Genomic DNA, 42,733 nt, shown 5'->3' with positions numbered 1-42,733 from the left:
CGGCTCGGGTCGCGCAGCGAGAAGGAGCTGCCGGAGCCGGTGGTGTTGATGGTCGGCGAGGGGCCGTTCCACTTGCTGTTGAGCGTGCCCGCCCGGACGTCGTCGTAGCTGTCGATGACCTCGCCGCTGCGGGCGTCGACGTAGACGTGCAGGGTGCTCGGGGCGGTCGCGGTGCGGCCGGTGAGGACCGTCTCCCAGGCGAGCCGGCCGGCACCGTCCTGGACCCGGACGACCAGGCGGCGGGACTGCACGCCGTCCACCTGGGCCAGCTTGGTGCGGGCGGTCTTCTCCGCGTTGGCGGCGCTGACCAGGGCGGTGGTGGGCACGCCGACCGGGCCGGACGTCGCGGACTGCAGACCGCGCACCTTGCCCTGGCCGTCGGCGAGGACGACCGCGTCGCCGCCGACCACCGGCAGGCCCTTGTAGCTGCGCTCGTAGGCGACCGAGTAGAGACCGCCCAGCCACGGGGTGACCGACTGGCGCTCGTAGGTCTCGTCCGGGCCCTTGGCCAGGGCGTCCAGGCCTGCCGCGGCCGCCAGGTCGGCGGCGTTGACGGCGGCGGCCAGGGCGCTCGGGGGCGCCGCTGCGGCCGGGCCGGGATCGGCGGCGGCCTGGCCGACCGCGGTGGCGGTCAGCATGCCGGCCAGGACGGTCAGGGTGGTTCCCGCCGTCAGCAATCTGCGTTTCATTCCGAGGCTCCTCGAACGTGGGGGTGCTCGACCGCGGACGGTGTGCCGTCAGGGCGCTCACCGCGGGGCCGTTTGGGGGACGGCCGCTGCGGGCGTCCGCGCTCGGGTGCCGGAACCCTCACACGCCGTCATGGCCCGGTCAACGGTCCGAGCGCGTGGGGCGGGCGGTTGGCAAATTCCGTCAAGTCACGTCAGGAACCTTTACCCGATGGCGAGTTCACGCCCGACGGGGCATCAGGCCAGGTGGGAGGCGGTGGCCCGGCCGGGCGCCCGGCGCCGGGGGAGGGTGGGCCGGACGGATGGAGAGGTTGAGACCAAAGAGGGAAGAGGTAGAGACCAGTGACGGAAAGTGGTTGAGACCATCTCATGTACGGCGGAGGTCCTTGTCCAGTACCGTCCTCCTGAGCGGACCTCCTTTCCGGAAGGCCCGGAAGGCACTCGGGAGGGCAGCCCCGTGCACCGGAACCGGGCGGCGACCAAGCCCGTCGAGGACGAGGCCTGGCGGGCCTTCGGACTGCGCCTGCGCCAGTGGCGCCGTCGCGCCGGCCTCACCCAGGCCCAGCTCGGCGCCGAGATCGGCTACGACCACACGGCCGTCAGCAAGCTCGAACACGGCACCCGCCGCACCAGCCCCCGGATCGCCGACCGCCTCGACGACCTGCTCCTGGCCGACGGCGACCTGCGGGCCGCCTGCCGCCTCGCCGAGGAGGGCACCCTGCCCGCCCCGGCCGGCCCCCCGGCCGAGGCCCCCGTCGAGCCCGCGCCCGCCCCCGGCGACTGGACCCGCGCCCCGCTGCCCGGCCCGCCCGTCGCGGCCCTCGTCCCCGCGCTGCCGCCCGGCCTCGCCACCCAGCTGCCCTTCCGCCTCCCCGACTACGGGCTGCTCTGCCCGCTCCACGACGCCGCCGGCTGCGACGTCCCGCCGCCGGCCGAGCTCGTCGTGCTGCACGCCGCCTTCCGCGCCGCCGATCCGGCCGCCGCCCCGCCCCTGGACGCCGACACCGCGCACGCCCTGGCCGGCCTGCTCGCCGCCCATCTGCGGGCCAACGACGGCCCCGGCGCCCCCGGGACGGAGGCCGTCGAGGACACCCTGCGCGTGGTGCTGCGCCGGCTCGCCGCCCACCCGGCCGGCCCGGCCCGCCGCCCGCTCGCCCGGCTCGCCGGGGAGTACGCCCACGCCGCCGGGGCGCTGCGGATGCAGGACGGCCGCAACGCCACCGCGATGGCCTGCTTCGACCGCGCCCTCGGCTGGGCCGAACTGGCCGAGGACGCCGCCACCCAGGTCGCCGCGCTCAGTGACATGAGCTTCCTCGCCCGCCTGGACGGCGACCCCGGGGCGGCCATCGGCTACGCCCACGAGATCGTCCGGGTCGCCCCCGCCCGGCACTGGGCCGGCGCGATGGGCCAGATCGGCCTGGCCCGCGCCCACGCCATGACCGGCGACGTCCACGCCACCGTCCGCCACATCGCCCGCGCCCGCCACCACCTCGACCACATCGGGGTCCACGACGAGGCCGACGCCGCCTGGCTCTCCATCGCCTCGATGCGGCTGCGGGTCGAGGCGGGCGCCGCCGCCGCGCTGCGCGACGCGGCCGCCGCCGTCGACGACCCCCGGCTCGCCCGGCGCGCCGTGTACGCCGCCGAGACCGCGCTCGCTCTGCTCGCCCCCGACCAACTTCCCTCCCTGCGCCTGCTGTTCACCGTCCGGGTGGCCGACTGCCACCTGCTCGCCCACGATCCGCGGGCCGCCGCCGAACTGCTCGCCTCGGTGCTGGCGGCGGGCGGCGGCGAGGACGGGCTGCCGCCCCTGGTCCGGCGCGAACTGGCGGGCCTGCGCGGCCGCCTGGTCGGGCACGGCCTCGCGGGCTGAGCGTCCGGACGGACTGCGGCCGGCCGCGGCGGGCCGAGCGTGTCGAACGGGCGGCGGCAGGGCCCCGGAACAGGAGCGTCGGCCCGGTGGCGGCTCCCCGCGCGGGAGTCCGAGGCGGGCTACGACCGCCTCCTCGCACCGCTCGCCGGGGCGGGCGCGGCGCACTCGTCGGTACGGCGCCCATCTGGTCGCTTCCGAAGGCCTGTTCGCCGAACTCGCCGAACTCGCCGAACTCGCCGCGCTCGCCGGGGCGGAGCACCGGGCCGCGGACGGTGTCCACCCGGCGCCGACCGGCCACGCCGCCCTCGCGGCGGCCTGGCTGCGCCTGGTGGACCGACCGGCCGCGGCCGGCGGGCGGTTCGGGGGGCCGCTCGGGCGGGCGGGTGGCTCAGAGAGCGGAGAGGAAGTCGTCCAGCTCGCGTTCGAACAGGTCCGGGCGCTCCAGCGGGACCATGTGCCCGACGCCGGGCAGGACCAGCGCGCGGGCGTGCGGGGCGGCGTCGGCGACGGCCCGGGCGTTGGCCAGGATGTCGGTGCCGTCCAGCTCCCCGGCCAGCACCAGGGTCGGCACCGCCGGCTCGCCCAGCCGCCCGGCCGCGCCCGCCTCCCGTGCGCGCCCGGCGCCGAAGCCGGTGGCGTGGCGCAGCACGTTGGCGGTCACCGAGGCGCGCAGCCGCTCCCGCAGCGCGCCGTCCACCTGGGCGGGGGAGCGGTGCGGGCCGTCGGCCCACATCCGCAGGAAGTGCTCGGTGAACCCCGCCACGCCCTCCTCGCCGCCGGCGCCCAGCGCGGCGATCTGCCGCTCGGTGTGGTGCGCCACGAAGGGGTCGGTGAACGGCCGTCCGCTGACGCCCGGAGCGGTGAGGACCAGGCCCGCCACGCACCCGGGGTGGGTGAGCGCGGTGTCCAGGGCGATCCGGGCGCCGAGCGAGAGCCCGACCAGGACGGCGCGCGGCACCTCCAGGTGGGCGAGCAGGGCCCGCAGGTCGTCGGGGTGGGAGTGGTCGCCGCCGACGGTGGAGGAGTCGCCGTGGCCGCGGGCGTCGTAGCGCACGACCTGCCGGCCCGCGGCGGCGAGCCGGGTGAACTGCTCGTCCCAGCTGTGCCGGTCCAGCAGGCCGCCGTGCAGCAGGACGACAGCCGGCCCGGCGCCCTCCGCGGCCTCGTAGGACAGGTGGCCGCCGTCGACGGCCACGGTTCCGGTGCGCGCTTCGGTCATGGTCCTTCCGTTCCCCGGTCGTCCGGGTCGTTCCGGTCACGTCGGTTCCGCTCCCCGGCGGCGCGTTCCAGCTCCTGGAACACCTCGCCGAGCCGGTCGAGCACCCGCAGGGCGGTGGCGACCTCGCCCGGGTCCAGGTCGCCGAGGTGGCGCCGCAGCGCCTCGCGTTCGGCCCCCTGGACGCGGGCGAGCAGGCTCTCGCCCCGCACGGTGAGCCGCACCAGCGAGGAGCGCCGGTGCTCCGGGTTGGCCACGGTCTCGGCCAGCCCGAGCGCCTTGGCGTCGTTCACCAGCCGCTGCACGGGCTGCCGGTCCAGGTCCAGCGCCCGGGCCAACTGCGGCACGGTCCGCGGCCCGCCGCGCCGCAGCGCGTCCAGCACCGCGTGCTGCCCGGCGGTCATGCCGGTCCCCGCCAACCCGCGCTCGACCGCCCGCACGATCACCCGGTGCACCGGCCACAGCCGCCGGATCACCTCGTCCAGCAGCCCCTCGACGGCCGGCCCGCCGCCCTCGCCCGTTCCCTGACTGACACTCATGGTGTCATCATGACACCAATGATGTCATCCGATGTGGCGATGTGACCGGGATCACCCGCCGTCGAAAACCCGCAGGTCCGCCCCGGCGTCTAGCAGGTGTGAAACGCGCCAAGGCGGCACCGCCGCAGGAACTGGACGAGGAGGGGCTCCTCCAACGGGTGGCCCGGGGGGACCGGGCCGCCTTCGAGGAGCTGTACCGGCGCACGTCGCCGTGGCTGGCCGTGCGGCTGCGCCGCCGCTGCGCCGACGAGCAGCTCGTCGCCGAGGTCATGCAGGAGACGTACCTGGCGGTGTGGCGGGCGGCCGGATCCTTCGCCGGGAGCCGCGCCGGCGGCACGGCCGTCGGCTGGCTGTGGACGATCGCGGCCCGCCGCCTCGTCGACGCGTTCCGGCGCCGCGCCCACCACGCCGAGCCGCCCGCCGCGGCCGCCCCGCACCCCGTCGCGCCCGCCGCGGAGGAGGAGGCGCTGGTGGCGAGCGTCGGCGGCGACGTCGGGGACGCCCTGCGCCGCCTGGCACCGGAACTGCGGGACGTCCTCCAGGCGATGGTGCTCGACGGACTGTCCGTCCGGGAGACCGCCGTGGTCCTCGGACTGCCCGAGGGCACGGTCAAGACCCGCGCCCGCCGGGCCCGGCTCGCGATGCGGGAGGCACTGGCATGACCGGCACGGAACACGCGTCGGCCCGGCTCGTCGACGCCTACGCGCACGGCGCCGCCGACCTCGCCACCGACGAGGTGTGGGCCCTGGAGGCCCACCTGGAGGCCTGCCGCGGCTGCCGGGACCGGCTGGCGGCTGCCGTCGCCGCCGGCGCCCCCGCCGTCGCGGCGCTCACCGAGACCGTCTGGGCCGACCTCGCCCCCCGGCTGGCCGGGGCCACCCCCGCCCCGCCGCGCCGCCGCCTGGTCGCCCGCCTCGCGACCTGGACGACGCCCGCCATGACCCCGTGGCTGGCGATGGTCCTGGCCGTCACCCTGCTCGCCCTCCTGCTGGACCTGGCCGGCCCCGGCCCCGACCGGATCTCCCTGGTCCTGCTGCTCGCCCCCGTCCTGCCGGTGGCCGGAGTGGCGCTCTCCTGGTCGCCCGCCCTCGACCCGGCGTACGAGCTCACCGCCGCCACCCCGCGCGCCGGCCTGCCGCTGGTGCTGCGCCGCACCGTCGCCGTGCTCGCCGCCGTGATCCCCGCCCTGCTCGCGGCGGGCTGGGCCACCGGCCTGACGGCCGCGCAGTGGCTGCTGCCCAGCCTGGCCTGCACCTCCGCCACCCTGGCGCTCGGCGGACTCGTCGGCATCACCCGCGCCGCCGTCGCCCTGCTCGCCGTCTGGGCCGCGGCGGTGGCCGCACCGACCCTGGCCGCCGGCCGCACGCCCCCCGTCCTGCGCGCGGACGGCCTGCCGCCGTGGGGCTGGGGCCTGCTCCTCGCGCTCGGCGCCGTCGTCGTCCTCGCCCGCCGGGGCGCCTACACCGTGCAAGGAGAAGACCGTTGACCCTCCGGAAGAACAGGAACCGCACCATGCCCGCAGTGAGCGCGGCCGACCTCGCCCCCTCCCGCTACGCCTGGCAGATCCGGGCGAGCGGGCTGAAGGTCAGGGCCGGCCGTCGGCGGATGGCCGTCGACGGCCTCGACCTGACCCTCGGCACCGGCGTCCACGGCCTGCTCGGCCCCAACGGCGCGGGCAAGACCACCCTCATCCGCGCCCTGGCCACCGTGCTGCGCCCGGCCGGCGGCGAACTGGAACTCCTCGGACAGCCCCTCGGCGGCCCGGGCGGGTACCGCGCGCTGCGCCGCCGGATCGGCTACCTGCCGCAGCAGTTCGGCTACTACAAGCGCTTCACCGTACGGGAGTTCGTCGAGTACATGGCCTGGCTGAAGGAGGTGCCCGCCGCCGATGTCCCGGCCGCCGTGCAGCGCGCCGTCGAACGGGTCGGCCTCGCCGACCGCGCCGACGAGCGGATGCGGAACCTGTCGGGCGGCATGGTGCGGCGGGCCGGCATCGCCCAGGCCATCGTCAACGACCCGGCCGTCCTGCTGCTCGACGAGCCGACCGTCGGCCTCGACCCGGCGCAGCGGCTGCGGCTGCGCCAACTGCTCCAGGAGCTGGGGGCGGACGCCTGCGTCGTCGTCTCCACCCACCTGGTGGAGGACGTCGCCGCGGCCTGCACCGATGTGGTGCTCTTCGCCGAGGGGCGGCTGGTCTTCCAGGGCGCCCCGGAGCGGTTGGCCGCCGCGGGCGGGCCCGAGCACGAGGGCGACAGCCCGCTGGAGCGCGGCTACTCGGCCCTGCTCGCCGCCCCGGCGCGGACCGGGGGTGCCTGGTGACCCTTCCCGCGCGCGTGCTGCGCACCGAACTGCGGCGCTCCGTCGCCCCCTGGGCCGCCGCGGCCGTCCTGGCCATCGCGCTCGCCCTGCTGGAACTCGCCCCCGGTCCCTGGTCGCAGGGCCCCACCCGGTGGACGGCCCAGTGGACCTCGATGGCCCTGTGGACCCGGCACCTGCTGGTCCTCCTGTGGCCGCTCGCCCTCGGCCTCGGCGCGCTGCAGGGCCTGCGCGACCACCGGTCCGGGACGGCCGAACTCCTCGCCACCACCCCGCGGCCGGCCCGCCACCGGGCCGCCGCCCTCGCCGGCCCGACGGCCCTCGCCCTGGCCGGGGCCTTCGCGCTGCTCGTCCTCCTCGGCGCGGCGCGGCTGCTCGCCGGCGGCGCCGCGTCCACCGGTGCCGGCTGGCTGCCGATCTCCCTGGTGGGCGCCCTCGCCCTGGCCGCCGGCGCCGTCCTCGGCATGGGCGTCGCCCGGACCCTGCCCTCCGTCCTCACCCCGCCCGCCCTGGCCGTCGCGGGCTTCGTGCTCACCAACCTCCTGCGCCAGACCACCGACGCCGCCGTCCCGGCCTCCGCCGTGCCGAACCGGCTCTCGCTGCTGTCGCCCACCGTCGCCGACGTCCGCCAGACCGTCCTCACCCTCGCCGCCCCCGTCCACCTCGGCCAGACGCTCTGGCTGCTCGGCCTGGCGGCGACCGGGCTCGCCCTGCTGGCCGCCGCCACCCCGCGCGCCCGGCTGCTCGCCCTCACCCCCCTCCTCGCGGGCGCGGCGCTCGCCCTTCCCGTGCTGCCCGCCGACGCCCGCGACACCTACGTCCTCGACCGGGCCGCGACCGCCCCGGTGTGCGACGGCCCGGTGTGCGTGACGGCGGCCCACCGGGCGCGCCTGGACGAGCTGGCCGGCCCCGGCCGGGACGCGCTGGACCTGCTGCGCGGCGCCCTCGGCGAGCAGGCGCCGTCCGCCGTCCGGGAGAGCACCGTTCCGCGCGCCATCGGCGACACACCGGAGCGTCCGGGAGCGGCGCTGCTCGTCGACTTCGACGACGCGGTGATCGGCGCGGCCGGGGGAGAGGCGCTCACCCGGGCGCTGGTCGGCCAGGGCATCGCCCCGCTGTGCCGCCCCCGCAGCGCGCGCGAGAGCGGCACCCTGTCGGAGGCGGCCGCCCAGAGCATCGCGGCCGCCTGGGTCCTCGGCGGGCTGCGGCCGCTCGACGGGACCATGTTCGGCGCACAGGACCAGACCGAGCTGGCCGCCCCGGCCTGGCAGGCGTTCGGCGCGCTGGCGCCCGCCGAGCAGCGGCGGCGGATGGCGGCCCTGCACGCGGCCGCCGTCTCCTGCACGGCCGACCCGCTCGACGTGCTCGCGGGCGGGGCGACCCGGTGAGGTGGCTGACCCTGTATGCGCGCTCGCGCCGACTTCCCTCCTCGCTGGCCGTGTTGGCGGTGCTGGCGGCGCTCGCCCGGCTCGGTGACGGGGGCCTCGGCGGCCCGCGCGCGGCCGCCCTGCTGCTGGCCGCCGGAGCGATGGCGCTCTCCGCCGGCCTCGGCGGCCAGGACCTCGACCTGGACCGCGCCGCGGCCCTCCGCTGGCCACCCCGCCGGGCGGCCCACGTCCTGCTCTGCGCCGTCCTCGCCGCCGCCGTCCTGCCGCCGGGCCCGCTCGCCCTCACCGTCCGCGACAGCGCCGGCCTCACCGGCCTCGCCGCCCTCGGTGCCGTCTGCTGGGGCCACCGCTACGCCTGGCTGCCGCCGTTCGGCTGGCTCGGCCTCGCCTTCGTCCTCCCACCCGGGCCGGGCCCCGTCGCGCAGATCCTCGGCTGGCCCCTCCTCCCGCCCGGCGCGGCCCCCGCCGCCTGGACGGCACTCGCCCTCGCTGCCGCCGGTACCGCCGCGTACGCCCTCGCGGGCCCTCGGCGATGATGAGCGCGTGTTCTACGAAGACCTCACCGAGTACGAGTACCAGCCCAAGGACTCCTTCGGCGACCCGGAGTCAGGTGTCTTCGGGCTCTGGTACCGCCCCAGCTACACCCGGCTGAACGTCGGCTGGCTGGAAGCCGGCCGACCGTATGCGACCGGACCGGTCCCTCCCGCCTTCGTGGCGAAGCTGGACGCCATCCAGGAGGTCCAGTGGATGAACGTCTGCCTCGGCGTGCACGACTGCGATCTCTGCCCGGAGGAGGACGCCCCGGAGGGCAACGGGGAGGTGCGGATCCCGGGCGGGCCCGGCATCGCCTACGCCGCGCCGTTCCTGATCACGCACTACATCACCGCCCACGGCTACCGGCCGCCGCAGGCCTTCGTCGACGCCGTCCTCGCCGTCGACCTCGACGCCTGGGCCGCCGCCCGCTGGCCCGACGTCCCCTTCCCGTGGGTCCCGGAGGACGCCGAACGCCTGGTGGAGTGACGTGACTTCGAGTGAGCCCGGCCTCCCGGCCATGACGGAGGGCACGGCGTCGCCGCCGACTTCCCCCGGTGGCTCCGCGAGCGCGAGTGCCGACCCCGTCCCGGAGTGGGAAGTCGGACCGGCCGACTTCCCACTCCTCTCAAGTGGCGCGGTCTCACCCCGCCGGCGGGGTGTACGAGGACGTGACGGGCATGCACGCGGGGGCGGGAGGGACCAGCAGACCAGCCTGCATCGCCCGGAAGCTGTTCGCCGGGTCGGACTTGGCGAGCGGGAAGTACAGGAACAGCTGCGTGCCGGCGGCGAGGAGGCCGGGGCGGATGGTCAGGACGGTCCGATGGCCGTCGCCCGTCGGCCCGATCTCCCAGCCGTGGCTCCTCAGCCAGTCCTTGTTCGCGTCGCCGTCGGGACCGGGGGCGATCTTCGGCGGGGCGGCCTGGCAGCCGGGTTCACCCGCGTAGACGCGGCTGTTGACGCCGAGGCTGTCGAGGTCGCGTTGGAGCTGGGCGGTGTCGACGGGCTCGGTGGCGTCCAGCACGGTGAGCGTGATCAGGTCGTCGTCGGTGTGCTCCAGGTCGTAGGCCGCGTTGGTGATCCTGCCGACTGAGCGCGGCGACGTGGCGGGACTGCCGCCCTGGCCACCGGGCAGGGCGGCGAGGGCGATCAACGCCGCCGCCACGGCCAGCCCGACGGGGAGCGCCAGGCGCCGCGCGAGCCCGGGCCGACGGGGTGCCGTGGCCCGCCGTGCGTCCTCGGTGATGACGTTCAAGAGATGGTCCTTCCGCAGGAGGTGGCGGTGCGGGGAGAGCCCCCGGGCCGCCGCGGCCGGCAGCAGCCGGGCCAGCTCCTCCCGCTCGGCCTGCTGGGACAGGTCCTCGGGGGTGGCGTTCATCGGGGGGTCTCCTTGGTCGACCGGACCGCGAGTGCGCGATCACCTGTGAACTGTCCGCTTCCGCCCGGGCGTTGCAGCGGATCTGCGGAACGCGCGGAACGCGAGGCCGCCAACTCCTGCTCCGTCAGCCTGCGCAGCCGGGCCCGGGCACGCGAGAGCCGTGAGCGGATCGTCCCCACCGGCCGGCCCAGCGCCTCGGCGACCGCCGCGTGGTCCAGCCCCTCCCACACGCAGAGCGCGAACACCTCCCGGTCGCCCGGCCGCAGCCGCTCCAACGCGGCCTTGGCGGCGGCGAGCTGCTCCGCGTCCGCCATCCGGCCCGTGACCTCGGCGGCGAAGTCGGGGGTGGCGTCGAGCGGCGGCAGCTTGGCCAGGGCGGTGCGGTGCCGGCGCGCCGCGCGCCGGGTGTTGCGGATGACGTTGGTCGCGATGCCCAGCAGCCAGGGGCTCAGGCTCCCGCCCTCCGGTGCCACCCGCTCACGCAGCCGCCACGCCTCCAGGAAGGTCAGCGACACGACGTCCTCGGCCAGCGCCCAGTCGCCGGTCATCCGGAGCGCGTGCCGGTGCACGGCGCCGGAATGCTCCTCGAAGATCTGCCCGAACGCCGCCGTGTCCCCGGCGCGCACCCGGGCGCGAATCGAATTCTCCACAGCCATGCCCTGTCCCGCCGCGCACCGCCGTTGCCGTGATCCACGCCACATTCCCCCGTTCCGGTGCCCGGTGCGGGGCGAAACCCGCTTGCCCCCGGGGGCGCGGCCATCTTGGCTGGCCGGCATGACCGACCTGCACACCGCCCTGCACACCGACCGCCTCGTCCTGCGCCGCTGGCGCGCCGCCGACCTCGAACCGTGGGCGGCGATGAACGCCGACCCCGAGGTCCGCGAACACCTGGGCGCCGTCCTCACCCGCGAGCAGAGCGACGCCTCCGTCGCCCGCTTCGAGGCCGACTTCGACCGCCGCGGCTACGGCTGGTGGGCCGTCGAGGTCCGGGCCACCGGGGAGTTCGTCGGCTTCGCGGGCCTGGACGACGTCGACGACGGCCTGCCGTTCACCGGCGTCGAGATCGGCTGGCGGCTCGCCCGCCCGGCCTGGGGCCACGGCTACGCCACCGAGGCCGCCCGGGCCGTCCTCGCCCACGGCTTCGGGGCGCTCGCGCTGCCCGGGATCCTCGCCGTCACCACGGCCGGCAACCTGCGCTCCCAGGCCGTGATGCGCCGGCTCGGGATGACCACCGACGCGGCGGACGACTTCGACGACCCCGAGGCGCCCGAGGGGCCGCTGCGCCGCAACGTCCTGTTCCGCATCGCGCCGCCGCTGGGCTGACGGGTCACTCGGCCGCCCCGGCGGACGGTTCCGCCTCCGCCGTCAGGATCGCCAGCAGGCCGGGAAAGCGCTGCTCGACGTCCGCGCGGCGGAGTGTGGCCATCCGGCTGTTGCCCCGGTCGACCTGGCGGATCAGCCCGGCCTCGCGCAGCGTGCGGAAGTGGTGGGTGACGGTCGCCTTGCTGACCGGCAGCGCGAACGAACTGCACGTCCGCGCACCGTCCTCGGGCCCGGCGGCCAGCTCCCGGACGACGCGCCGCCGCAGCGGGTCGGCCAGTGCCGCGAGGACCCGGCCGAGTTCGATCTCCGCCGCGTCCGGGTGCCCCTCGTCGTCGGGCATCGCCGTCACCTCCCAGGTATGACTTGCATCGTACCTCCCCGGTCGCTTAGCGTCCCGAGGTACGAGATCGCTCATACCTTCCGAAGGGATCCGCCCCATGACCCAGCCCTACACCCTCGTCGGCTTCGCCCGCCCCAAGCCCGACCGCGTCGACGACCTCCGCCGGCTCCTCCTCTCCTTCGTCGAGCCGACCCGCCGCGAACCCGGCTGCCTGGAGTACCACTTCCACGAGGACCGCGACGCCCCGGGCGTCTTCGTCTTCTACGAGGCCTGGCGCAGCAAGGAGGACCTCGACGCCCACCTCGCCCTGCCGCACATGCGCGACTTCTGGGAGCACCGGATGGAGTACCTGGAACAGGACCTGGAGATCCGCTGGCTCACCATGCACAGCCCCTACGCCTGACGTCCGGCCCCGCCGGCACCGTGAGTAGGCTGGGCCGATGCTGCTCCCCGCCGCCCCGCGCGTCCGCCTGAGTCCGCCGTTCCGGCCGACCGTCGACACGCCGTTCGGCCCGCTCGCCTTCGAGACGGCCCTCGGGGACACCGCCCTCCCGCCGCAGCCCGACGAACTCTTCGTCCTGCCCGACGGCTCCGGCGGCCCCACCGGGCGGCTGATCGCCCGGTGGACCCGCCCCGCGGCCCGCGTCGAGCTGCTGCTCACCGCGTACGACCCCGACCTGGACCCGGGCGCCTGGGGACCGCTGACCGACTGCCGGGCCGCGGTCTGGCGGATCGAGGCCCGCGCCCCGCTCACGGGGGTCCGGTTCTCGGCCTCGCTGCCGCAGCCGCTCCCCGAGGGCGCCGACAGCGGCTGGGACGGCGGCCAGGCGCTGGCCGCCTTCACCGTCGAGGACGAGCGGACCCGCCTCACCGTCGGCGGCAACGACGAGGAGGCCATCTGCGGGGCCGCCGAGGCGCGCGAGGCCCCCCGGCGCTGGGCGGCCCTGCTCGACGAGGTCTACGAGCGGACGTTCAGCGGCTGGGGCGTCGACGCGACCGGTGGCCCCGCCATGACGTGGCGGCTGCCGCCGCTGGAGGCCGGCGACCACTGCGAACTCCCGGTGGTCGCCGCCTGGGCCCCGGTCGAGGACGAGACCGCGAACACCTGGTACGCGGTCATGCCCTCCCCCACGGTGGTGCTGCGCCAGGTCGCCGCCGCGGTGGCGGCCGCCCCCGCGCCCTGAGGAGCGCGGACGGGGCGCCCGGAGAACGGGCCGGCGGGGTCGGCCACCTCGCGGTCCGGATCGCCGAGGTGGTCGACCGCAGCGATGAGGGCGCCGCCCGGGCCGTCCGGGCCGTCCGGGCCGCCCGTGCCGTCCGCGAGGTCGACGTCGTCCTCGGCCCGATCGGCGGGCCGGACCTGCTCCGCTAGCTGTGCCGCAGTGGCACCGTGATCCCGCTCCCGCCGTCGGACGGCGACCTCCCGGCCGCCGGGGCCGGGCCGGTGTTCGGGCGGTTTTCCTGCTGGAGCGGTCCCGGCTGGTGGAGTCCGGTGCGCTGCGGGTCCTGGTGGACGCCGCCCTCCCGCTGGAGGCGGCCGCCGAGGCGAGCGCGGCCGCAGGACGGGAAAGCCCGTCCTCTCCACCGAGCGTTAGGGTGGGCGGTGGATCATCGGTTCGAACGAGAGGTCTTGCCCGGATGAGTGGGACGGTCACCGCGGTCAGCAGCAACGGGGAGTACTCCTTCACCAAGCCGAACCGGGAGAGCATCACGCTGCTCACCGGGCTCGGGGTGGAGGGGGACGTGCACGCGGGGGTGACCGTCAAGCACCGGTCGCGCGTCGCGCAGGACCCGACGCAGCCGAACCTGCGGCAGGTCCACCTCATCCACGAGGAGCTGTTCGCCGAGGTGGGGGAGCATGGCTTCGACGTGGCGCCCGGGCAGTTGGGCGAGAACGTCACCACGCGCGGGATCGACCTGCTCGGCCTGCCGGCCGGCACGCTGCTGCGGATCGGGGCCCGGGCGGTGGTCGAGGTCACCGGGCTGCGCAACCCGTGCCTGCAGATCGACCGCTTCCAGGACGGCCTGCTGAAGCAGGTCGTCGGACGGGACGAGGCCGGGAACGTGGTGCGCAAGGCCGGGATCATGGGCGTGGTCCGGGCGGGCGGTGTGATCCGCCCCGGCGACCCGATCGAGGCCGAGCTGCCGGAGGGACCGCACCGCCCCCTCGAACGCGTCTGAACCCGGTGCTGGTCCCGGGGGCCGGACCGGGCCTAGCGGACGACCTCCGGTACCGGCCGCGCGTAGCCGAGGTCGCCCGGGGCGAGCGCCTCGGCGGGCCCGGCGGCGCGCAGGACCACGTCGAGCACCTGGTCCGGGTCGCAGGCGTAACCGCCGCTCGCCCAGGCCGGGTTGGCCTCGACCACTGCCCAGGTGCCGTCGGCGATCAGGCCGACGTCGACCACGGCGGCGCTCGGCAGGCCGCCCGCCGCCAGGACGTCCGCCGCGAAGGCGAGCACCTCCGGTCCGACCTCCGGTGAGACGGCGAGCCCGCCCGCCACGGCGTAGCGGCTCGCGGCGCGCACCTCGCCGTCCAGTACGAAGAGGCGGTACTCGCTCGCGAACGCGACGACGTCGCTGACCAGCACCAGGGTGTCGTCGTCCAGGGCGTCCGGGCCGGGCAGGCCGCTGCCGTCGGGGTGGACCCGCGCGGGGAACAGCTTGTCGACCGGCGGCTTGAGGAACGCCGGGCGGCGCAGCCCGCGCGCCTCGGCCAGCGTGGTGCACTCCACCCGGCGGCCGAGCAGCTCGGCGGGCAGCGCGGTGAGCCAGTCGGCGGGCGGCTCCAGCGGGACGACGCCCAGCGGTCCGGCGGCGATGTCCGCGAACAGCGGTCCGCCGTAGAGGTGTGCGGGCCGCAGCCCGGCGAGCTCGGCGGGGACGTCCCAGCGCACGGCGGTGTGCGCCCGCAGCCCACGGAGGCGGGCGCGGGTGAGCAGCTGGAGGCCGGTCTCGTTGATCCGGGGCGCGAGCAGCAGGAGCGTCATGGGACGCCATGGTGGCCGACCGGTGCCGGCTCCGGCCAGCGGGTTTCCGCCCCGGTGCGCTCAGTACCGGGGCCGGTTGCGGCTCAGGTCGCGGGCGTGCAGCAGGGCTTCGCGGATCAGCGCGGTGAGGCGGGCGTCGCCCTCGGCGCTGGTGCAGTTCTGGGGGTAGCCGTTGACGGAACGCCACTCGCCGTCGGTGAGCGGCGGTCGCGGGCGTCCGGTTTCGACGCCCTCGGGGAGGGCCGGGAGGCGGACCAGGAGAAGGCCCATGCCTGCCGCGACGACGGCGGCCACGCCCTCGAAGGCCAGTACCGGCATTCCGTAGGCGGCCTCCACGGGGTGGCGCGGTGCCAGCGCGGAGAGCCGGTCGCAGAAGTCGGGGTGGGTGTGCAGCTGCCAGGGGCCGAGGGTGAGGTCGTTCGGGCCGTTGGGCGGGGTCGCCTGCTCCCGGAGGTGGGAGATCAGCGCGCGGTTCTCCGGGGCGTCGAGGAGTGCCGGGACGGGGGCGGAGGCTTGGTGGCGCTTCCGCTTCGGCATGCGGACGATTCTAACAACTCCTTCACCGGGCAAGGTAGTTGTTGAGGTGCGCGGCCGCGTTCAGCATCGCCAGCCCCCGGTCGGTGAGCCGCTGCTGCCAGCCGGCGAGGGCGGCGGCCAGGGCGCTGGTGCCGCCGGCCGTGCGGATCTGCTCGACGACCGTCGCGATGTCCTGGAGCCGGTAGCCGCCGCGGCGCAGTAGATGGGCGAGGTCGGCGTCGCGGACGTCGGTCGCGTCGAAGACGCGGTAGCCGGTGGCGGGGTCGCGGGCGGGGCACAGGATGCCGGCCGCCTCCCAGGTGCGCAGGGTGGCGGGGGTGAGCCGCAGACGGTGGGCGAGTTCGCCGATGGTGCGGGGGAGGGGCGCGTCGGGGTCGTGCTCCCCGGTGGCGGCACACGCCGTCAGATGGTCGACGGCCGTGCGCACGGCGCCGAGCGTCTCGCGGTCGCGGAGCAGCTGGGCGTGCCCGCCGTGGACGGCGGTCAGGGCGTCGTCGGTCCGGTCGTCATGGACGGCGTTCATGATCGCGCCGGCGGTCCGGTGCCCGTACGCCCGGACGAGCGCGAGGAAGGTGCGCAGCGCCACCGCGTGCAGCTCGGTGTAGATCCGGTAGCCGGCGGGGGTCCGCTCGGCGGGCGGGAGGAAACCGTCCTGCTCGTAGTTGCGGACGGCCTGCGCGGAGAGGCCGTGTTCGCGTGCGAGGTCGGCCGGACGCAGCGTCGGCTTCTGGGGCGGGTTGCTGGACACTTTGAGACTTTACTAGAGATTTACCGGGCTGAGACCGGGAAAGTCTCAACCGGTCTTTCAAAGATACGCTTGAGGCTCATGACACAGGAGATCCGAGAGTTCCTGCCCCCGTCGTGCGGCCTGATGGCGTTCGGCGAGCCGACGCACCAGGAGCCGGCCTTCGGGCGGGCCCGCAACGACCTGTTCGCGCAGTTGGTCGAGCACGGCTTCCGGTCGATCGCCCTGGAGACGGACCGGGTGGCGGCGCTGGCGGTGGACGCCTTCGTCCGCGAAGGGGTGGGGTCGCTGGAGGGTGTCCTGCGCGACGGCTTCACCCACGGCTTCGGGGCGCAGGAGCCGAACCGCCGACTGGTCGCGTGGATGCGCGAACACAATCGGAACCGGCCGCCCCGGGAGCGCCTGGCGTTCCACGGCTTCGACGCCCCGACCGAGAACACGACGGCCCCGAGCCCGCGCCCGTACCTCGAACACGCCCGCGACTACCTGGGGATCGACCTGGACGTGGCGGCCCTGGTCGGGGACGACGAGCGGTGGAGCCGGGAGGAGGCGGTGCTGGACGCCGCGATGTCCCCGGGTGCCTCGGCGGAGGCGGACCGGCTGCGGGCGGTCGCGGACGATCTGCTCGGCGTGCTGCACGCGAGGGCGGCGGAGCTGATCGCGGCCACGTCGAGGGAGGAGTGGGTGCGGGCGAGGACGCATCTGACGGCGGGCGCGGGGCTGTTGCGCTACCACCGGCAGGCGGCGCGGCCGATGGAGCCGAGCGAGCGGCTCGCGGGGCTGCTGGGGACCAGGGACGAGATCATGGCCCGGAACCTGCTCGACATCCGGGGTCTGGAGGCGGGGCGCGGCGGCACGTTCGTCTTCGCCCACAACGGACACCTGCAGCGGAACCCGAGCGTGTGGCGGATGGGGGAGAAGGACGTGACCTGGAACGGCGCCGGGCGGATCGTGGCAGCGCTGGTGGGCGGGGAGGAGTACTTCTTCGTCGCGGGAGGTCTTGGTAGGCGGCCGGGTGGATGGGCGCCGGCGGAGCCGGTGGAGGAGGAGCCTTCGCCGGTCGAGGCCGATCTGCTGCTGGAGGTCGACGCCGAGGGGTGAGCCCGTTGTCGGAGGCCGCCCCTACGGTGGCACCCATGAGCTACGACGTCTCCTTCCTCGACCTGCGCCGGTACCCCTCCGTGTCGGAGGCGATCGCAGCCGGGGAAGGCCAGTCGTCCACCGTGCCGCCGGAGTTGACCGAAGCGTGGCAGCGCATCACCCCGCGGGCGCTCGCACTGCTGGGCGACGCGGAGACCGGAGCGAACGAGGCGTGGCTCGGCATCGGGCACACCCCGTCCGGCCTGCAACTGTCGGCGTACGGCGCGAACGTGCTGATGACCGTCCCGTACTGGCACCGGGGCGAGCAGGCGGAGCGGGTGATGGCCCTGGTGTACGGCCTGGCGGCGATCGTGGAGGAGGAGACCGGTCTGAGCGCCTACGACCCCCAGACCGGCGACCTCCTCACCGCGTCACGGGCCCCCGAGGCCACCGCGATGATGAACGACACCGCCGCTTGGCTCGAACGCTACTGAGGAGGACGGGCGTTCACCACCGCGAACCGGGCGCCGGTCGTCGGACCGGCACCCGGAACCGGCCCCGGCCGTCGTGTTCATCGGGATGTCTCTCCGCGGGGCCGCCTCGCCCCGGGGGAGGGGCGAGGCGGTGTCCGGGGCTGCCCGGGGGTCAGCGGCGGGGTCAGCCGTAGTACGGCGAGTCCAGGTCGAGGCTGGCGTCCTTGACGATGTCGCCGTCGAACAGCCGGGTCGTGGCCGGGGCTCCGGCCCGGCGGGCTTCCTCGGCGAAGGGTCCCTGGGCGAAGGCCAGGGCGTTCTCGGCGCTGTCGAACTCGTAGAAGCCGCCGACGGTGTGGGTGCCGACGCCGGAGAGCCACGTCTTGCGGATGAGGCCCGGTGCGGTCTTCAGTGCCTCGTTGACCGGGTGCCAGTCGAACTGATCGAACGGGACTGCTGCCTGGATCTCGGTGTAGAGAAACGTTTTGCCCATCACGAACCTCCGCTTCGGGGCCTGTCCGGCCCGCGCTACTAGTACGTGCGTCCTAGTGGCATGAGCGTGGACTAGGATGGCCGTACTAGTCAAGGGGGTTGCGATGGCCGCAGACACGAAGAACCGGATGATCGGCGCAGCGATCGGACTGCTGCAACGCCACGGCCTGGCCGCGATGACCTTCAGCGATGTCCTGGCCGAGAGCGGTGCCGCGCGCGGGGCGATCTATCACCACTTCCCGGGCGGCAAGCAGCAACTCGCCCTCGAAGCCGCCCGCCGCCACGGCGAGGACGTCCGCGGGTACCTGCGCGAACTGCCGGCGCACACGCCGCGCGAAGTCGTGGAGGCGTTTCTCGGGAGCGTCCGCCCTGTCGTGCAGGCGTCCGCCGAGGGCGGCGGCTGCGCGATCGCGGCGGTCACCGTCGACGGCGGTGCGGCCATCGCGGACCAGGGCGGTCTGTGTGCCGTCGCGGCCGAAGCGTTCGCCGGCTGGGAGGGCGAGCTCGCGGGGAAGCTCGCGGAGGCGGGAATGGGCTCGGCCCAGGCTGCGGGTCTGGCCACGCTCATGATCGCCACGCTGGAAGGCGCCCACGTCCTGTGCCGCGCCGCGGGAAGCGTCGCCCCCTTCGACCGGGCTGCCGAGGCCCTGCTCTCTGCCCTCCCGAAGGTGGATTGACCCGGCGTCGGCGCGCTGCAGCCGGCCGGGGTGCGGACCTGGTACTCCGGTCGTACTTGGCGATCTGGTTCGATGGCCTTCGGGGGGCTCGTGGCCTCAGCTGGATCGCGGAGGTTGGCGGATGGACGAGCGCACGGTCATGGTGAACGAGCTCGCGCAGGGGCTGCGCCCGATTGGACAGGGTGTCGAGTGGTTCGAAGCCCTGCCCGCTCAGGACCAGTTCGAGGTCCTTCGGGATCTGGGCGGACACTGCATCCAGGCGCGGGCGACGGTGGAGGACGGGCCCGAGAGCGTGCGGATCGCCGGTATCCGGCCGACGCACACCCCGGCCGTGCTGATCACACGTGGGCAGGTGACCGAGCAGCTGACAAAGATCATCAATCTGCCGCAGGACGAGCGCGTGAAGGCGTTTCGGCTGCTGGTCGCGCTGCTGGGGGTGGCGGACAAGCGCCGTCGGGAGCGGTTCTGCGCAGACGGATGCACCCATGCCTGGCACCAGCTGGCGGCAGGGGTCGATGCAGAAGCGGGCACCGCGTGATCACCGGAGGTTGTGCGGACTTCTGAAGGCGGTGCGACGGCTGATTCGAAGCGCATACCCGGCTGCCGACGGGGTGCCTCCTTCCTCCCGGACGCCTGGATCACGAATCGCTATGGAGCGCTGGGCGTCACTCGGAGTGGGAAGTCGGTGGGTCCGACTTCCCACTCCGGGGTGCCGGTGTCAGTGCTGGTTGAACTCGCCGGCGCGGATGGCGGTCACGAAGGACTGCCAGGCGTCGGTGGGGAAGAGGAGGGTGGGCCCGGCGGGGTCCTTGGAGTCGCGGACGGGCATGAGCCCGGGGTGCCCGTCGGCCACCTCGATGCACTGGCCCGCATCGCCGCTGTAGCTGCTCTTCCGCCAGGAGGCAACATCGAGTGTCATGGCGCTAGATCCTTCCGGGCTCCACGGATTATGTCCAAGGACATGGACCGCATCGGGGCTTCAACCTGGAGCCGATCGTAGCGCCTTCGCCAAATCGACACTGTTGTTCGATCGCGTTCCAGGAACCCCCGGTTGGGGATCTCCGTGTAGCCGAGCTGATGTTCGTCCGGCATGGTCAGCAAAGTGACGGCTGTCTGGAACGGGCGGGTCGCAAGGGTGAAGGGCAGTACTTGGACGAGGACGTTCGGCCGTGCAGCCAACTCCTCAAGGTGCTTGAGTTGATCGCCCATCACCTTCGGACCCCCGAGGGACCAGCGGATCACGTTCTCGGCAAGAGCTGCAAAGACGAGTGGGGGCTGGCCTCGACGGAGGAGCTGCTGCCGGTCGAGGCGGAAGTTCAGCCGTTCATCGGCCTGGTCTTCAGTGATCTCTCCACGCAGAACCGCTTCTGACAACTCGGCCTCGGCGTATTCCGGCGTTTGCAGCAGCCCCGGCACCAGTGTCGTCTCGTAGAGCCGCAGCTCTCTCGCCTTCGCCTCGAACCCGGCGAACTCGGTGAAGCCTTCGGCAAGCCCTGCTGAGTTCGACGCTTGCTGCCACATGAGTGTCAGCGTTCCGTGCGTGCCGAGCGCCTTGTCGGCTGCGCGTGCGAACCTCAGCGACACCTGCTTCGTGCCAAGTTCGGCGAACGAGACGGTGGAGTAGTGGAATCCCATGAGCTTGGCCAACTGGGCCTGAGTGAGGCCTGCCGCTTCGCGCAACCTGCGGAGTTGTACGCCGAAGGGTGCCCACCGACCTGCCGATGGATCAAGTTCTCTGCGGTTGACCACGTCTGCTCCAACTTGGACAGCGATCCAGTCAAGTCCAATTTCGCTTCAGATGCTAGCCCTCTCCGGGCGACCATGGGTACGGAACGTGAAAGACCGACTGCGGAGGGTTCCCATGAGACCTGCCCGAATCCAGCCCCCCACCAAGCTCCACGGCTACGGCGTGCGCTGGGACCCGTCGGCCCGGTGCTACCGGGTGCGGAACGAGACCTCGGGGGAGTGGCTGCACGACAACTCCGGCCTCCTCGCCGGGTTCTCCTCCTTCACCGCCGCCGAGTCGGCGTACCGGGCGTTCGAGCCCCGCCGAGGTGTGGCCTGATGGGGGCGATCCTCAACCGGGCCACCGCCGACCAGCGGCGCGCGGCCGCGTACGCCGTCGAGGACCTGGCCACCGTCCTCGCCCTCGCCGACGCCAAACTGCCCTCCCTCGAAGTCGACTGGGACTTCGGGCGCCGCACCGGCTGCTACCTCATCAGCCTCGGAGCCGCCCGCACCGAGCAGATCGAGCGCATCATCGACCTCCTCCGAAAGGGGCTGCGCCATGAACAGGCCCAGCAACCGGCCGACCCGCGCTGAACTCCTCACCGCCGCAGCCGTGTTCGCCGCAGCGAGCCTCGTCGCCCAGGTCGCCGCCTCGCTCGCCGACCCCCGCACCTCCGACCTGGTCTGGTGGCTGTTCTTCGCCGCCTCCCTCATGACCGGGTTCAACCGCACCGCCACCGGAAAGTAGCCCCCGCCATGCGCACCCTCCCCTCGCGCGACCCCCGCCTGCTGGCCAAGCCCCCCACCTGCCGGCTCGGCACCCAGGTCCTGCTGCGCACCGACGACGGCCGCGTCCTGCTCGTCGACCCCGACTTCCTCGACGGCCACCTCCTCCCCGGCGGGGCCTGCCGCACCAACGAGCCCCCGCACCGCGCCGCCACCCGCGTCCTGCACGCCCAGACCGGCCTCCACCGGCCGGTCACCCACCTCCTCGCCGTCGACTTCACCCCCGCCGACCGCTACCTCGAACGCCTCACCCTCGTCTTCGACGGCGGCACCCTCACCGACCGCGACGCCGCCCGCATCACCGTCCCGCCCCGCCACCGCAGCAACCTCTTCGGCGCCCGCCTCGCCGACCCCCGCGACCTCCCCACCCTCCTCAGCCCCGCCCAGCACGCCCGCACCCGCCAGGCCCTCGCCACCCTCGGCCGCACCCTCCCCCTCCTCACCCACGGCCAACACGCCACCCTCTGAAACGACAGCGTCCCGGAGTAGGAAGTCGGACCCGCCGACTTCCCACTCCTTTCCCACCCGTCGGTCGATGCGGCGCGCGCCCGGGCCGGGATCGAGCCGTTGGTGGCCCGGTGGCTGGTGACGGACGGCCTGACGACCGATGCCGAGCCACTCCGTCCCTGACCTCCGCCGGAACGAAAACCCGTGGAGCGGATCGTCAGACTCGTGATCCACTGCGCCCATGAGCTTGACGGTGCACGTCTTCCTTGTCGACGCGCGTGGTGAGGTCCGCGTGCAGGACACCCCGGAGGGGCACGCGGACCTCGCGGGCTTCGAGGACTGGCGCACGCGGGTCTGGGGATCGGAGGCGGTCCGGTCCCTCGGGGCGGGCTTCTTCCCGGTCCTGGCCGGGGCAGACCTCCACGTCGAACCCGAGGACGTCCCCGCGTTCCTGCGGGAGTGCCGTCTGCTCCGAGAGAACCTGGAGCGGATCGTCGCGGAGACGGAACCGGTGCGGACGGCCGAGGAGCACAGGGAGGCGATCTCGGCGCGGTTGGCGATCATCGAGGACACCGCTGGGCGGGCGCTCACGCTGGGAGGCGGAGTCCTCGTCTGGTGACGGCATCGAGGCCGGGCCACGGCTGTAGCCTGCGGGTCATGGCCCACGCGACCGAGACGCTGTACGAATTCCACGCCCGTAAGTTGCTCGCCCACGCTGGTGTTGACCCGGAGGAGCTGCGGCTGGACGTGCACGAGCATGTCGACCGCGGGGTCGCCATCGCCATGGGCGGGTTCGACTCCGAGCAGCCCGTACTGGTCGAGGGTGCGGTCGCCATCGCCTCGGACATTCTGCGGCGCTGGCGTGCACCCCGGCCGGACCTGGTGGCCGGCCTGGTGCGCTGCCTGAACTCCCGTCATTCCCATGCCCGCGCTCACGCGGCGATGGCGCTGGCGCGGCACGTCTCGGCGGACTCCACGCAGGACATCACACCGGCCGTTCCCGCCCTGATCGCGGCCGCCGGCGATTCCTACGACCTGGTCGCCGGCCCGGCGGCCCTGGTCCTCGCCCGGCTCGGCCGTCCGGAAGCCCTGGAACCGGTGCACCGCTGGCTGGCGTCGAGCAGCGGACTCCCGTTCTTCCAGGTGACTTCACTCGGACACGTCCTCCAGCCGCTGGCGGGACGCGCCGACGAACTGCTCCCGGGGATCCGCCGCCTGCTCGTCGACTCGGCCGACAACGAGCGGCTGCGTTCGGTCCTCACCGCCATGGCCGTGTGGGGTCCCGCCGCGAGCGGGGCGGTCCCGGAGCTGGTCTCGGCGCTCGCCACCCGCAACGTGCGATGGGCCTGCGACGCGCTCGGCGCCATCGGCCCGGCGGCGGCTCCTGCGGCGGACACCCTCGCCGGCTTCGCCCTCGGCGTCGTCCAGCCACTGCGGCACGACGGCGCCACCCCGCTGCCGAACGGCGGCCGACGGTGGCACGGTGCCCAGAACGCGGCCTGGGCGCACTGGCGGATCACCGGTGAACCGCAGGTCTTCCTGGCCTTCCTAGAAGCCGCTGCGGCCCTGGGCCTGGGGTACGCCGATCTCGGCCGGCTGGCGGAGCTGGGGCCGCAGGCGGCGCTGTGCACGACGGCGCTCCGGCCGCTGCTGGAGTCGCCCGGCCCGTGGACCCGTGTCCAGGCCGCCCACGCCTGGTGGCGGGTCACCGGGGACGCGGACGCCGCAGTCCCGGTGCTGCTGGCGGCACTTGAGCCCCTGAGGTCGGGTGAGGCCGACGACGCCTGCCGCGCGGCGATCCGGTACCTCGCCCGGATCGGCTCCCCGGCCTCGGCCGCGACGCCCCTGCTCGAAGCTGCGCTGGCGTCCGACCGGTGCTTCCCGGCGGACGTCTACCCCGCCGCCCGCAGGGCGCTGGCAGCATTCAGGGAGCCGGACCCGGCGCTCGGCTGACACGCTGAGCCCGTAACACGCAACCGCACGGAGGACCCGGACGCCCATGCTGAACCCCCTCGACGCCCCGGCCGCGGTGTCAGCCGCGGCCGAACCGCTTGAGGACCTGCTCGACGACTGCAACCACGTGTCGTCCATCCACCTGTTCCCCGTCGTCCGGGTGGCCGGGACGCGGCCCGGGCATGACCGGATGAGGAGTCTCGCTCAGGCCGTGTACGACGCGGGGACCAGCGGACACCGGGTAGGGACGCCGGTCGTCCCGTTCGAGTCACCGCGAGCCTGGCGGGACATCCTCCGCCGCCAGGTGACCGAGGGGTGCCTGCAGCCCGCCCACCGGTATGCGGACCCGGACCTCCGCACGCCCGTCGAGATCCGGCGGGCAGGCGAGCTCGCCGACGGCGTCGCCGACCTCGTCGAAGCGCATCTGGGGCCCGTCCGAAGCTCCGCCGACGTCGACGGCCCGCACGCGGGCGAGCTCTGGTGGCGCAACCTGCTGCTGGTCACCGGCGACTGGGCGACCATCCTGCATCTCGGGATCGGCGACTGACCGAACACCTCCTCGCCGCCCACGGCCGACGCCCCGCCGCCCGAGCGGACGACTGCCCCGGAGCAGGAAGTCGGACCCGCCGACTTCCCACGGGGGTGATTCACGCCAGGAAGTCCTCGATCAGCTCGGCCGGGTTGGCGGCCCTGGTGGCCTCCTCCTCCCAGCCCGGGCAGTCCATGTCGAACACGACCACGGGCAGGGGACGGCCGAAGATCCTCGTGACGGTGCCGCTCGTGTGGAGGTGGCGGGCGAGGTCGACGACGGCGTCGTGGAAGTGGAGTTCGAGGAGGCCGGACTTGGTGCGGAGCTCGTCGTCGTCCAGCATGCGGCCGAGGTCGAACGCGCCGTCGTACCAGATGCCGCGCTCCCGGGCCTCCTCCTCGTAGAGCGGGCCGCCGACCGGGTCCTCGGGGACGTTGCCGAGCCTGTCGAAGCCGTCGAGGATCCAGAAGGCGTAGTTCCAGCGCGCCTCCCAGGGGTCGGCGCCCCGCCGCATCTCCTGCTCGTACCGGCTCTCCGTGTTGTAGCCGACGTCCACGTGCGGGCGGCGGTTGTCGGCGTCGACGCGCCAGATGTTGAAGGCCAGGACGTAGGTCTCAGGCTTCAGTTGCTCGGGGACGCGCTCCAGGATGCCGGTGGCGGCCCGCCGCAGGTGCGTCTGGAAGGACTTCCGTTCCATCACGGTGACAGCGTCCCACCCACCGGCCCCGACGGCGCTCCCGGGGGTCGTGGTTCCATGGCGACCATGTTCAGCATCACCGTGTCACGGGCCCTCAGCGTCGCCGACGTGGCGGCCGTGTTCGCGGAACTGGTCCCGCCCGGCCTGCCGTTGGCGGTGCAGCCTCCCGGAGCCGACGTCCCGGACGGGATCGGAGGTCTGTGGGCGAGCCTGGAGCCCACCGAGGATCCGGCGTGGCCGCTCGGCCTCGTGGTGCACGTGTACGCGTGCGACCTCGGGCCGTACCCCGACCTGCGCTTCGCGGAGCACATCGGCGAACGGTTGGGCGTGGACGTCCTGTGCGGCGTCGATCCGTCCTTCGTCGAGGTCGACCCCCAGGACCCGTACTACTCCCTGGCGCTGGTCGGCGGCCGGTGGTACCTGGCCGACACCGCCGGCACGCGGCTCTGGGGACCGTGCAGCGTGCGCGGGGCCGACGGACGCCTCCGGGAGGAGCCGGGCGGCGAGCCCGTGAGGCTGCTCCGGCCGGTCGTGGTCGACACGCGCTGAGCCGTGATCGAGAGTCGGAGCTGCCCACGTTCGGCAGTCCGGTGCTGGTGGTCGCCGGGTCCGAGGACGGCGTGGCGGGCGTCGACACACCGCGCCGGGTCGCGGCCGGCTACCCGGCGGGCCGCCTGGAGGTGCTCCCCGGGTGCGGGCACTGGCCGTGGGTCGACGAGCCGGCGGTGTTCCGCGACCTGGTCGCCGGGTTCCCGGACGGCTGACGATCGGCGACCCGGCGACTGAGCACGGGAGACCGGCGACCGGCGACGCCTACGGAGCCCCGGCGAGGCGGAAGGCCAGGCAGACCACGGGCGTGCGCTCCTCGACCCGGGTGCCCAGCCGCTCCCAGTAGCCGCGGTGCCCGGCGCGCCACTCCTCCAGGGAGGCGTCACCCTCGCCCTCCGCCCGGGCGTGCTCCCAGGTGACCTCGGCGAACGGCTTCACCTCCACGCCGGTGATCTCGATGACCCCGACGAGCCGCCCGTCGTCGTCGAGCAGCGCCAGCCGTTCGCCGGGGTACTCCAGCCCCTCGGCCTCCTCGGCGTATTCCGCCAGCAGGCCGGTGGTGGCGGTCTTCCGGCCGGTCAGCGCCAGGGCGTTCAGCTCGGCCCGCATCGCGCCCGGAGTGCCGAGTTCCATCGAGCGCAGGCCCTTGACGCGTGGCCACATTGCGACACCACCTCCTCCGAGGACCGCCGGGCGGCGGGCCGTCTCTTTCCGGACGATACGGCGGCGCGGCGGCCGCCGCTGCGGCGAACACGCCGGAAAGTAGGTTAGCCTTACCTAAATTCAGATGAGAGGAGACGGCCCTGACCAGCACCGCCGCCCCCGCGCGCTTCCTGCTCTTCCCGCTCCAGGTGCTCCGGGCCACCCGGATCACCCCGCACATGGCCCGGATCACCCTCGGCGGCCCCGGCCTCACCGGATTCGTCAACGGCGGCCTCGACCAGCGGGTGAAACTCCTGCTGCCCCTCCCCGGCCAGTCCGAACCCCTCATGCCCGAGGGCGAGGAGGAGTTCGGCTGGTACCAGAGCTGGCGGGCCATGGACCCCGCCGTCCGCCCGGTGCTGCGCACCTACACCGTCCGCGCGCAGCGCCGCGACCCCGACGAGGTCGACATCGACATCGCCGTCCACGGCGACCACGGACCCGGCTCGAACTGGGCCATGACGGCGGCGCCCGGCGACCGGGTCATCGTCTGCGGTCCGGCGATCGAGGACGCCGGCGGCGTGGAGTTCCGGCTGCCCGACGGGGCGGACTGGGTGCTGCTGGCGGGCGACGAGTCCACCCTGCCCGCCGTCGCCGCGATCCTCGACGAACTTCCCGCCGACCTGCCGGTGAAGGTGTTCGCCGAGGTCGAGGGGCCGCGGGAGCACGCCTACCTGCCCGCCGACCGCCCCGGCACCGAGATCACCTGGCTGCACCGGGGCGCCCCGGGCACCCCCGCGCTCCCCAACGCCGTGCGCGCCGCCGACCTGCCGGGCGGTACGCCGTACGCGTGGGTCGCGGGGGAGGCGGCGGACGTCCGCGAGGTGCGCCGCCACCTGGTCCGGGAGCGCGGCTACGACCGGCGCGCCGTCTGCTTCATGGGCTACTGGCGCCTCGGCCGCACCGAGGACCAGCGCGCCGACGAACCCGTGGAGACGGACGCGGACTGAGGAGGAAGGGGGGCTGGCGAGGACTGATGGGGATCGACAGCGGCCGAGTCCGGATTTGGCACCCGGCCCTGGTGGTCCGACCGGCGGCGGCGCCCCGACCGACCCGAGTGCCGCCCGAGGCGCACCCCTGCCCGTGACCGGGCGACCCGGTGGCGCCGTACCGCCCAGATCCGTACCGCCCAGATCCGTACCGCACAGACCCGCCCCGCCCGGCCCCGCCCCGCCCGGCCCCCGTCCGGGCGGGGCGTCCCCGTTGCGGGTTGCCCGAAAGGGCCGGTCCCGGTCGACGGGGGAACCGTGCGATCAGTGGACGAAGTGATGAACGGCGTGACCTCCGACACCACGCACCACACGCCGTCCCCCCAACGGATCAACCGCCGCCGCCTGCTGCTGAGCGCGGCCGCCGGGCTGGGCGCGCTCGCGGTGCCGGCCGGGGCCCGCTGGTGGGCGGTCCGGGAGAACGCCCGCGGCCCCCGGCTCTGGGACGCGGCGGCCGGCGGCGGACGGGTCGTCCCGTCGGCCGATCCCCGGGGGCACCTCTACGTGGCGGGGTACGACGGCAGCGTCCGGGCCCTCGATCCGGGCACCGGCACCGTCCGCTGGGCCGCCGAGGTCAGCACGGCCGACGACGCCGGGAACCGCGGCGGCTGGCCGCTGGCCGAGGGCGGCGGCGTGGTGTGCGTGAACTCCGCGACCAAGGTCCAGGTTTTCGACGCCGCGTCGGGGGAACGGCGCTGGGAGATCGCCGTGCCGGACTGGCGGGACCTCTCGACGCCCCAGGGCGTCGCGGTGGTCGGCGACAGTGTGATCACCGTCGAGGGGGCGTCGCTGCGCGCATTCGACGCGGCCACCGGCCAGGCGCGGTGGATCGGCCCGCCGGTGGTCTCGGGCGCCCCGCTCGTGGCCGGGGACACCGTGTACCTGCCCGGCCGGTCCGCCGGGCTGCTCGCCTTCGACGTCCGCAGCGGCGAGCAGCGGTGGGCGCAGGACGGCGTCGGGTTCGTCCTCGACCCGCCCGTGGTCCACGGCGGCATCGTGTGTCTCGCGGACACCGACCTCGCCGCCGGGGGTTCGACGGTCTTCGCCCTGGACGCGGCGACCGGGCGGGTGCTCTGGAAGCGGGCGCAGCGGAGCGGCGTGACCGGCCCGGTGGCCGCAGGCGGGGCGGTCTGCCTGCTCAAGGGGGACCGGCTGCTGGCCCTGGACGCGGCCACGGGCGACGAGCGGTGGACGGCCACCGTGCCGCCGGGGATGGGGCGGGGGATGAGTTCCCTGACGGCCGCCGACGGCGCCGTGTACGTCGGCACCAACGACGACCGTCTCTTCGCCTACGACCTGACGACGGGCCGGCTCCGCTGGCAGGACGAGCCGGAGCACCTCACCGCCGACACCGCGTTCACCTGGGTCTCCCTGGCGGCCGCCGGATCCGCCGTCTACCGGGGCAGCCGCACCGGCCTCCGCGCCTTCGCCGCCCTTCCCCGGGCCTGAGCCCGGCGGCGGGCGGCCCGGTCCGCCGCCTCGCGCCGGTGACCCCCCGCCGGTGACCCCCCCGCCGGTGACCCCCGCGCCCTACCGGCGCGGGGGATCGATCCGGGTACGGGCCGGGGCGAGGAGGCGGTTGAGCAGCTCGGCGCCCTCGGCCGTGTCCAGCGGGACGGGCGCGGTGTCGGCCGGTTTGACGAGCGGAGTGGCGGGGTCGCGCTCGTAGAGGACGCAGGCGCTGCTCCCCAGATCCCGCTTGGACGGCCAGTGCAGCCCCAGCGCCCACGGCGCCTGGCCGCGGATCCAGGCCGCCCAGCGGCGGGTGCGCGGGTAGGCCTCGGGCGTGGAGTGGATCAGCCACTCGTCCTGGTGGACGGCCGCGAGCTGGTCGAGCGTCATCAGGCCGACCAGTGGGATGTCGCAGGTGGTCTCGATCCGCGACAGCACCCTGCCCCGCACCGAGGCGCGCCGGACCCGCCGCCAGCCGCGCTCGTCGAACGGGACGCCGCGCACCAGCGTCTCCATCACCGCCGTCCGCTCCGAGAACCCGGCGTACAGGTACGGCAGGTGGGAGCCGTCGCCCTCGAAGGAGCAGAACCGGCCGCCCTCGTAGTGGCTGTCGGAGGGGTACGGGTTGAACGAGGTGGCCGGGAACGCGGCGGCGTGCACCCGGTGGAGGACGGTGCCCGCGGGCAGGACCTCGCGGAACGGGGTGGCGCGCACGGTCGGGGCGGGAACCTTCACGTCGGGCATGCCCTCACCACTCCGCGATCTCGGCGCGGGCGGCGGCGAGCAGCGTGTGCTCACCGGCGGTTCCCAGCAGACGGGCGGGCACGGTGTCCAGCCAGGCGTTGGAGCCCAGCCACCAGTCCGCCACGCCCCAGGGGTCGTCGTCGGCGTCGAGCAGGCGGTTGACGGCCACGACGACCGGGAGCGGGCGGCCGGACACGCCGTCGAACTGGAACGACGGGAGCCGGACGGTGCCCTGGCGGTCGGTCAGCCGGATCAGGTCGGGGTCGGCGGGATCGTGCCCGTCGGCCCGGTAGGAGGCGGCGGTGACGGAGTCCGCCGCGAGCAGCCAGTCGTCGGCGTCGTCGGGGGGCGTGTCGTCGGAGAGGGCCGAGGCGGGGCGCAGCAGGCCGGCGACGCCGGCCTGGATGACGGTCCCGTTGAACGTGCCGCTGTCGACGGTCCGGCCGCCGTCGGCGCCCCGGGCGTAGCGCACGAAGTCGTCGAACAGCTCCAGGACCGGATGCCCGCCCGGGAGAGCGGCCTGCACCAGCCGGACGATCCTGCGCACGACGCGCTCCGGATCGCCGGCCGTGTCCTCGGCGAGCTCCCGGAGCCTGGCCCGGGACGGTTCGTCGAGGAGCTCCCAGATGTCGTCCCAGTGCGCGCGCAGCGCTGCCAGCACGTCCTCCGACGACACCATCGTCCCTCACCCCCGCCCGGTTCCGATCCCGGCTCCGATCCCGGTCCGCGCCTGCCGACCGTGCGTCAATCTAGCGCGTCGGGCCGCTCCCCGGGTGGTGATCTCGGATTTGCAAAGGCCGGCCGGCCGTGGCCGGATCTACGGCATGATGGGGCATCAGCAGCACCTCGGGGGCGGTGCCGGTTCGCGCGTGGTCGTCTGTCGTGTGTCCTCACGTACGACCCGCACCGGCCTCGGCGGCGCGTGCGCAGGGGTCCGGACCGGTGGCAGGCGCCCGGTCCGCGCCGCAGGTCACGACTCGCGCTCGGAAGGCGGCCGGTGAGCAGTTCCGCGGGATACGGGTGGTCCTACATCGACCGGGAGGCCGAGCGGCGCCGGCGGCTGCGCGCCCGGCTGGCCGCCGAGGCCCAGCGCGCCGAGAACCTCCGGCGGGCCGAGGCGCGGCGGTCGGAGCTGCGCGCCCGGCTCGGCGAGCTGGGCGAGCAGGCCCAGGGGCTGCGCGGCGAGGCCGGGCAGCTGCGCCGCGCCTACCGCACGGCCCGGGTCACCGTGGAGACCGTGACCGTCGGAGCGGGGGCCGACGAGGCCGAGCTGACGCGGGCGATCGAGCGCGCGCAGGCGGCCAACGCCCGTGCGGCGCAGGAGCTGGCGGCGGCGGTGCAGGACGTCTGGTCGGCGGTGCTGCCGGAGGCGGTGGCCGAACCGGAGCGCCCGCGCCCGGCCCGCTCGGACCCGGGCCGCGCCGCCGATGCCGTTGCCGCAGCCGAGGCCGCAGCCGAGGCCGCCGAGCGCGAGCGCGCCGAACGGATCGGGCGGGTCCGTGCCGGAGCCCTCGCCGAGGCGCAGGCGATCCTCGACCGCGACGTGCCCCGCTGCGACCCCGCCGACCTCGAACGGGTGGCGGGCCTGGTGCGCTCGCTGAAGGCGGCCGGCACCGTCTCCGACGTGCGGACGACGCTCACCGACCTCGCCGCGCTCGTCCAGCACTCGGTGCAGCGCCGCGCCCGCGAGGAGGAGCGCGCCGAACTGCGCGCCGCCCTGGCGGAACTGGCCCGGGAGGCGGATCCGGCCGACCGGGACCGGCTGCTCGCGGCCCTCGCCGCCGCCGACGACCCGGCGTACCTGCGGCCCGAGGTGGAGGAGGCGGTGGCCCGGGCGGACGCGCGCCGCCACCGGGCGCCGGTGGTCGCGGCGCTCGCCGAGGTGCTGCGGGCCCGGGACTACCAGGTGGGCGAGGGCTTCGCGGACCTGCTCGCCGAGGAGGGGGCGGTGGTGGTGCCGTTCGGCGACCCGGACCCCGGGCGGGCGGCGGCCTCCGGCGCGGGCGGGACGGACGGCGAGCCGCCCGTCACCGGGTACGGGCTGCGCCTGGTGCTGGCGCCCGGCCAGGCGACCCTGACCACGGCGGTGGTCCGCCGCGACGACGGCGGGACCGGCGATCCGGAGCAGGACGAGGAGCGGGACGAGGAAGTCCAGCAGTGGTTCTGCGAGGAGCAGTTGCCCGCCATCGAGGAAGCCGTCCGGGAGCGCGGCGTCCGGCTGGAGCGGACGTCCGCGATGCCGCCCGGTGCGCTGGCCGCGGGCCTCGTGCCGGGCGGCTGGTGGCCGCAGCCGCCGTCCGAGGCCGCTCCGCCGCGCCGTCGCAGGAAGAGCGGCAGCGGCACCAGGACCGAGTCCGCCGGTGCCCGTCAGAAGCCGCAGGAGCGCCACCGTGACCGCTGAGCCCCCGCCCGCCGGCCGCGCCGGCCGCGCGGAACAGGCCGGCCGTGCGGAGCAGGCCGATCGTGCGGACCTGCGCAAGGACGCCGCGCCGGACGGGCCGGACGCACCGGACGGGCCGGACCCGGCCGAGGACACCGCCCGCCCCGCCGCGCCCAGTTGGATCCGCGAACTGGACATGGCGCTCACCGTCTACCCGCAGGTGCTGCTCACCGGCAACGTCCGCGACCAGTACCTGCTGCCGGACGACCACGCCGCCGGCCGCAGCGGGACGCTGGCACCGTACAGCCTCGCCGGAGTGATCGAGTCGATCTGCGCGGCCCGCGGCTACGGCGCGATCGCCTTCGTCGACCAGGTCAACGACCGCATCGCGCTGCTGCGGCTGAGCGCCACGGCGGAGCAGATCCCGGCGGTGATCCGGGAGTTCTTCGAACGCGACGAGCGGTGGCGGCGCGGCGGCGGTGCGGCGCCCGGCGACTCGGGCCGGGGCGGAGCCGACGAGGACGGCGACGAGCCGGAGCTGCTGGACCGCCTGCGCGACGCGATGGTCGGCGTCGTCCAGCACCCCGGCCCGCCGATCGCACTGGTGGTCCCGTACGCCGGCCGGCTCGGCTCGCCGCAGGCGCCCGTCGACGGTGAGGCGGCCCGACTCTTCGCCGCCGCCGAGGAGTTGGGCCACACTGCCCGCCCGGTGCAGGGCGCGAGCACCGTCACGCCGTACAACACGGTGTTCTGGGTGGTGGAGCGACAGGAGGAGCTGCCGAGGGAGTTCGCGGTCGGCAGCAGGGCGGTGCGGGTGATCAACGTGCCGCAGCCGCCGCACGACCAGCGCCTGGCCGCAGCCCGGCACGTGGTCGGCGGGCTCGCCCGCTACCAGGCGGCGACCGGCGGCCCCGCCCTGACCGAGGACGAGACCGCGGCGGCGGCCAAGGCGCTCGCCGACTCCTCGCACGGAATGGGCAGTTCGGAGGTCATGGCGATCGGGCGGATGGCCCTGGACCGCAGCCTGCCGGTCCAGCGCCTCGACGAGGCCGCCCGCCTGTACCGGATCGGCGTGCTCGACAATCCGTGGGCCACCGCCGCGCTGCGCGAACGCATCGCCGACGGCGAGGAGTTCCTCAACGGCAAGGTGATCGGCCAGCCGCACGCCGTGCGCCGCACCCTGGAGATCTTCATGCGCTCTGCGGCCGGGCTCAACGGCGCCCAGGCGTCCAGCTCGCCCAGCCGCCCGCGCGGCACGCTCTTCCTCTCCGGCCCGACCGGCGTCGGGAAGACCGAACTCGCCAAGGGCGTCGCCGAGATGATCCTCGGCAAGGACGCCCGGCCGATCCGCTTCGACATGAGCGAGTTCGCCGAGGAGCACGCCCGGGACCGGCTGATCGGCGCCCCGCCCGGGTTCGTCGGCCACGACGCGGGCGGCGAACTCACCAACGCCGTAAGGGCCAACCCGATGAGCGTGCTGCTCTTCGACGAGATCGACAAGGCGAACCCGCGGCTGTTCGACCTCTTCCTGCAGATCCTGGAGGACGGCCGGCTCACCGACGGGCGCGGCGCCACCGTCTACTTCACCGAGTGCGTGCTGATCTTCACCTCCAACCTCGGCGTCGCCGCCACCGTGCTGGGCGACCCGCCGGGCGGCGGTGATCCGGGTTCCGAGGCGGCGGATGCGGGCGCCTCCGGATCCTCGGCGACCCGCGCGGCCGGTCGGCAACTGGGGCGGCACGACGATCCGGTGATGGTGCGTCACGCGCTGCGCGAAGCCTTCGACCTCTTCTTCAACGAGACGATCAAGCGGCCCGAGCTGCGCAACCGCTTCGGCGACAACTTCATCCCGATGGACTTCATGCAGGAGAAGTGGGTGCCGCAGATCCTCGACAAGGCCATCGCCTCGGTGGCGGCCCGCGTCCAGGAGGTCCACGGCGCCGCGCTCACCCTCGCCGAGGACGCCTGGGAGGTGCTGCGGGTGGAGGCCACCCGGCGGCTCGACCACGGCGGGCGCGGCATCCTGACCGCCGTCGAGTCGGCCCTGGTCAACCCGCTGGCCAAGGAGGTCTTCCGCAATCCGCCCCGGCGCGGCGAGCGCATCGAGGTGGTCGCCGTCGAGGGGGACGGGGACGGCGAGGGCTACCGCCTGGAGGTCGAACGGTGGCCGGGCTGAGTGCCGACGGCGCCGCCGCTGCCGCCGTGGTCGCCGTGGTCGCCCAGGTCTCCCGGCCGGTGACCGCGCTCGGCCCCGGCCGCCGGCTCGGCGTCTGGTTCCAGGGGTGCACGCTGGCCTGCCCCGGCTGCATGTCCCGGCACACCTGGGATGCCTCGGCGGGGCGGGAGTTGACGATCGAGCGGTTCGCCGCGCTGTGGCGGACGGCGCTCGCGGAGGGCCTGGACGGTCTGACCGTCAGCGGCGGCGAGCCCCTGGAACAGCCCGCCGCCCTCGCCGCGCTGCTCGCCGCCGCCGACGCGGAACGCCGCCGCGCCGGTGCCGCGGCCGACCTGCTGGTGTACACCGGCTGGGAGCCGGAGGAACTGGCCGCGGACCCGGTCGCCGCCGCCGCCCTGGACGGCGCGGACGCGGTGATCACCGGCCGCTACCGCGCCGGGCAGCCCACCCGGCTGGTCTGGCGGGGCTCGGCCAACCAGCGCCTGCTCACCCGCACGGCGCTCGGCCGCGAGCGGTACGCGCCCTTCCTGGAGCACCGGCCGGAGCGGCCCGAACTCCAGGTGCGCGTGAGCGAGGGCGAGGTCCGGGTCATCGGGGTGCCGCGCCCCGGAGACCTGGGCCGGATCGAACGCGACCTGGTCCGGCGCGGCGTGACCCTTCGGGAGACCTCGTGGCGACCGTGATCTACCGCTGCCCGGTGGGCGCACCGGGGGAGTGTCCGGCCTCCGCCACCCGGGGGTACTGCCAGGTGCACATGTTCCAGCAGCTGGAGCGGTACGACCCGGCCGAGGACGTGCCGGCCGCGCCGCCTCCGCCGGTCGGCGAGGCCGGCGCGACCCCCGCCACCCCCGCTACCCCTGCCACCCCCACTACCCCTGCCACCCCCGCGACCCGTCCGGCGCGTCGGTCCCCGCGGCCGGTGGTCCGGCTGGCGCTGGTGATCGCCGGGGCCATGCTGCCCGTCCACGGCGAACACCGGCGAGGCGGCGGCGGACTGGCCATCGGCCGCGACGAGCCTGACTGCGCCGCCGTCCCCGGCCTGGCCGGCCTCGACCAGCTCTCCCGGCGCCACGCACGGCTGCGCTGGATCGACGGCGCACTGCACGTCGAGGACCTGGACTCGACCAACGGCACGTTCGTCGACGGCCGCCGGATCGCCGGACCGACCCGGATCGGGCCGGGGCAGCGGCTGCGGTTCGCGATGGACGTGGACGCCCAGGTGATCGAGATCGACGAGTTCGGCGCTCCCCGGTGAGCCGGGGGCGCGAGGAGGAGAACGGCGCGATGGCCGACACACCGCCGGAGCCGAGCCCGCCCACCCGCAAGCAGGGCCGCGGGCAGGCGAACGGCCGGGGCCGCGTCCCCGGCCAGTCCCCCCAGCGGACTCCGGGGTCCGGCGACACCCCCGCCGAGAGCCCGCGCACCCGTGTGCAGCGCGGGCCCGGTGGTTCGGGTGGCGGGGGTGCGGATGCGGGGAGTCCGCGGACGCGGGTGCAGCGCGAGCGTCCGGACCCTGCTTCCGCGCCCGGCTACGCCGATGGGGCGGGCTCGCGTGCCCGTGAGCAGCGGGGATCCGGTGGTTCGAGTGGCGGGGCCGGCGATGGGGCGAGTCCGCGTACCCGTGTCCAGCGTCAGCGCCCGGATTCCGCCCCCGTGCCCGCCCCTGCCGACGGGGCGGGCCCGCGTACCCGCGTGCAACGCGGCGCCCGCACCCGGGTCCAGCGACCGAGCGGCCCCACCGGTCAAGCCGCGCCCGCCGGCCCGGCGGGTCCCGCCGACGCGGCCGCGCCCACCGACCACCCCACCACTCCCGCCCCGCCGGCCGCCGACCCGCCGATCGCCGACCCGGCCGACGCCTTCCCCTCCGCCCTCACCGACCGCTACCACCCGCTGGGCCCCGTCGGCTCCGGCAGCGAGGGGACCGTCTGGCACGTCCGCCGCGCCGACGGCGGCGGCGACGCGGCCGTGAAGGTCGGCAACCCCGGCGTCCGGGCGGACACCGACCTCCTCACCCACCTCGCCGGCGCCCCCGCCTTCCGCCGCCACGTGCCCGAGATCCTCGGCCACGGCCGCGTCGAGCACGCGGGCGCGCTCTGCGACTGGATGGCGATGGAGTACCTCCCGGTCACCCTCGCCGACCACATCGCCGAGCTGCGCACCCGGCGCCGGCTGGACCGGCCCGGGGAGACCGAGCGGATCATCCGCGAGCTGGTCGACCTGCTGGCCTTCTGGCAGACCACCATCGCGCGCAACCCGGTCGACTTCAAACCCGCCAACATCCTGGTCCGCCCGGCCGGGAAGGGGGGCCGCAGCGCCGCCCAGTTCGTGGTGGCGGACTTCGGCGGCGTCGCCAAACTCACCGCCAGCCGCCGCTTCTCCACCGACATGCAGGTCACCGTCGCCTACATGGCGCCGGAGCAGCTCGCCGGCCACAACCACCAGGCCGGCCCGTGGTGGGCGCTCGGCACCATCCTCCACGAGGTGTTCACCGGCGCCGGCCGCTACCGCCGGGCGGACGGCGGACTGATCAGCGACGAGGCGCTCCAGATCCGGCTGGTGATGGACGCCGAGGTGGACGTCTCGGCGATCGCCGACGAGCGGCGACGCCTGCTCCTCCAGGGGCTGTTCACCAAGGACCCGGCCGACCGCTGGACGGCCGACCAGGTCCGCGCCTGGCTGGCCGGCGGGAGCCCGGAGGTGGTCCGCAGCCGGGTCGACCCGCTGCCGCCCGCGCCCGCCGCGACCGGGCCCGCGCACCGTCCGATCGCCTTCCGCGGCGAGGACTTCCACGACCCGGCCGCGCTCGCCGAGGCGCTGCTCGGGCGGTCGGCGGACGCGGCGGCGTGGCTGGTCAGCGGTGGGGCGCGGCGGCTGCGCGACTGGCTGCGGGACGAGGTCAAGGACACCGTCCTCGACCTGCACTACCTCAAGGACGTCGAGCGCGGCACTCCGTCGGAGAAGTCGGCGGCCGCCTCCCGGGCCGTGCTGGCGCTCGGCGCGGCGTTCGCGCCGGAGGCCGTCCCGTATGTGCGGGACCGCCGCGTGGACGCGGCCGGGCTGGCGCAACTGGCGGGGGAGGCAGACGGGTTGGCGTTCGTCGACGAGCTGGCCGCCGTCGGTCTGTCCGGGCTCGCCGCCCGCTTCCACTGCGGACACGCCGCCTGCCCGGAGCGGGCCTGTGCCAGGCTGCTCGGCCTCAGCCAGCTGGCGGCCGTGCTGGACGCGGTCGAGAGCGAGGCACGGAGCCTTCGCGGCAGGCTGACCGCTAACGAGCGCAAGGCCGCGCGGCGCTGGGCGCTGCTGCTCACCGTCCAGCCGGACCAGCAGCGGCGCGCGGTCGTCCGGCGGATCTCCGCGCTGCCGGGCCCGCTGGCCGGACTGCCCCCGCGCGCCCACGCGGCGGTCGCGGCCGTCGGCGGAGCGGCGGGCGCCATGGCCGCACGGGTGCGCGGCGGCGGGCGCGGAGCGTTCGGCCGGAGCTGGTCGGAGCTGAGCCGCCGGGCGTTCGCGGCCGACCCGGCCACGGTCGACGGCCGGGGCGTGCTCGCCGCGGCGGCCGTGCTGCACGTGCGCAGCGTCCGGGCGGAGGGCAGGGGGAGCGGCCGCAACCGGGGGGCGTGGAAGGCGGATCTGCGCGCCTGGTGGGGCGGTGCACGCACCGTCCTGCCCCGGCGCGCGGTGGCGGGCCTGCTGCTGTTCCTCGCGCTCGGCATGACGCTCTGGGCGGGGACGCTCTGGCGGTTCGGCGTCGACTTCGGTGAGGGTGCGCGGCTGCTGCCCGGCAGTCCTTTCGACGGCCCGCTGCGGACGGCGGGCGAAGCGGCGGCCCGGACGACGGCGGGCCAGCTCGGCGCGGCCCTGGCGGCGGCCGTGGCGGTGGCCGCGTTCCCGGCCCGGATCGGACGGCGGGTGCTGTTCCTCGCCGTCGCGGCCTCCTTCACCGTCGGCTATCTGCACCTCGGACCGCCGATGACGGTGCTCAGGCCGCCGCAGGCGGTGATCGACCGGGTGGTCATGTTCGAGGGCGGGATGGGGAGCTGGGCGGGCGTCGGCGCGGTGGGTGCGGTCGTGCTCGCACTGGTCCTCAACGGCCGCTCGGCGCGCTGGCTGCTCCGGCCGGCCCACGAGGCCTCGGAACGGGCGGCCGCTGACCGCCGCCGCCTCGCCGCCCGCCGCCGGCCGGCCCGCGCGGGCGACGCCGCGGGCTTCCGCGAGCGGCTGCTGTTCGGGGTCGGCGGGACGCTGGTGCTGGTCCTGCTGCTGTGGGCGGCGGTCGAGGTCCGGCTGGCCGTCGTCGACCGCGACCACCACCCCAGGCCGGAGTCCTGGGGCACGGGGGTGATCGGCGCCGCCTACCAGGCCGACTACCTGCTGCTCCTGGCGGCCCTCGCCTTCCTCGCGGCCTGCGCCACCCCCCGGGCCGCCCGCCGCCTCCTGGCCGCCGCCGCGGTCGGCACCGTCACCCTCGGCGCCTGGCCCCCACCCGTCGGCCCCTTCGAAGCCCTGCGCATCCCCGTCCTGGCGCCCTGGTTCCGCTCCCTCGCCACCCTCTGGGGCCACTCCGCCTTCTGGGCCGCCCTCCTCCTCATGCTCCCCCTCGCCTGCTACCTCGCCCTCTGGACCACCCGCCGCCTCCCCACCCCCACGGAGTAGGAAGTCGGCCCGCAACGCCGCCGCCCGCCGAGCGACCCAGAAGTCGGACCCGCTGACTTCCCGCTCCCGGGCCAGAAGCATCTACTCGCATAGAAATGGCCGCGGTGCGAGCGTGCGCGAGCGGCCGCCCGTTGCACCCTGTGGCCGGAGCGGAAAGTCGGCCCAGCCGACTTCCTGCTCCGGGCCTGCGCGATCTACTCGCGTAGAAGTGTCCCGCAGGGTTGGCTCACCTTCCCCTCCTGGGGTGCTCTGGGGGCTCGCGTGGATCCGCCGCGATGCGTGGGCGGCCGGCCGCGTGCTGCGGCCGATCGGAGTGGAAAGTCGGCCCGGCCGACTTCCTGCTCCGAGGCGGCTCATCTACTCGCAAGGGGGGTCCGTCCGCATCGAGCGGGCCCAACGCCCCCGCGCGGCGAACCCGGTCCCCACCCGCCCTTCCCGGGCCAGGGGGGCGCGTGGATCCGGCGGTGATGTGTGGGTGGTTGTCCGCGAGGGGTGGTTGGAGTGGAAAGTCGGCCCGGCCGACTTCCTGCCCCCGCATTCGCCTTCTGCTCGCGCAGATTCCGAGCAGGTGCCGCCGGCACCTCCGCGCGCTGCTGACAGCGGTGGGGTTCGAAGCGGTGTGGAGCGGAAAGTCGGGCCGGTCGACTTCCTGTTTCGGGCCCGCACTTCTACTCGCGTAGAAATGTCTCGCAGGGTGGCCACCTTTCCCTCCTGGATTTAAGGGCTGGTGTGGATCCCGCGCGATGGGTGTGGGTGGCCGCTCCCAGGCTGCGGTCGGGGTGGAAAGTCGGCCTGGTCGACTTTCTGCTCCCGTGCTCGCCTTCTACTCGCATAGACGCCGCCCAGCGCCTCTGCGCGCCGTCGACGTGTGGGGTTGAAGTGGGGTGGAGTGGAAAGTCGGTCTGGCCGACTTCCTGCTCCGGGCTCGCGTATTTACTCGCAAAGATGCGCGAGGTGGAGCGTGGATCCGGCGCGAGGTGCGCGGGCGGCCGTTTCCGGGCTGTGGTCGGAGTGGAAAGTCGGCCTGGTCGACTTTCTGCTCCCGTGCTCGCTTTCTACTCGCGTAGATTTCGGGTGGGGGTCGCCGCCTTCGTGTTCCCGTGCGGGCGGCGTGGGGTGGGAAGTCGGGTGGGTCGACTTCTGTGGGAGGGGTGGGTGGCGCCGTCAGTGTGGCCGGAGGCCGGTGAGGACCACCTCCAGGACGCGTGTGCGGGCGGTGGGGTCGGGGCCGAGTTGCTCCAGGGCGGCGTTGAGGCCGACCAGTAGGGCGAGGAGCTCCGGCAGGGTCAGCTCCGGGCGGACGGTGCGGGCCTGCTGGGCGTCGCGGAGGAGGTCGGCGAGCAGGTCGCGGATCGCGGCGGAGGGGCCGCGCAGCGAGGTGTGGACGTCGATCCCGGCCGCCGCGAGGGCCTCGGCGAAGGCGGTCTTGCCGACCGACTGCTCGGCGATCAGCCGGAAGCAGGCGAACAGGGCGTCGGCGGGCCCCGATTCGGCTGCGGCCCGGGCCGCCCCGGTCGCGATCGCCTCCAGCCGGCGCACCATCACCGCCTCCAGCAGGGCCTCCTTGGTGGGGAAGTGCCGGAACAGCGTGCCGACCCCGACGCCGGCGGCGCGGGCGATCTCCTCGGTCGGCACGCCGACGCCCCGGGTGGCGAACACCTCGGTGGCGGCGTCCAGCAGCCTGGCCCGGTTGCGGGCCGCGTCCGCCCGGAGCGGGCGGTCCTGAGTGCCGGTCAACTCTCCAACTCCCCTTCCTCGATGGCGGAAACGACGGACCAACGCCCCTGGACAAGCGGAGCGGCGAGTCCGTATGGTCTAAACGGAGTCGCTGGTCCGGTTCCGGCGGCCGTACATCGTTCCGGGGGTTGATCATGTCCGAAACACGGTCGCCGCGCGAGGTGTTCCACGCGCTGCTCGACGGCATCACGGCCGGGCGGTTCGCCGAACTCGACGCGCTCTACGCCGAGGACGCGGTGGTGGAGACGGTGTTCGCGCCGGTCGGCCCGCGCCGGGTGGAGGGGCGGGCGGCCCTGCGGGAGCGGTTCCTCGCCGTCGGCGAGCACTCGCCGCTGGAACTGGGCTCCCGCGACGTCGTGGTCCGCACGACCGACGACCCCGAGGTGGTCGTCGCCGAGTGGGACTACCGCGCCCGCCACCGCACCACCGGGCGGGAGACGACGGTGGCCAACCTCCAGGTGCTGCGCGCCCGGGACGGCCTCATCGTGCACAGCCGGGACTTCCACGACCACGCCGCCCTCGCCGACCTGCTCGGCACCCCGCCGCAGCCGCCGGCGGGGTGACACGGGAGCTCAGCGGGCGAGGATCCGGCGGAGCCAGCGGATCCTCGCCTCCCGGGCGTCCCGGCTGAGCGCCGCGCCGGGTGCGAAGGTGTCGAAACCGTGGAACGCGCCCGGCCAGACGTGCAGTTCGGCCTCGCCGCCGGCCCGCCAGAGCGCGTCGGCGTACGCCACGGCCTCGTCGCGGAAGGTCTCGGCCGAGCCCACCTCGACGTAGGCCGGGGGCAGCCCCGAGAGGTCCGCCGCCCGCGCCGGGGCCGCGTACGGCGGCAGGTCCGGGGCGCCCCGGCGTTCGCCCAGCGCGGCCTGCCAGGCGGTCGCGTTGGAGGTCCGGTCCCAGGTGTCGTGGCCGGCCAACTGGTGGGCGGAGAAGGTGTCGTTGCGGTCGTCGAGCATCGGGCTGAGCAGCAGCTGTCCGGCCGGGACCGGACCGTCGCGGTCGCGGGTCAGCAGGGCGAGCGCCGCCGCGAGGCCGCCGCCCGCGCTCTTGCCCCCGACGACGATCCGCCCGGCGTCGACGCCCAGCCGCTCCGCGTGGGCGGTCGTCCACTGGAGCCCGGCGTAGCAGTCCTCCACCGCATCCGGGTACCGGGCCGCCGGGGCCAGGCGGTACTCGGCGGAGACCACGGCGAGCCCCAGCGGCTCCGCCAACTCCCGCAGCAGGCGCGGGAGTACGGACCAGGCATTGCCCGTGATCAGCCCGCCGCCGTGCAGGTAGTAGAGCAGCGGCAGCGCCCCGCCCGCCCCGGCGGGCCGCGCGCTCACCAGCCGAACGCCCCGCGCGTCCAGCTCCGCCACCTCGAACCGCCCGCCCTCCCGCAGCGCCTCCACGGTGGGCCTGGGGCGGACGGCGGCGTCCCGCGCCTGCCACGCGGCGAGGCCCTCCGGGGTGACCGGCTGCCACGCCCCCGCCCCCGCGGCCGTCAGCGCGGCCCGCAGCTCCGGGTCGAACGGAGGGGGAGGCGCGGCCCGGCCGTCCGCGGCCCCGCCGTCCCCCGCAGGACCGTCCCCCATGAACGCCCCCTCGTCTCCCCGCCGGACGCCCCGGCGGCACCCGACCCGCCCAGCTTGGCAGCTCCGCCCCCGGCCGCGGGGCCGGAGCGGGGAATCGGCCCGCCCGGCCTCCCGCTCCGGCACCCGGGGCTGTCAGCGCAGCGGGAGGTCGTAGACGTGGTCGGGCGTGACGATGCCCGTGATGGCCCGGCCCAGCAGGGTGCTGGGTTCGGCGTCGTCGGCGATGACGTCGGAGTTGAGCAGCACGACCAGGGTCGCGCGCTCCTCCGGCAGGTAGATGGTGAGGTTCTCGTAGCCGAACAGCGAGCCGGCGTGGCCGGTCCAGCCGTGGATGTTGAAGATCCCGAGCCCGTACCCCGTGTCGGGGACGCCGGTGGGCAGGAAGTCGAGGCGCTGCGCCTGCGTCCCGGGCGACAGCAGCGTGCCGGTGGCGAGGTCCCTCGCCCACCGGCCGAGGTCGCGCAGGTCGGAGACCAGCGCGCCCGACGCCCAGGACGACGACGGGCTCCAGTGCGTGGAATCGGTGACCTCGCCGTTGGCGGTCTGCTTGGTGTAGCCGTGGGCGTACGGCGCGGGGAGCTCGGTGCCGTGCGGGAAGACGGTGCGCCGCAGCCCGCTGGGCGCGATGACCCGGCCCTGGACGAAGTCCTCCAGGCTCCGGCCGCTCACCCGCTCGACCAGCTGGCCCAGCAGGAGGTAGTTGGTGTTCGAGTACCGGAAGCGCTCGCCCGGCGTGAACTCGTTGTCGTGCCGGTAGGCGTACGGGAGCAGTTCCTCGGGCGTGAAGACCCGCTGGGGGTCGTCGAGGAACGCGGCGATGAAGTCGGTGTCCTCGGTGTAGTCGGGCAGGCCGCTGCGCATGTCGAGCAGGTCGCGCACCCGGATCTCCTCGCCGCCCGGGACGCCGTCGAGGTACGCCGCGATCGGGTCGTCGAGGCCGACCAGGCCGTCGTCCACCAGCTGCAGCACGGCGGTGGCGGTGAAGGTCTTGGTCACGCTGCCGATCCGCACGGCCATCCGGTCCGTCATGGGCGCGCCGGTCTCCTTGTCGGCGAC

50 protein-coding genes and 1 pseudogene (1 of these 51 running past the window's edge) are annotated in these 42,733 nt (G+C 75.1%); 32 read left to right on the top strand and 19 right to left on the bottom strand.

The features are described from left to right. A pseudogene (locus tag ACFVFS_RS16685) lies at positions 1 to 689 on the bottom strand (peptidase M28); the annotation flags it as partial. Between the two features lie 454 nt (positions 690 to 1,143). On the opposite strand from ACFVFS_RS16685, the gene ACFVFS_RS16680 reads away from it, so the two are divergent. Next, a complete protein-coding gene (locus ACFVFS_RS16680) occupies positions 1,144 to 2,559 on the top strand; it encodes a helix-turn-helix domain-containing protein (RefSeq protein ID WP_380624683.1) in 1,416 nt (471 codons plus the stop codon). Positions 2,560 to 2,947: 388 nt separating this feature from the next. Here the strand turns inward: ACFVFS_RS16680 and ACFVFS_RS16675 are convergent, their stop codons facing one another. Together ACFVFS_RS16675 and ACFVFS_RS16670 are read right to left on the bottom strand one after the other, a co-directional pair. Next, positions 2,948 to 3,778: an alpha/beta fold hydrolase gene (locus ACFVFS_RS16675; protein ID WP_380624681.1), complete on the bottom strand. Its 831-nt coding sequence runs from the start codon at positions 3,776 to 3,778 to the stop codon at positions 2,948 to 2,950. Beyond that, on the bottom strand, positions 3,775 to 4,314 hold the full coding sequence (locus tag ACFVFS_RS16670; RefSeq protein ID WP_380624679.1) for a MarR family winged helix-turn-helix transcriptional regulator: 540 nt from the start codon (positions 4,312 to 4,314) through the stop codon (positions 3,775 to 3,777). The genes ACFVFS_RS16675 and ACFVFS_RS16670 overlap by 4 nt, the downstream gene beginning before the upstream one ends. A 158-nt stretch (positions 4,315 to 4,472) precedes the next feature. Here ACFVFS_RS16670 and ACFVFS_RS16665 point away from each other — a divergent pair, with 158 nt between their 5' ends. From ACFVFS_RS16665 to ACFVFS_RS16640, 6 genes are read left to right on the top strand one after another with little or no spacing between them, the layout of a single operon-like run. Beyond that, complete coding sequence (locus ACFVFS_RS16665) at positions 4,473 to 4,976, top strand: RNA polymerase sigma factor (RefSeq protein WP_380624687.1); 504 nt, start codon at positions 4,473 to 4,475, stop codon at positions 4,974 to 4,976. Beyond that, on the top strand, positions 4,973 to 5,800 hold the full coding sequence (locus ACFVFS_RS16660) for a zf-HC2 domain-containing protein (protein WP_380624677.1): 828 nt from the start codon (positions 4,973 to 4,975) through the stop codon (positions 5,798 to 5,800). The genes ACFVFS_RS16665 and ACFVFS_RS16660 overlap by 4 nt, the downstream gene beginning before the upstream one ends. 26 nt (positions 5,801 to 5,826) lie before the next feature. After that, entirely contained in the window at positions 5,827 to 6,633 is an 807-nt protein-coding gene (locus tag ACFVFS_RS16655) for an ATP-binding cassette domain-containing protein (RefSeq protein ID WP_380624675.1), read from the top strand. Then, entirely contained in the window at positions 6,630 to 8,018 is a 1,389-nt protein-coding gene (locus ACFVFS_RS16650; RefSeq protein WP_380624673.1) for a hypothetical protein, read from the top strand. Before ACFVFS_RS16655 ends, ACFVFS_RS16650 begins: the two co-directional genes overlap by 4 nt. After that, entirely contained in the window at positions 8,015 to 8,554 is a 540-nt protein-coding gene (locus ACFVFS_RS16645) for a hypothetical protein (protein WP_380624671.1), read from the top strand. The genes ACFVFS_RS16650 and ACFVFS_RS16645 overlap by 4 nt, the downstream gene beginning before the upstream one ends. Before the next feature lie 7 nt (positions 8,555 to 8,561). Next, positions 8,562 to 9,038 carry a hypothetical protein gene (locus ACFVFS_RS16640; protein WP_380624669.1) on the top strand — a complete coding sequence of 159 codons (477 nt, stop codon included), beginning with the start codon at positions 8,562 to 8,564 and terminating at the stop codon, positions 9,036 to 9,038. A gap of 154 nt (positions 9,039 to 9,192) precedes the next feature. Here ACFVFS_RS16640 and ACFVFS_RS16635 read toward each other — a convergent pair whose 3' ends face one another. Then, positions 9,193 to 9,927, bottom strand: a complete 735-nt coding sequence (locus tag ACFVFS_RS16635) for a hypothetical protein (protein ID WP_380624667.1) — start codon at positions 9,925 to 9,927, stop codon at positions 9,193 to 9,195. Further along, positions 9,924 to 10,583 (bottom strand): RNA polymerase sigma factor, encoded by a 660-nt coding sequence (locus ACFVFS_RS16630; protein ID WP_380624665.1) that lies wholly within the window; start codon positions 10,581 to 10,583, stop codon positions 9,924 to 9,926. The genes ACFVFS_RS16635 and ACFVFS_RS16630 overlap by 4 nt, the downstream gene beginning before the upstream one ends. Positions 10,584 to 10,701: 118 nt before the next feature. On the opposite strand from ACFVFS_RS16630, the gene ACFVFS_RS16625 reads away from it, so the two are divergent. Next, positions 10,702 to 11,250: a GNAT family N-acetyltransferase gene (locus tag ACFVFS_RS16625; RefSeq protein ID WP_380624663.1), complete on the top strand. Its 549-nt coding sequence runs from the start codon at positions 10,702 to 10,704 to the stop codon at positions 11,248 to 11,250. Positions 11,251 to 11,254: 4 nt separating this feature from the next. Here ACFVFS_RS16625 and ACFVFS_RS16620 read toward each other — a convergent pair whose 3' ends face one another. Further along, the gene (locus ACFVFS_RS16620) at positions 11,255 to 11,590 is read right to left on the bottom strand and encodes an ArsR/SmtB family transcription factor (RefSeq protein ID WP_380624661.1); all 336 of its coding nucleotides are present in this window, start codon (positions 11,588 to 11,590) and stop codon (positions 11,255 to 11,257) included. 97 nt (positions 11,591 to 11,687) lie between these two features. On the opposite strand from ACFVFS_RS16620, the gene ACFVFS_RS16615 reads away from it, so the two are divergent. The 3 genes from ACFVFS_RS16615 to ACFVFS_RS16605 all read left to right on the top strand — a co-directional run bounded on the left by ACFVFS_RS16615 (position 11,688) and on the right by ACFVFS_RS16605 (position 13,771). Further along, positions 11,688 to 11,993: a putative quinol monooxygenase gene (locus ACFVFS_RS16615; protein WP_380624660.1), complete on the top strand. Its 306-nt coding sequence runs from the start codon at positions 11,688 to 11,690 to the stop codon at positions 11,991 to 11,993. Positions 11,994 to 12,030: 37 nt separating this feature from the next. After that, positions 12,031 to 12,774 carry a hypothetical protein gene (locus ACFVFS_RS16610; protein WP_380624658.1) on the top strand — a complete coding sequence of 248 codons (744 nt, stop codon included), beginning with the start codon at positions 12,031 to 12,033 and terminating at the stop codon, positions 12,772 to 12,774. Between the two features lie 454 nt (positions 12,775 to 13,228). Next, positions 13,229 to 13,771, top strand: coding sequence for an MOSC domain-containing protein (locus ACFVFS_RS16605; protein ID WP_380624656.1), 543 nt, complete (start codon positions 13,229 to 13,231; stop codon positions 13,769 to 13,771). Positions 13,772 to 13,803: 32 nt separating this feature from the next. Here ACFVFS_RS16605 and ACFVFS_RS16600 read toward each other — a convergent pair whose 3' ends face one another. Genes ACFVFS_RS16600 through ACFVFS_RS16590 form a run of 3 tightly spaced genes read right to left on the bottom strand, consistent with a single transcriptional unit; the run spans position 13,804 to position 15,862 of the window. Further along, positions 13,804 to 14,577, bottom strand: coding sequence for an ATP-grasp domain-containing protein (locus ACFVFS_RS16600; RefSeq protein ID WP_380624654.1), 774 nt, complete (start codon positions 14,575 to 14,577; stop codon positions 13,804 to 13,806). Positions 14,578 to 14,637: 60 nt separating this feature from the next. Then, positions 14,638 to 15,114 carry a hypothetical protein gene (locus tag ACFVFS_RS16595; protein WP_380624652.1) on the bottom strand — a complete coding sequence of 159 codons (477 nt, stop codon included), beginning with the start codon at positions 15,112 to 15,114 and terminating at the stop codon, positions 14,638 to 14,640. Positions 15,115 to 15,136: 22 nt separating this feature from the next. Then, entirely contained in the window at positions 15,137 to 15,862 is a 726-nt protein-coding gene (locus tag ACFVFS_RS16590; protein WP_380624650.1) for a TioE family transcriptional regulator, read from the bottom strand. Positions 15,863 to 15,940: 78 nt separating this feature from the next. On the opposite strand from ACFVFS_RS16590, the gene ACFVFS_RS16585 reads away from it, so the two are divergent. Both ACFVFS_RS16585 and ACFVFS_RS16580 read left to right on the top strand, forming a co-directional pair. After that, positions 15,941 to 16,960 carry an erythromycin esterase family protein gene (locus ACFVFS_RS16585; protein WP_380624648.1) on the top strand — a complete coding sequence of 340 codons (1,020 nt, stop codon included), beginning with the start codon at positions 15,941 to 15,943 and terminating at the stop codon, positions 16,958 to 16,960. 35 nt (positions 16,961 to 16,995) lie between these two features. Beyond that, positions 16,996 to 17,433 carry a hypothetical protein gene (locus ACFVFS_RS16580; RefSeq protein WP_380624646.1) on the top strand — a complete coding sequence of 146 codons (438 nt, stop codon included), beginning with the start codon at positions 16,996 to 16,998 and terminating at the stop codon, positions 17,431 to 17,433. 163 nt (positions 17,434 to 17,596) lie between these two features. Here ACFVFS_RS16580 and ACFVFS_RS16575 read toward each other — a convergent pair whose 3' ends face one another. Beyond that, positions 17,597 to 17,905: a hypothetical protein gene (locus ACFVFS_RS16575; protein ID WP_380624644.1), complete on the bottom strand. Its 309-nt coding sequence runs from the start codon at positions 17,903 to 17,905 to the stop codon at positions 17,597 to 17,599. A gap of 103 nt (positions 17,906 to 18,008) precedes the next feature. On the opposite strand from ACFVFS_RS16575, the gene ACFVFS_RS16570 reads away from it, so the two are divergent. Then, positions 18,009 to 18,581, top strand: a complete 573-nt coding sequence (locus tag ACFVFS_RS16570; RefSeq protein WP_380624642.1) for a TetR/AcrR family transcriptional regulator — start codon at positions 18,009 to 18,011, stop codon at positions 18,579 to 18,581. A 121-nt stretch (positions 18,582 to 18,702) separates the two neighbouring features. Continuing rightward, on the top strand, positions 18,703 to 19,119 hold the full coding sequence (locus tag ACFVFS_RS16565) for a DUF5958 family protein (protein WP_380624640.1): 417 nt from the start codon (positions 18,703 to 18,705) through the stop codon (positions 19,117 to 19,119). Between the two features lie 180 nt (positions 19,120 to 19,299). Here ACFVFS_RS16565 and ACFVFS_RS16560 read toward each other — a convergent pair whose 3' ends face one another. Together ACFVFS_RS16560 and ACFVFS_RS16555 are read right to left on the bottom strand one after the other, a co-directional pair. Further along, positions 19,300 to 19,500 carry a DUF397 domain-containing protein gene (locus ACFVFS_RS16560; protein WP_380624638.1) on the bottom strand — a complete coding sequence of 67 codons (201 nt, stop codon included), beginning with the start codon at positions 19,498 to 19,500 and terminating at the stop codon, positions 19,300 to 19,302. Continuing rightward, positions 19,497 to 20,330 carry a helix-turn-helix transcriptional regulator gene (locus ACFVFS_RS16555; protein ID WP_380624636.1) on the bottom strand — a complete coding sequence of 278 codons (834 nt, stop codon included), beginning with the start codon at positions 20,328 to 20,330 and terminating at the stop codon, positions 19,497 to 19,499. Before ACFVFS_RS16555 ends, ACFVFS_RS16560 begins: the two co-directional genes overlap by 4 nt. Before the next feature lie 112 nt (positions 20,331 to 20,442). On the opposite strand from ACFVFS_RS16555, the gene ACFVFS_RS16550 reads away from it, so the two are divergent. From ACFVFS_RS16550 to ACFVFS_RS16520, 7 genes are all read left to right on the top strand, one after another. Next, positions 20,443 to 20,646, top strand: a complete 204-nt coding sequence (locus ACFVFS_RS16550; protein ID WP_376087986.1) for a hypothetical protein — start codon at positions 20,443 to 20,445, stop codon at positions 20,644 to 20,646. After that, on the top strand, positions 20,646 to 20,903 hold the full coding sequence (locus ACFVFS_RS16545; protein WP_380624634.1) for a hypothetical protein: 258 nt from the start codon (positions 20,646 to 20,648) through the stop codon (positions 20,901 to 20,903). Before ACFVFS_RS16550 ends, ACFVFS_RS16545 begins: the two co-directional genes overlap by 1 nt. Further along, positions 20,869 to 21,057, top strand: a complete 189-nt coding sequence (locus tag ACFVFS_RS16540) for a hypothetical protein (RefSeq protein WP_380624632.1) — start codon at positions 20,869 to 20,871, stop codon at positions 21,055 to 21,057. The genes ACFVFS_RS16545 and ACFVFS_RS16540 overlap by 35 nt, the downstream gene beginning before the upstream one ends. Positions 21,058 to 21,065: 8 nt before the next feature. Further along, positions 21,066 to 21,563: an NUDIX domain-containing protein gene (locus ACFVFS_RS16535; RefSeq protein ID WP_380624630.1), complete on the top strand. Its 498-nt coding sequence runs from the start codon at positions 21,066 to 21,068 to the stop codon at positions 21,561 to 21,563. Positions 21,564 to 21,783: 220 nt separating this feature from the next. After that, entirely contained in the window at positions 21,784 to 22,161 is a 378-nt protein-coding gene (locus ACFVFS_RS16530) for a hypothetical protein (protein WP_380624628.1), read from the top strand. A 38-nt stretch (positions 22,162 to 22,199) separates the two neighbouring features. Continuing rightward, positions 22,200 to 23,495 carry a hypothetical protein gene (locus ACFVFS_RS16525; protein ID WP_380624626.1) on the top strand — a complete coding sequence of 432 codons (1,296 nt, stop codon included), beginning with the start codon at positions 22,200 to 22,202 and terminating at the stop codon, positions 23,493 to 23,495. A gap of 46 nt (positions 23,496 to 23,541) precedes the next feature. Continuing rightward, positions 23,542 to 24,042: a hypothetical protein gene (locus tag ACFVFS_RS16520; RefSeq protein ID WP_380624624.1), complete on the top strand. Its 501-nt coding sequence runs from the start codon at positions 23,542 to 23,544 to the stop codon at positions 24,040 to 24,042. A 100-nt stretch (positions 24,043 to 24,142) separates the two neighbouring features. Here ACFVFS_RS16520 and ACFVFS_RS16515 read toward each other — a convergent pair whose 3' ends face one another. After that, positions 24,143 to 24,721: a hypothetical protein gene (locus ACFVFS_RS16515; RefSeq protein WP_380624685.1), complete on the bottom strand. Its 579-nt coding sequence runs from the start codon at positions 24,719 to 24,721 to the stop codon at positions 24,143 to 24,145. 66 nt (positions 24,722 to 24,787) lie between these two features. Here ACFVFS_RS16515 and ACFVFS_RS16510 point away from each other — a divergent pair, with 66 nt between their 5' ends. Continuing rightward, a complete protein-coding gene (locus ACFVFS_RS16510) occupies positions 24,788 to 25,270 on the top strand; it encodes a hypothetical protein (RefSeq protein ID WP_380624622.1) in 483 nt (160 codons plus the stop codon). Between the two features lie 41 nt (positions 25,271 to 25,311). Further along, entirely contained in the window at positions 25,312 to 25,485 is a 174-nt protein-coding gene (locus ACFVFS_RS16505; protein ID WP_380624620.1) for an alpha/beta fold hydrolase, read from the top strand. A 49-nt stretch (positions 25,486 to 25,534) separates the two neighbouring features. On the opposite strand, the gene ACFVFS_RS16500 is transcribed toward ACFVFS_RS16505, so the two are convergent. Further along, positions 25,535 to 25,933, bottom strand: a complete 399-nt coding sequence (locus tag ACFVFS_RS16500) for an ASCH domain-containing protein (protein ID WP_380624618.1) — start codon at positions 25,931 to 25,933, stop codon at positions 25,535 to 25,537. A 188-nt stretch (positions 25,934 to 26,121) separates the two neighbouring features. Between ACFVFS_RS16500 and ACFVFS_RS16495 the strand changes: the two genes are divergently transcribed. Together ACFVFS_RS16495 and ACFVFS_RS16490 are read left to right on the top strand one after the other, a co-directional pair. After that, entirely contained in the window at positions 26,122 to 26,922 is an 801-nt protein-coding gene (locus ACFVFS_RS16495) for a siderophore-interacting protein (RefSeq protein ID WP_380624616.1), read from the top strand. Between the two features lie 306 nt (positions 26,923 to 27,228). After that, positions 27,229 to 28,410: a PQQ-binding-like beta-propeller repeat protein gene (locus ACFVFS_RS16490; protein WP_380624614.1), complete on the top strand. Its 1,182-nt coding sequence runs from the start codon at positions 27,229 to 27,231 to the stop codon at positions 28,408 to 28,410. Between the two features lie 81 nt (positions 28,411 to 28,491). On the opposite strand, the gene ACFVFS_RS16485 is transcribed toward ACFVFS_RS16490, so the two are convergent. After that, positions 28,492 to 29,157 carry an RES family NAD+ phosphorylase gene (locus ACFVFS_RS16485; RefSeq protein ID WP_380624612.1) on the bottom strand — a complete coding sequence of 222 codons (666 nt, stop codon included), beginning with the start codon at positions 29,155 to 29,157 and terminating at the stop codon, positions 28,492 to 28,494. Between the two features lie 4 nt (positions 29,158 to 29,161). Then, positions 29,162 to 29,836 carry a DUF3168 domain-containing protein gene (locus tag ACFVFS_RS16480; RefSeq protein ID WP_380624610.1) on the bottom strand — a complete coding sequence of 225 codons (675 nt, stop codon included), beginning with the start codon at positions 29,834 to 29,836 and terminating at the stop codon, positions 29,162 to 29,164. Positions 29,837 to 30,154: 318 nt separating this feature from the next. Here ACFVFS_RS16480 and ACFVFS_RS16475 point away from each other — a divergent pair, with 318 nt between their 5' ends. From ACFVFS_RS16475 to ACFVFS_RS16455, 5 genes are all read left to right on the top strand, one after another. Further along, a complete protein-coding gene (locus ACFVFS_RS16475; protein WP_380624608.1) occupies positions 30,155 to 31,558 on the top strand; it encodes a hypothetical protein in 1,404 nt (467 codons plus the stop codon). Next, the gene (locus tag ACFVFS_RS16470) at positions 31,548 to 33,713 is read left to right on the top strand and encodes an AAA family ATPase (protein ID WP_380624606.1); all 2,166 of its coding nucleotides are present in this window, start codon (positions 31,548 to 31,550) and stop codon (positions 33,711 to 33,713) included. Before ACFVFS_RS16475 ends, ACFVFS_RS16470 begins: the two co-directional genes overlap by 11 nt. Beyond that, positions 33,701 to 34,396 (top strand): 4Fe-4S cluster-binding domain-containing protein, encoded by a 696-nt coding sequence (locus ACFVFS_RS16465; RefSeq protein ID WP_380624604.1) that lies wholly within the window; start codon positions 33,701 to 33,703, stop codon positions 34,394 to 34,396. The genes ACFVFS_RS16470 and ACFVFS_RS16465 overlap by 13 nt, the downstream gene beginning before the upstream one ends. Beyond that, a complete protein-coding gene (locus ACFVFS_RS16460; RefSeq protein ID WP_380624602.1) occupies positions 34,384 to 34,968 on the top strand; it encodes an FHA domain-containing protein in 585 nt (194 codons plus the stop codon). The genes ACFVFS_RS16465 and ACFVFS_RS16460 overlap by 13 nt, the downstream gene beginning before the upstream one ends. 437 nt (positions 34,969 to 35,405) lie before the next feature. Further along, positions 35,406 to 38,366, top strand: a complete 2,961-nt coding sequence (locus tag ACFVFS_RS16455; RefSeq protein WP_380624600.1) for a hypothetical protein — start codon at positions 35,406 to 35,408, stop codon at positions 38,364 to 38,366. A gap of 1,164 nt (positions 38,367 to 39,530) precedes the next feature. On the opposite strand, the gene ACFVFS_RS16450 is transcribed toward ACFVFS_RS16455, so the two are convergent. Further along, positions 39,531 to 40,103, bottom strand: coding sequence for a TetR/AcrR family transcriptional regulator (locus ACFVFS_RS16450; RefSeq protein WP_380624598.1), 573 nt, complete (start codon positions 40,101 to 40,103; stop codon positions 39,531 to 39,533). Between the two features lie 134 nt (positions 40,104 to 40,237). Between ACFVFS_RS16450 and ACFVFS_RS16445 the strand changes: the two genes are divergently transcribed. Continuing rightward, entirely contained in the window at positions 40,238 to 40,666 is a 429-nt protein-coding gene (locus ACFVFS_RS16445; RefSeq protein WP_380624596.1) for a nuclear transport factor 2 family protein, read from the top strand. Positions 40,667 to 40,675: 9 nt separating this feature from the next. On the opposite strand, the gene ACFVFS_RS16440 is transcribed toward ACFVFS_RS16445, so the two are convergent. Further along, positions 40,676 to 41,677: an alpha/beta hydrolase gene (locus ACFVFS_RS16440; protein WP_380624594.1), complete on the bottom strand. Its 1,002-nt coding sequence runs from the start codon at positions 41,675 to 41,677 to the stop codon at positions 40,676 to 40,678. Positions 41,678 to 41,809: 132 nt separating this feature from the next. Continuing rightward, positions 41,810 to 42,733, bottom strand: partial view of a serine hydrolase domain-containing protein gene (locus ACFVFS_RS16435; RefSeq protein ID WP_380624592.1) — the 3' portion only. It continues 282 nt past the right edge of the window; the window shows 924 of its 1,206 coding nt (coding positions 283-1,206); the start codon falls outside the window, past its right edge; its stop codon occupies positions 41,810 to 41,812.

This window comes from Kitasatospora sp. NPDC057692, assembly GCF_042799475.1.
Lineage (GTDB): Bacteria > Actinomycetota > Actinomycetes > Streptomycetales > Streptomycetaceae > Kitasatospora.
The sequence above is the reverse complement of the archived record's forward strand: the minus strand, read 5'-3'. Positions and strand labels throughout refer to the sequence as shown.

Excerpts from the sequence above, each read along its gene's own strand:
- ACFVFS_RS16580 (WP_380624646.1), top strand. The coding sequence starts at position 16,996 with ATGAGCTACGACGTCTCCTTCCTCGACCTGCGCCGGTACCCCTCCGTG.
- ACFVFS_RS16485 (WP_380624612.1), bottom strand. The coding sequence starts at position 29,157 with ATGCCCGACGTGAAGGTTCCCGCCCCGACCGTGCGCGCCACCCCGTTC.
- ACFVFS_RS16670 (WP_380624679.1), bottom strand. The coding sequence starts at position 4,314 with ATGAGTGTCAGTCAGGGAACGGGCGAGGGCGGCGGGCCGGCCGTCGAG.
- ACFVFS_RS16530 (WP_380624628.1), top strand. The coding sequence starts at position 21,784 with ATGAGCTTGACGGTGCACGTCTTCCTTGTCGACGCGCGTGGTGAGGTC.
- ACFVFS_RS16520 (WP_380624624.1), top strand. The coding sequence starts at position 23,542 with ATGCTGAACCCCCTCGACGCCCCGGCCGCGGTGTCAGCCGCGGCCGAA.
- ACFVFS_RS16655 (WP_380624675.1), top strand. The coding sequence starts at position 5,827 with ATGCCCGCAGTGAGCGCGGCCGACCTCGCCCCCTCCCGCTACGCCTGG.
- ACFVFS_RS16565 (WP_380624640.1), top strand. The coding sequence starts at position 18,703 with ATGGACGAGCGCACGGTCATGGTGAACGAGCTCGCGCAGGGGCTGCGC.
- ACFVFS_RS16600 (WP_380624654.1), bottom strand. The coding sequence starts at position 14,577 with ATGACGCTCCTGCTGCTCGCGCCCCGGATCAACGAGACCGGCCTCCAG.
- ACFVFS_RS16635 (WP_380624667.1), bottom strand. The coding sequence starts at position 9,927 with ATGAACGCCACCCCCGAGGACCTGTCCCAGCAGGCCGAGCGGGAGGAG.
- ACFVFS_RS16570 (WP_380624642.1), top strand. The coding sequence starts at position 18,009 with ATGGCCGCAGACACGAAGAACCGGATGATCGGCGCAGCGATCGGACTG.
- ACFVFS_RS16660 (WP_380624677.1), top strand. The coding sequence starts at position 4,973 with ATGACCGGCACGGAACACGCGTCGGCCCGGCTCGTCGACGCCTACGCG.
- ACFVFS_RS16540 (WP_380624632.1), top strand. The coding sequence starts at position 20,869 with ATGAACAGGCCCAGCAACCGGCCGACCCGCGCTGAACTCCTCACCGCC.
- ACFVFS_RS16500 (WP_380624618.1), bottom strand. The coding sequence starts at position 25,933 with ATGTGGCCACGCGTCAAGGGCCTGCGCTCGATGGAACTCGGCACTCCG.
- ACFVFS_RS16440 (WP_380624594.1), bottom strand. The coding sequence starts at position 41,677 with ATGGGGGACGGTCCTGCGGGGGACGGCGGGGCCGCGGACGGCCGGGCC.
- ACFVFS_RS16585 (WP_380624648.1), top strand. The coding sequence starts at position 15,941 with ATGACACAGGAGATCCGAGAGTTCCTGCCCCCGTCGTGCGGCCTGATG.
- ACFVFS_RS16560 (WP_380624638.1), bottom strand. The coding sequence starts at position 19,500 with ATGACACTCGATGTTGCCTCCTGGCGGAAGAGCAGCTACAGCGGCGAT.
- ACFVFS_RS16620 (WP_380624661.1), bottom strand. The coding sequence starts at position 11,590 with ATGCCCGACGACGAGGGGCACCCGGACGCGGCGGAGATCGAACTCGGC.
- ACFVFS_RS16630 (WP_380624665.1), bottom strand. The coding sequence starts at position 10,583 with ATGGCTGTGGAGAATTCGATTCGCGCCCGGGTGCGCGCCGGGGACACG.
- ACFVFS_RS16550 (WP_376087986.1), top strand. The coding sequence starts at position 20,443 with ATGAGACCTGCCCGAATCCAGCCCCCCACCAAGCTCCACGGCTACGGC.
- ACFVFS_RS16445 (WP_380624596.1), top strand. The coding sequence starts at position 40,238 with ATGTCCGAAACACGGTCGCCGCGCGAGGTGTTCCACGCGCTGCTCGAC.
- ACFVFS_RS16615 (WP_380624660.1), top strand. The coding sequence starts at position 11,688 with ATGACCCAGCCCTACACCCTCGTCGGCTTCGCCCGCCCCAAGCCCGAC.
- ACFVFS_RS16610 (WP_380624658.1), top strand. The coding sequence starts at position 12,031 with ATGCTGCTCCCCGCCGCCCCGCGCGTCCGCCTGAGTCCGCCGTTCCGG.
- ACFVFS_RS16480 (WP_380624610.1), bottom strand. The coding sequence starts at position 29,836 with ATGGTGTCGTCGGAGGACGTGCTGGCAGCGCTGCGCGCGCACTGGGAC.
- ACFVFS_RS16605 (WP_380624656.1), top strand. The coding sequence starts at position 13,229 with ATGAGTGGGACGGTCACCGCGGTCAGCAGCAACGGGGAGTACTCCTTC.
- ACFVFS_RS16675 (WP_380624681.1), bottom strand. The coding sequence starts at position 3,778 with ATGACCGAAGCGCGCACCGGAACCGTGGCCGTCGACGGCGGCCACCTG.
- ACFVFS_RS16595 (WP_380624652.1), bottom strand. The coding sequence starts at position 15,114 with ATGCCGAAGCGGAAGCGCCACCAAGCCTCCGCCCCCGTCCCGGCACTC.
- ACFVFS_RS16625 (WP_380624663.1), top strand. The coding sequence starts at position 10,702 with ATGACCGACCTGCACACCGCCCTGCACACCGACCGCCTCGTCCTGCGC.
- ACFVFS_RS16535 (WP_380624630.1), top strand. The coding sequence starts at position 21,066 with ATGCGCACCCTCCCCTCGCGCGACCCCCGCCTGCTGGCCAAGCCCCCC.
- ACFVFS_RS16575 (WP_380624644.1), bottom strand. The coding sequence starts at position 17,905 with ATGGGCAAAACGTTTCTCTACACCGAGATCCAGGCAGCAGTCCCGTTC.
- ACFVFS_RS16525 (WP_380624626.1), top strand. The coding sequence starts at position 22,200 with ATGGCCCACGCGACCGAGACGCTGTACGAATTCCACGCCCGTAAGTTG.
- ACFVFS_RS16510 (WP_380624622.1), top strand. The coding sequence starts at position 24,788 with ATGTTCAGCATCACCGTGTCACGGGCCCTCAGCGTCGCCGACGTGGCG.
- ACFVFS_RS16545 (WP_380624634.1), top strand. The coding sequence starts at position 20,646 with ATGGGGGCGATCCTCAACCGGGCCACCGCCGACCAGCGGCGCGCGGCC.
- ACFVFS_RS16515 (WP_380624685.1), bottom strand. The coding sequence starts at position 24,721 with ATGGAACGGAAGTCCTTCCAGACGCACCTGCGGCGGGCCGCCACCGGC.